This is a genomic window from Achromobacter sp. 46006, assembly GCF_059761975.1.
This window is the reverse complement of the sequence record NZ_JCBANN010000013.1, coordinates 55295-97879: the sequence shown is the minus strand read 5'-3', so window position 1 is coordinate 97879 and position 42585 is coordinate 55295. Positions and strand designations below refer to the sequence as shown.

The 42585-nt window shown below is 69.5% G+C and carries 39 protein-coding genes and 1 pseudogene (1 of these 40 running past the window's edge); 11 read left to right on the top strand and 29 right to left on the bottom strand.

Annotation, left to right across the window (positions count from 1 at the left end):
- Nucleotides 1–65: 65 nt before the first annotated feature.
- From AC6LKG_RS09815 to urtA, 6 genes are read right to left on the bottom strand one after another with little or no spacing between them, the layout of a single operon-like run.
- The gene (locus AC6LKG_RS09815; protein WP_498164137.1) at nt 66–464 is read right to left on the bottom strand and encodes a DUF2946 domain-containing protein; all 399 of its coding nucleotides are present in this window, start codon (nt 462–464) and stop codon (nt 66–68) included.
- A gap of 25 nt (nt 465–489) precedes the next feature.
- Nucleotides 490–1188, bottom strand: a complete 699-nt coding sequence (urtE, locus tag AC6LKG_RS09810) for an urea ABC transporter ATP-binding subunit UrtE (RefSeq protein WP_498164136.1) — start codon at nt 1186–1188, stop codon at nt 490–492.
- Between the two features lies 1 nt (nt 1189).
- On the bottom strand, nt 1190–2029 hold the full coding sequence (gene urtD, locus AC6LKG_RS09805) for an urea ABC transporter ATP-binding protein UrtD (RefSeq protein WP_498164135.1): 840 nt from the start codon (nt 2027–2029) through the stop codon (nt 1190–1192).
- The gene (gene urtC, locus AC6LKG_RS09800; protein WP_498164134.1) at nt 2026–3153 is read right to left on the bottom strand and encodes an urea ABC transporter permease subunit UrtC; all 1128 of its coding nucleotides are present in this window, start codon (nt 3151–3153) and stop codon (nt 2026–2028) included. Before urtC ends, urtD begins: the two co-directional genes overlap by 4 nt.
- Nucleotides 3150–4775: an urea ABC transporter permease subunit UrtB gene (gene urtB / locus AC6LKG_RS09795; protein ID WP_498164133.1), complete on the bottom strand. Its 1626-nt coding sequence runs from the start codon at nt 4773–4775 to the stop codon at nt 3150–3152. Before urtB ends, urtC begins: the two co-directional genes overlap by 4 nt.
- Nucleotides 4776–4796: 21 nt before the next feature.
- Complete coding sequence (gene urtA, locus AC6LKG_RS09790; RefSeq protein ID WP_498164132.1) at nt 4797–6050, bottom strand: urea ABC transporter substrate-binding protein; 1254 nt, start codon at nt 6048–6050, stop codon at nt 4797–4799.
- A 404-nt stretch (nt 6051–6454) separates the two neighbouring features.
- On the opposite strand from urtA, the gene atzF reads away from it, so the two are divergent.
- The 3 genes from atzF to AC6LKG_RS09775 are packed head-to-tail and all read left to right on the top strand — an operon-like array spanning nt 6455 to nt 12668.
- Entirely contained in the window at nt 6455–8284 is a 1830-nt protein-coding gene (atzF, locus tag AC6LKG_RS09785; protein ID WP_498164131.1) for an allophanate hydrolase, read from the top strand.
- Nucleotides 8285–8310: 26 nt separating this feature from the next.
- Entirely contained in the window at nt 8311–11946 is a 3636-nt protein-coding gene (gene uca, locus AC6LKG_RS09780; protein WP_498164130.1) for an urea carboxylase, read from the top strand.
- 2 nt (nt 11947–11948) lie between these two features.
- Nucleotides 11949–12668, top strand: a complete 720-nt coding sequence (locus AC6LKG_RS09775; protein ID WP_498164129.1) for a GntR family transcriptional regulator — start codon at nt 11949–11951, stop codon at nt 12666–12668.
- Between the two features lie 485 nt (nt 12669–13153).
- On the opposite strand, the gene AC6LKG_RS09770 is transcribed toward AC6LKG_RS09775, so the two are convergent.
- From AC6LKG_RS09770 to AC6LKG_RS09750, 5 genes are all read right to left on the bottom strand, one after another.
- Complete coding sequence (locus tag AC6LKG_RS09770) at nt 13154–13969, bottom strand: anti-sigma factor family protein (RefSeq protein ID WP_498164128.1); 816 nt, start codon at nt 13967–13969, stop codon at nt 13154–13156.
- A 1-nt stretch (nt 13970) separates the two neighbouring features.
- Nucleotides 13971–14483: a sigma-70 family RNA polymerase sigma factor gene (locus AC6LKG_RS09765; RefSeq protein ID WP_498164127.1), complete on the bottom strand. Its 513-nt coding sequence runs from the start codon at nt 14481–14483 to the stop codon at nt 13971–13973.
- Between the two features lie 30 nt (nt 14484–14513).
- Nucleotides 14514–14882 carry a COG4315 family predicted lipoprotein gene (locus AC6LKG_RS09760; protein ID WP_498164126.1) on the bottom strand — a complete coding sequence of 123 codons (369 nt, stop codon included), beginning with the start codon at nt 14880–14882 and terminating at the stop codon, nt 14514–14516.
- 169 nt (nt 14883–15051) lie between these two features.
- On the bottom strand, nt 15052–15516 hold the full coding sequence (locus AC6LKG_RS09755; protein ID WP_498164125.1) for a GNAT family N-acetyltransferase: 465 nt from the start codon (nt 15514–15516) through the stop codon (nt 15052–15054).
- Nucleotides 15517–15525: 9 nt separating this feature from the next.
- On the bottom strand, nt 15526–16452 hold the full coding sequence (locus AC6LKG_RS09750; RefSeq protein ID WP_498164124.1) for a LysR family transcriptional regulator: 927 nt from the start codon (nt 16450–16452) through the stop codon (nt 15526–15528).
- Nucleotides 16453–16513: 61 nt separating this feature from the next.
- Here AC6LKG_RS09750 and AC6LKG_RS09745 point away from each other — a divergent pair, with 61 nt between their 5' ends.
- Nucleotides 16514–17656, top strand: a complete 1143-nt coding sequence (locus tag AC6LKG_RS09745; RefSeq protein WP_498164123.1) for a 4-oxalomesaconate tautomerase — start codon at nt 16514–16516, stop codon at nt 17654–17656.
- Between the two features lie 59 nt (nt 17657–17715).
- Complete coding sequence (locus AC6LKG_RS09740) at nt 17716–18684, top strand: Bug family tripartite tricarboxylate transporter substrate binding protein (RefSeq protein ID WP_498164122.1); 969 nt, start codon at nt 17716–17718, stop codon at nt 18682–18684.
- Here the strand turns inward: AC6LKG_RS09740 and AC6LKG_RS09735 are convergent.
- From AC6LKG_RS09735 to AC6LKG_RS09705, 7 genes and pseudogenes are all read right to left on the bottom strand, one after another.
- Nucleotides 18641–20041 carry a DUF1501 domain-containing protein gene (locus AC6LKG_RS09735; RefSeq protein ID WP_498164121.1) on the bottom strand — a complete coding sequence of 467 codons (1401 nt, stop codon included), beginning with the start codon at nt 20039–20041 and terminating at the stop codon, nt 18641–18643. The two genes, AC6LKG_RS09740 and AC6LKG_RS09735, sit on opposite strands and share 44 nt — an antisense overlap.
- Nucleotides 20038–21606 (bottom strand): DUF1800 domain-containing protein, encoded by a 1569-nt coding sequence (locus tag AC6LKG_RS09730; RefSeq protein ID WP_498164120.1) that lies wholly within the window; start codon nt 21604–21606, stop codon nt 20038–20040. Before AC6LKG_RS09730 ends, AC6LKG_RS09735 begins: the two co-directional genes overlap by 4 nt.
- A 152-nt stretch (nt 21607–21758) precedes the next feature.
- Nucleotides 21759–22393: pseudogene (locus tag AC6LKG_RS09725) on the bottom strand (SDR family oxidoreductase).
- 156 nt (nt 22394–22549) lie between these two features.
- Nucleotides 22550–23002 carry an azurin gene (gene azu, locus AC6LKG_RS09720; protein WP_498164119.1) on the bottom strand — a complete coding sequence of 151 codons (453 nt, stop codon included), beginning with the start codon at nt 23000–23002 and terminating at the stop codon, nt 22550–22552.
- Nucleotides 23003–23198: 196 nt separating this feature from the next.
- Complete coding sequence (locus AC6LKG_RS09715; protein ID WP_498164118.1) at nt 23199–24524, bottom strand: PQQ-dependent sugar dehydrogenase; 1326 nt, start codon at nt 24522–24524, stop codon at nt 23199–23201.
- Between the two features lie 74 nt (nt 24525–24598).
- Nucleotides 24599–25933, bottom strand: coding sequence for a ferredoxin reductase family protein (locus AC6LKG_RS09710; protein ID WP_498164117.1), 1335 nt, complete (start codon nt 25931–25933; stop codon nt 24599–24601).
- 10 nt (nt 25934–25943) lie between these two features.
- A complete protein-coding gene (locus tag AC6LKG_RS09705) occupies nt 25944–26255 on the bottom strand; it encodes a PepSY domain-containing protein (protein WP_498164116.1) in 312 nt (103 codons plus the stop codon).
- Between the two features lie 196 nt (nt 26256–26451).
- Here AC6LKG_RS09705 and AC6LKG_RS09700 point away from each other — a divergent pair, with 196 nt between their 5' ends.
- Genes AC6LKG_RS09700 through AC6LKG_RS09690 form a run of 3 tightly spaced genes read left to right on the top strand, consistent with a single transcriptional unit; the run spans nt 26452 to nt 28840 of the window.
- Complete coding sequence (locus tag AC6LKG_RS09700; protein ID WP_498164115.1) at nt 26452–26799, top strand: PepSY domain-containing protein; 348 nt, start codon at nt 26452–26454, stop codon at nt 26797–26799.
- Nucleotides 26799–27461 (top strand): response regulator transcription factor, encoded by a 663-nt coding sequence (locus tag AC6LKG_RS09695; protein ID WP_498164114.1) that lies wholly within the window; start codon nt 26799–26801, stop codon nt 27459–27461. Before AC6LKG_RS09700 ends, AC6LKG_RS09695 begins: the two co-directional genes overlap by 1 nt.
- Nucleotides 27458–28840 carry an ATP-binding protein gene (locus AC6LKG_RS09690; protein WP_498164113.1) on the top strand — a complete coding sequence of 461 codons (1383 nt, stop codon included), beginning with the start codon at nt 27458–27460 and terminating at the stop codon, nt 28838–28840. Before AC6LKG_RS09695 ends, AC6LKG_RS09690 begins: the two co-directional genes overlap by 4 nt.
- 20 nt (nt 28841–28860) lie before the next feature.
- On the opposite strand, the gene AC6LKG_RS09685 is transcribed toward AC6LKG_RS09690, so the two are convergent.
- The 4 genes from AC6LKG_RS09685 to AC6LKG_RS09670 all read right to left on the bottom strand — a co-directional run bounded on the left by AC6LKG_RS09685 (nt 28861) and on the right by AC6LKG_RS09670 (nt 31678).
- Nucleotides 28861–29289, bottom strand: coding sequence for a universal stress protein (locus AC6LKG_RS09685; protein ID WP_498164112.1), 429 nt, complete (start codon nt 29287–29289; stop codon nt 28861–28863).
- Nucleotides 29290–29301: 12 nt separating this feature from the next.
- The gene (locus AC6LKG_RS09680; protein ID WP_498164111.1) at nt 29302–29727 is read right to left on the bottom strand and encodes a universal stress protein; all 426 of its coding nucleotides are present in this window, start codon (nt 29725–29727) and stop codon (nt 29302–29304) included.
- A gap of 135 nt (nt 29728–29862) precedes the next feature.
- Nucleotides 29863–30666 carry a glutamate racemase gene (murI, locus tag AC6LKG_RS09675; protein WP_498164110.1) on the bottom strand — a complete coding sequence of 268 codons (804 nt, stop codon included), beginning with the start codon at nt 30664–30666 and terminating at the stop codon, nt 29863–29865.
- A gap of 58 nt (nt 30667–30724) precedes the next feature.
- Complete coding sequence (locus AC6LKG_RS09670) at nt 30725–31678, bottom strand: LysR family transcriptional regulator (protein WP_498164109.1); 954 nt, start codon at nt 31676–31678, stop codon at nt 30725–30727.
- Between the two features lie 131 nt (nt 31679–31809).
- Between AC6LKG_RS09670 and AC6LKG_RS09665 the strand changes: the two genes are divergently transcribed.
- Genes AC6LKG_RS09665 through AC6LKG_RS09655 form a run of 3 tightly spaced genes read left to right on the top strand, consistent with a single transcriptional unit; the run spans nt 31810 to nt 33631 of the window.
- Complete coding sequence (locus AC6LKG_RS09665; RefSeq protein ID WP_498164108.1) at nt 31810–32388, top strand: chromate transporter; 579 nt, start codon at nt 31810–31812, stop codon at nt 32386–32388.
- Nucleotides 32385–32909 carry a chromate transporter gene (locus tag AC6LKG_RS09660; RefSeq protein WP_498164107.1) on the top strand — a complete coding sequence of 175 codons (525 nt, stop codon included), beginning with the start codon at nt 32385–32387 and terminating at the stop codon, nt 32907–32909. Before AC6LKG_RS09665 ends, AC6LKG_RS09660 begins: the two co-directional genes overlap by 4 nt.
- 32 nt (nt 32910–32941) lie before the next feature.
- A complete protein-coding gene (locus tag AC6LKG_RS09655; RefSeq protein WP_498164106.1) occupies nt 32942–33631 on the top strand; it encodes a DUF1345 domain-containing protein in 690 nt (229 codons plus the stop codon).
- A gap of 56 nt (nt 33632–33687) precedes the next feature.
- On the opposite strand, the gene AC6LKG_RS09650 is transcribed toward AC6LKG_RS09655, so the two are convergent.
- From AC6LKG_RS09650 to AC6LKG_RS09620, 7 genes are all read right to left on the bottom strand, one after another.
- Nucleotides 33688–34818 (bottom strand): methyltransferase, encoded by a 1131-nt coding sequence (locus AC6LKG_RS09650; RefSeq protein ID WP_498164105.1) that lies wholly within the window; start codon nt 34816–34818, stop codon nt 33688–33690.
- 155 nt (nt 34819–34973) lie between these two features.
- Nucleotides 34974–36641: an OFA family MFS transporter gene (locus AC6LKG_RS09645; RefSeq protein ID WP_498164104.1), complete on the bottom strand. Its 1668-nt coding sequence runs from the start codon at nt 36639–36641 to the stop codon at nt 34974–34976.
- A gap of 145 nt (nt 36642–36786) precedes the next feature.
- Nucleotides 36787–37044 carry a formate dehydrogenase subunit delta gene (locus AC6LKG_RS09640; protein ID WP_498164103.1) on the bottom strand — a complete coding sequence of 86 codons (258 nt, stop codon included), beginning with the start codon at nt 37042–37044 and terminating at the stop codon, nt 36787–36789.
- Between the two features lie 18 nt (nt 37045–37062).
- Nucleotides 37063–37893 carry a formate dehydrogenase accessory sulfurtransferase FdhD gene (gene fdhD / locus AC6LKG_RS09635; protein WP_498164102.1) on the bottom strand — a complete coding sequence of 277 codons (831 nt, stop codon included), beginning with the start codon at nt 37891–37893 and terminating at the stop codon, nt 37063–37065.
- A gap of 25 nt (nt 37894–37918) precedes the next feature.
- Nucleotides 37919–40795, bottom strand: a complete 2877-nt coding sequence (gene fdhF, locus AC6LKG_RS09630) for a formate dehydrogenase subunit alpha (RefSeq protein WP_498164101.1) — start codon at nt 40793–40795, stop codon at nt 37919–37921.
- Between the two features lie 13 nt (nt 40796–40808).
- Entirely contained in the window at nt 40809–42380 is a 1572-nt protein-coding gene (locus tag AC6LKG_RS09625) for a formate dehydrogenase beta subunit (protein ID WP_498164100.1), read from the bottom strand.
- Nucleotides 42377–42585: the end of a formate dehydrogenase subunit gamma gene (locus AC6LKG_RS09620; protein ID WP_498164099.1), read on the bottom strand. It continues 349 nt past the right edge of the window; the window shows 209 of its 558 coding nt (coding positions 350–558); its start codon lies off the right edge, out of view; it ends in the stop codon at nt 42377–42379. Before AC6LKG_RS09620 ends, AC6LKG_RS09625 begins: the two co-directional genes overlap by 4 nt.

The following is a 42585-nucleotide window of genomic DNA, read 5'->3' as shown; positions in this document are numbered from 1 at the left end:
GCCCGAAGGGGGCGGCGCCGGTTCTGGCGGGCGCGGCGGCCGTCGGGTGGACGGCGCCGGCGCGGTCAGGCCGCGGGCGGTGCGCGCGGCTGGGCCGCGCGCCAGGCGTGGAGCGGATGGGTGGCGCGGTAGAACAGCGCCGGATAGGTGACGCCGCCGCTGGCGGGCGCCGGCAGCACGGTCAGGGGAGCGGGAGGGAGGCCGAGGTCGGCCTGGGGATTGCGGCAGAACGGGCAATGTGTGCCGTCGCCATGGTGGGCGGCGTGGTCGCCGGCCGGGTCATCGTTTCGCACCTCGATCGTCAGGGACGAGCGGCCGTCGGGGGCGCAGTAGTCCACGGTGACCTGGCGGCCGACATTGGGCAGGTGATTGCCATGCGCCAGCGACGGAACCAGCGACGCCCACAGGATCGCGATCAGCGCGATCCAGGCGTAGCCGCGGTTCAGGAAGTGGGCGAGGTGCATGACGGCGCATTATATCCAAGCCCTTTCAGACGGAAAGATGGCGCCGCACGTCCTCCCCGTCGATGGCGGCGCGGTCGCCGCTGGCCACCACCTCGCCGCGCGACAGCACCACGTAGCGGTCGGCCAGCTCGCGGGCGAAATCGAAGTACTGCTCGCACAGCAGGATGGCGATGTCGCCGCGCTGGCGCAGCATGTGGATGACACGGCCGATGTCCTTGATGATCGAGGGCTGGATGCCTTCGGTCGGCTCATCCAGGATGATCAGCTTGGGCTCGGCCACCAGCGCGCGGGCGATCGCAAGCTGTTGCTGCTGGCCGCCGGACAGGTCGCCGCCGCGCCGCGCCAGCATGCTCTTGAGCACCGGGAACAGCTCGAACACTTCCTCCTTGATGCGGCGCGCGCGCGCGGCCGGTTTGGTCGCCATGCCCATCAGGATGTTCTCTTCCACCGTGAGCCGGGCGAAGATGTCGCGGCCCTGCGGCACGTAGGCCATGCCGCGCGCGGCGCGCTGGTGCGGCGCCAGGCGGGTGACGTCGGCGCCGTCGAAACCGATGGCGCCGCGCGCCACCGGCAGTACGCCCATCACGCACTTGAGCAGGGTGGTCTTGCCGACGCCATTGCGTCCCAGCAGCGCCAGGCATTCGCCCTGGTTCACGGTCAGCGACACGCCGCGCAGGGTGTGGCTGCCGCCGTAGTACTGGTCGATGGTGTTCACGTTCAGCATGTCAGCGCCCCAGGTAGACTTCGATCACGCGCGGGTCGGCCTGCACCTTGGCCATCGGCCCCTCGGCCAGCACCGAGCCCTCGTGCAGCACGGTCACCTTGCCGTCGCCGGCGATCTGGTTGACGAAATCCATGTCGTGCTCGACCACCATCAGCGAATGGCGGCCGCGCAGCTCGTTGAGCAGTTCGCCGGTGCGCTCGGTCTCGGCGTCGGTCATGCCGGCCACCGGTTCGTCCAGCAGCAGCAACTGCGGTTCCTGCATCAGCAGCATGCCGATCTCCAGCCATTGCTTCTGGCCGTGCGACAGCAGGCCGGCGGGGCGGAAGGCGTCGGGCCGCAGCCGGATCAGGTCGAGCGTCTCGCCGATGCGGTCGGCCTGCTCGCCGGTCAGGCGCGCGAACAGCGTGGGCCGCACGCGCTTGTCGGTCTTCATGGCCAGCTCCAGGTTCTCGAATACCGTGTGCTGCTCGAACACGGTGGGGCGCTGGAACTTGCGGCCGATGCCGGCGTGCGCGATCTGCGCCTCGCTCAGCGTGGTCAGGTCGATGCTCTGGCCGAAGAACGCGGTGCCGGCGGTGGGGCGCGTCTTGCCGGTGATGACGTCCATCATGGTGGTCTTGCCGGCGCCGTTGGGGCCGATGATGCAGCGCAGTTCACCGACGCCGATGTCCAGCGTCAGGTCGTTGAGCGCCTTGAAGCCGTCGAAGCTGACGGTGATGCCTTCCAGGTACAGGATGGCGCCGTGGCTGGTGTCCAGGCCCTTGGGGCTGACACGGCCGTAGCCGGCGTCGCCGCTGGGGCCGCCGTCCAGCATGGCGGTTTCGGTATGGGTGCTGGTCATGCGCGTCGCTCCTGGTAGCGGGCGGCCAGGCGCCGGGCCAGGCCGACGATGCCGGTGGGCAGGAAGAGGGTCACCAGCACGAAGATCAGGCCCAGCGCGTACAGCCAGAATTCGGGCAGCACGCTGGTGAACCAGGTCTTCAGGCCGTTCACGGCGCCGGCGCCGATGATGGGGCCGATCAGCGTGCCGCGGCCGCCGGTGGCCACCCAGATCACCATCTCGATGGAGTTCTCGGTGGACATCTCGCTGGGGTTGATAATGCCGACCTGCGGCACGTACAGCGCTCCGGCGATGCCGCACAGCACGGCCGACAGCGTCCACACGAACAGCTTGAAGCCGAGCGGGTCGTAGCCGATGAAGCGCAGCCGGCTCTCGGCGTCGCGCACCGCCGTCAACACCCGGCCCAGCTTGGACTGGGTGACGGCGCGCGCCAGCACCAGCGCGCCGGCCAGCGCCGCCAGCGTGATCCCGTACAGCGCGGCGCGGGTGCCGGGCGCGGTGATGTCAAAGCCCAGGATGCGCTTGAAGTCGGTGAAGCCGTTGTTGCCGCCAAAGCCGGTGTCGTTGCGGAAGAACAGCAGCATGGCGGCGAAGGTCAGCGCCTGTGTGATGATGGAGAAATAAACGCCCTTGATGCGCGAGCGGAAGGCGAAGTAGCCGAACACGAAGGCCAGCAGGCCCGGCACCAGCATCACCAGCAGCATGGCGTACCAGAAGTGGTCGGTGAACGACCAATACCAGGGGTAGTCCTTCCAGTCCAGGAACACCATGAAATCCGGCAGGTTGCTCTGGTAGACGCCGTCGCGGCCGATGGCGCGCATCAGGTACATGCCGTGGGCGTAGCCGCCCAGCGCGAAGAACAGGCCGTGGCCCAGCGACAGGATGCCGGCATAGCCCCACACCAGGTCCAGCGCCAGGGCCGCCATGGCGTAGCACATGAACTTGCCCAGCAGGGCCACCGCATAGGCCGAGACGTGCAGAGGATGGCCGGCGGGAAACGCCAGGTTCAGCAGCGGCGCCAGCGCCAGCAGCAGCACCCCCGCGCCCAGCGCGGTCCAGGCGCGGCCGCTGAACAGCGGGCGGCGCGCCAGCAGGTTGAGATCGGTCAGCGCGGTCTGTTTCATTCGACGCTCCGGCCGCGCGGGGCGAACAGGCCTTGCGGCCGCTTCTGCACGAAAAGCACGATGAGCACCAGGATGGTGATCTTGGCCATGACCGCTCCCGCGTAAGGCTCCAGGAATTTGTTGACGCCGCCCAGGCCGAGCGCGGCGATGACGGTGCCGGCCAGCTGGCCGACGCCGCCCAGCACCACCACCATGAAGGAATCGACGATGTAGCCGCGGCCCAGGTCCGGGCCCACATTGCCCAACTGCGACAGCGCCACGCCGGCCAGTCCGGCGATGCCCGAGCCCAGCCCGAACGCCAGCATGTCGACGCGGCCGGTGGGCACGCCGACGCAATCGGCCATGCGCCGGTTCTGCGTGATGGCGCGCACGAACAGGCCCAGCCGCGTGTGGTTCAGCAGCGCCCACACCAGGAACACCACGAACAGCGCGAAGCCGATGATGACCAGGCGGTTGTAGGTCAGCACCAGGCCGCCCAGCACGGTGACGCCGCCGGACATCCAGCTGGGATTGCCCACTTCCACGTTCTGCGCGCCGAACAGTGTGCGCACGCCCTGCATCAGCATCAGGCTGATGCCCCAGGTGGCCAGCAGCGTTTCCAGCGGCCGGCCGTAGAGCCAGCGGATCACGGTGCGTTCCAGCGCCATGCCGACCAGCGCGGTGACCACGAAGGCCAGCGGCAGCGCCGCCGCCACGTACCAGTCGAGCCAGCCCGGCAGCCAGGCGCGGAACGCCGTCTGCACCAGGTAGGTGACGTAGGCGCCGATCATCAGCAGTTCGCCGTGCGCCATGTTGATGACGCCCATCAGGCCGAAGGTGATGGCCAGGCCCAGCGCGGCCAGCAGCAGCACGCTGCCCAGGCTGAGGCCGTAGAACAGGTTGCCGGCCCACTCGATGGTGGCCAGGTGGCGGTCGATGCGCTTGACCGCGTTGGCCGCCGCCTCGCGCACCGCGGCGTCCGGTTCGGCGTAGACGCCGTCGTGCTGTTGCGTCAGCGCCACCAGAGTCGGCCGGAACGTGGCGTTGTCGGTGCGGCCCAGCAGCTCGACCGCGTGGCGCCGCACGGCGGGGTCGGCGCTCTTGAGTTCGAGGTTGGCCTGCGCGATCTCCAGCGCGGCGCGCACGGCCGCATCCTGTTCGGCGGCCAGCGCCTTTTCCAGCAATGGCAGGCGCGCCGGATCGCCGGTCTGCTGCAGGCGCCGGGCCGCGGCCAGGCGCTCCTGCGCGTCCTCGGAGAACAGCCTCGATCCGGCCAACGCCGCTTCGATTGCGCGCCGCAGCCGGTTGTTGATGCCGATGGTGTCGGCTTGCGGCGGCAGGGGCAGGGTCGCGCCGCTGACCGGGTCGGTGGCCTGGCCGTCGTCGTCGCCGATCAGCACGCGGCCATCCGGCAGCACATACAGTTGATCGTTGCCCAGGGCTTGCAGCACTGCCTGCGCGCCGGGCTGGCGGCCCAGGGCGGCGATGGCCTGCAACTTGGCGTCGGTGTCGTCGCCGGCCAGGGGCGCCAGCAGCGCCGGGTCCACGCCGGGCGCGGCCGCTTGGGCGGCCAGCGCCGGCGCGGCCAGCAGCCATGCAAGCAGGAGATGACGCAGGAATTTCGCGATGACCGCATTGAGCATGGCTGCGCTTCCGGTTCCGGGTTAGAGACCTTGCTTGCTTTCGTTGCCCGGGATGTACGGGCTCCACGGTTGCGCGCGGATCGGGCCCTTGCTCTTCCAGACCACGTTGAACTGGCCGTCCGCCTTGATCTCACCGATATAGACCGGCTTGTGCAGGTGGTGGTTGGTCTTGTCCATCTCGATGGTGAAGCCGCTCGGCGAATTGAACTTCTGGCCGCCCATGGCCGCGATCACCTTGTCGACGTCGGTGGTCTTGGCCTGCTCGACTGCCTGCTTCCACATGTGGATGCCGATGTAGGTGGCTTCCATCGGGTCGTTGGTGACCACGGTGTTGGCGTTGGGCAGGTTCTTGGCCTTGGCGTAGGCCTTCCACTTCTTGATGAATTCCGCGTTGACCGGGTTCTTGATCGACTCGAAGTAGTTCCAGGCGGCCAGGTGGCCCACCAGCGGCTTGGTGTCGACGCCGCGCAGTTCTTCCTCGCCCACCGAGAACGCCACCACCGGCACGTCGGTGGCCTTCAGGCCGGCGTTGCCCAGTTCCTTGTAGAACGGCACGTTGGAGTCGCCGTTGATGGTGGAGATGACGGCGGTCTTGCCGCCGGCCGCGAACTTCTTGATGTTGGCGACGATGGTCTGGTAGTCGGAATGGCCGAACGGGGTGTAGACCTCGTCGATGTCGCTGTCCTTCACGCCCTTGGAGTGCAGGAAGGCGCGCAGGATCTTGTTGGTGGTGCGCGGGTACACATAGTCGGTGCCCAGCAGCACAAAACGCTTGGCGCCGCCGCCGTCTTCGCTCATCAGGTATTCCACCGCCGGGATGGCCTGCTGGTTGGGCGCGGCGCCGGTGTAGAACACGTTCTTTTCAAGTTCCTCGCCTTCGTATTGCACCGGGTAGAACAGCAGCCCGTTCAATTCCTTGAACACCGGCAGCACCGACTTGCGCGACACCGAGGTCCAGCAGCCGAACACTACCGCCACTTTGTCCTGCGACAGCAACTGGCGCGACTTCTCGGCGAACAGCGGCCAGTTCGAGGCCGGGTCGACCACCACGGCTTCGAGCTTCTTGCCCATCACGCCGCCGTTGGCGTTGATCTCATCGATGGTCATCAGGGCCACGTCCTTGAGCGACGTTTCCGAGATGGCCATGGTGCCCGACAGCGAATGCAGGATGCCGACCTTGATGGTGTCTTCGGCGGCGAACAACTGCGGTGTCCAGCCGGACAGGGCCAAGAGGCTCGCGGCGGTCAGTTGCTTGAGGGCTAGTCTGCGTTTCATGGTGACTCCTGGATGGGAAGGGGCCGGCGGCGCCGGCGATAACGGTCTCAATGCCTGGACTACATCCAACTACCTCTGCGCGCGGCCCTGCCGAAGCAAGGGCGTGACCAGGACATCAAAGCAAAAGGCGTGCCAACCGCATGGCGAGCATGGATGCGCTGTAGGGAAGCGTGGCTTCAAGCGGGGCGGGATGCCGGTGGGCGGCGGGGCATGGCGCGGATCAATCTGGTGCCGCGTGCACAAGATCGGTGCGGGCTTTGCCCGTTGGGAGTGCGCGCGCGCCGATGGCGCGGCCGGTGCCGCCAGCGCGGCGCGGGCGCGCAAGGGGGAAGGCGCGCGGTGCGGCGCACATGGCACGCGTATTGCTTGGGTATCCGGACTTGTATACAAGAAAGGATTCCAGCATGAATGCCGTAGCAACGCAGAAGGGCCCTCTCGGTTGGACCATCGCGCAGTGGCTGTCCGCCTATCAGGATGGCGCCACGCCCGAAGCGCTGTTGATGCCCCTGGCCGCCGCGCCCGACGATCCGGCCGACAATGCCTGGATCGTGCGCGCCAGCGCCGAGGTGCTGGCGCGCCAGCTCGATGACCTGCGCCTGTTGCTGGCCGCGGCCGGTGGCGAGCGCGCCCGCCTGCCGCTCTATGGCGTGCCGTTCGCCATCAAGGACAACATCGACGCGGCCGGCTGGCCCACCACGGCAGCCTGCCCGGCATTCGCCTACACGGCGCACGAGGATGCCACGGTGGTGCGGCGCCTGCGCGCGGCCGGCGCCATCCTGATCGGCAAGACCAATCTCGACCAGTTCGCCACGGGACTGGTCGGCACCCGCTCGCCGCATGGCGCGGTGGCCAACAGCTTCGATCCTGACTACGTCAGCGGCGGCTCCAGCTCGGGTTCGGCGTCCGTGGTGGCGCGCGGCCTGGTGGCGTTCTCGCTGGGTACCGATACGGCTGGCTCGGGCCGCGTGCCGGCGGGCTTCAACAATATCGTCGGCCTCAAGCCAACCAAGGGCTGGCTCAGCACCGCCGGCGTGGTGCCCGCTTGCCGCACGCAGGACTGCGTTTCCATCTTCGCGCTGACGGTGGATGATGCCGCGCGCGTTGCCGACATCGCCGGTGGCTACGACGAGCGGGATGCCTATTCGCGCGCCCAGCCGGCTGGCGCCGCCGCGCCCTGGCCCGCGACGCCGCGATTGGCCGTGCCGGACCGGCTGGAGTTCTTCGGCGATACGCAGGCTGCCGCCGCATTCGAGGCGGCGGTGCAGGCGCTCAAGGCCGGTGGCGCCCAGGTCGATAGCATCGACTTCGCGCCCTTTACCGAACTGGCGGCCCTGCTGTACCAGGGGCCCTGGGTTGCCGAGCGTTTCGCAGCCGTCGAGCCGCTGTGGCGCCGCGATCCCGATGCCATCCACCCGGTGGTGCGTGGCATCGTCGAAGGCGCGGGCCATTACGATGCGCTCGATGCCTTCAAGGCCGAGTACCGCCGCGCCGAACTGACGCGCCGCATACACCAGTCGCTGCAAGGCTTCGACGCGCTGGTGGTGCCGACCGCGCCGTCGGTCTACACCATCGCTCAATTGCAGGCCGAACCGGTGCGGCTCAACTCGCAACTGGGCATCTACACCAACTTCGCCAACCTGGCCGACCTGTCGGCGCTGGCCTTGCCGGCCGGCATGCGCGAGGACGGCCTGCCGGCCGGTATCACCCTGATCGGCATGGCGTGGCAGGACCGCGCGCTGGCGATCTTTGGCCGTCAATGGCAGGCGCAGCGGGGGCTGCCATTGGGCGCGACGGGCCTGCCGCTGCCGCCGCTCGGGCCGTCGCCGGCCGATGCCGGCCTGCTGCGCGTGGCCGTGGTGGGCGCGCACCTGAGCGGCATGCCCCTGAACCACCAACTGACCTCGCGCCGCGCGGTGCTGGTCGAAAAGACCCACACCGCCGCCGACTACCGGCTCTATGCGCTGGCCAACACCACGCCGCCCAAGCCCGGCCTGGTGAAGTCCGACAGCGGCGCGCCGATCGAGGTGGAGCTGTGGGACATCCCGCTGGCGGCGTTCGGCGCCTTCGTGGCCGAGATCCCCGCGCCGCTGGGCATCGGCACGCTGACGCTGCATGACGGCCGCCAGGTCAAGGGCTTCATCTGCGAGCCGCGCGGCCTGGAGGGCGCGCGCGACATCACCGCCTTCGGCGGCTGGCGCGCCTACCTCGCCAGCCTGAACGCCACCCCCCGCTAATGCCAATCGCCCCTGGGAGCCGAACCGTGTTCGATACCGTCCTCATCGCCAACCGTGGCGAAATCGCCGTCCGCGCCATCCGTACCCTGAAACGCCTGGGCATCCGCAGCGTTGCCGTGTATTCCGATCCCGACCGCAATGCCGCCCACGTGCGCGAGGCCGACATGGCCGTGGCGCTGGGCGGCGAGAAGGCCGCCGACAGCTATCTGCGCACCGACCTGCTGCTGGCGGCCGCGCGCGAGCACGGCGCGCAGGCCATCTACCCCGGCTACGGCTTCCTGTCGGAGAGCGCCGAATTCGCCGAGGCCTGCGAGGCCGCGGGCATCGCCTTCGTCGGCCCTACGCCGCTGCAGATCCGCGAGTTCGGCCTGAAGCATCGCTCGCGCGAGCTGGCCGCCGAAGCCGGCGTGCCGATGACCCCGGGCACGGGCCTGCTGGCCAGCCTGGGCGAGGCGCTGACGCAGGCCGAGCGCATCGGCTATCCGGTGATGCTCAAAAGCACGGCGGGCGGCGGCGGCATCGGCCTGTCGCGTTGCGACAACGAGGCCGAGCTGACGGTGGCGTTCGACAGCGTGCAGCGCATGGGCGAACATTTCTTCCGCGACGGCGGCGCGTTCATCGAGCGCTATGTGGACAACGCCCGCCACGTCGAGGTGCAGATCTTCGGCGACGGCGCCGGCCGCGTGCTGGCCCTGGGCGAGCGCGATTGCTCGGTGCAGCGGCGCAACCAGAAGGTGATCGAGGAAACACCAGCGCCGCACCTGCCGGCCGCGACCCGCGCGGCGCTGCTGGATGCGGCGGTCAAGCTGGGCGAGTCGGTGGCCTACCGCTCGGCCGGCACGGTCGAATTCATCTACGACCCGGCGCGCGACAGCTTCTACTTCCTGGAGGTCAACACCCGCCTGCAGGTGGAGCACCCGGTGACCGAGGCGGTGACCGGGCTGGACCTGATCGAATGCATGCTGCGCGTGGCGGCGGGCGAGCCGCTGGACCTGGCCGCGATGTCGCGCGCGCCGCAAGGCGCGTCGATCGAGGTGCGGCTGTACGCCGAAGACCCGCTGCGCCAGTTCCAGCCGTCGCCCGGCGTGCTGACGGAGGTGCATTTTCCTGAAGGCGTGCGCCTGGACGGCTGGGTCGCGACGGGCACCGAGGTGCCGCCGTTCTACGACCCGATGCTGGCCAAGCTGATCGTGCACGCCGACACCCGCGAGGCCGCACTCGACAAGCTGGCCGAGGCGTTGGCTCACACCCGCCTGCATGGCATCGCCACCAATCTGGATTACCTGCGCCAGATCGTGGCCGATGCGCGTTTCCGCGCCGGGCAGTTGTCGACACGCTTCCTGGAGGGCTTTACCTACCGGCCCGCGGCCATCGAAGTGCTGGAGGCCGGCACCTACACCAGCGTGCAGGACTACCCGGGCCGCACCGGCTATTGGGACATCGGCGTGCCGCCGTCGGGGCCGATGGACGACTACGCTTTCCGCCTGGCCAATCGCATCGTCGGCAACGCGCCCGACGCCGCCGGCATCGAGGCCACGCTGGTTGGGCCGACGCTGCGCTTTCATGGCGAGGCCATCGTCGCGCTGACCGGCGCCGAATGCGCCGCCACGCTCGATGGCGCGCCGGTGCCGATGTGGCAGCCGGTGATGGTGCGCTCGGGCCAGGTGCTGGCCACGGGCCGCGCGCTGTCCGGCTGCCGCACCTACCTCGCGGTGCGCAACGGGCTGGACGTGCCGGTCTACCTGGGCAGCCGCTCGACCTTCGCGCTGGGCCAGTTCGGCGGCCACGCCGGCCGCACGCTGCGGGTCGGCGACATGCTGCCGCTGGTGCGCCCCGAGCTGCCGGCCGCGAACGCCCAGGCGCCCGTGAATGCGCCGCAGGCCGCGCCGGCAGAACTGATTCCCGCCTATGGCAACACCTGGGAGATCGGCGTGTTGTACGGCCCGCATGGCGCGCCGGACTTCTTCCGCCCCGAGGCCATCGAGGCCTTCTTCGCCGCCGACTGGGAGGTGCACTACAACTCCAACCGCCTCGGCGTGCGGCTGACCGGCCCCAAGCCGACCTGGGCGCGCGAGAACGGCGGCGAGGCCGGCCTGCATCCGTCCAACATCCATGACTGCGAATACGCCATCGGCAGCATCAACTTCACCGGCGACAGCCCGGTGATCCTGACGCGCGACGGTCCCAGCCTGGGCGGTTTCGTCTGCCCGGTGACGATCGCGCGCGCCGAGCTGTGGAAGGTGGGGCAGGTCAAGCCGGGCGACCGCATCCGCTTCGTGCGCATCGATTACGCCGAGGCGGTGGCGCGCGAGGCGGCGCAGGACCAGAGCGTGGCGCAGTTGCGCGCCGTGGCCCCGCGGGCCACCGCGCCCGCCGCGCCGCCGGCTACCGCGTCGGAAACCATCATCGCCGCGCTGCCGGCGACGGACACGCGCCCGTCGGTGTCGTACCGCCAGGCGGGTGACGGCTACCTGCTGCTGGAATACGGCGACAACGTGCTCGACCTGGCGCTGCGCATGCGCATCCATCTGCTGATGGAGGCGCTGGCGGCGCAGCCGATCGACGGGGTCTGCGAACTGTCGCCGGGCGTGCGTTCGCTGCAGATCCGCTACGACAGCCGCGTGATCCTGCAACAGGCGCTGATCGCGCGGCTGCTGGAAATCGAATCGCAACTGGCCGACGTGGCGACGCTGAAGGTGCCGACCCGCGTGGTCTACCTGCCGATGGCGTTCGAGGATTCGGCCACGCTGGGCGCGGTGCAGCGCTACCAGGAAACGGTGCGCGCCAGCGCGCCGTGGCTGCCGAACAATGTCGACTTCATCCAGCGCATCAACGGCCTGGCCAGTCGCGAGGACGTGCGCCGCATCGTGTTCGACGCCAGCTACCTCATCATGGGCCTGGGCGACGTCTACCTGGGCGCGCCGTGCGCGGTGCCGATCGATCCGCGCCATCGGCTGCTGACCTCCAAGTACAACCCGGCGCGCACCTTCACGGCCGAGGGCACGGTGGGCATCGGCGGCGTCTACATGTGCATCTACGGCATGGATTCGCCAGGCGGTTACCAGTTGGTGGGCCGCACGCTGCCGATCTGGAACAAGTTCCTGAAGAACCCGGTGTTCCAGGACGGCAAGCCGTGGCTGCTGCGCTTTTTCGACCAGGTGCGCTTCTATCCGGTGAGCGAGGCCGAACTCGATACGCTGCGCGAGGACTTCCGCGAGGGCCGCACCACGGTGCGCATCGAGGAGGAGGTGTTCGACTTCGCCGCGCACCAGCGCTTCCTGGCCGAGCAGGCCGACAGCATCGGCGCGTTCCAGGCGCGCCAGAAGACGGCGTTCGACGCCGAGGTGGCACTGTGGAAGCACGAGGACGTGGCGGCGGCGCCGGTCGAAGCCGCGCCCGAGACGCAGACCCCGCTGCGCGAAGGCGAACGGCTGGTCTGCGCCGACATGTGCGGCAACATCTGGAAGATCCCGGTGCAGGTGGGCCAGAGCGTGGCGGCCGGCGATACGCTGGTGGTGGTGGAAGCCATGAAGATGGAACTGTCGGTGATCGCGCCGGTGTCGGGCACGGTCACGGCGATCCGCTGCGTGCCGGGCAAGCCCGTGAACGCCGGCGACGCGCTGATCGTGCTGGCCGAGGACGCCACCTGCCCGGTGACCTGATCATGCGCGATTCCGTACGCATCGGCCCGGCGCTGCGGCAGGCGCCGGCGCTCGCGGGGTCGCTGGCGGACCAGGTCTACCAGCGCATCAAGGACGAGCTGTTCGACTTCCGTCTGCTGCCGGGCGACCGCTTCACCGAGGCGGAGCTGGCGGTGCGGCTGGGGGTGAGCCGCACGCCGGTGCGGCTGGGGCTGGCGCGGCTGGAGCGCGAAGGCTTCGTGCTGCCCAGTCCGCGCAGCGGCTGGCAGGTACGGCCGTTCGATTTCGAGCGCTTCGAGGCGCTGTACGACGTGCGCGTGGTGCTGGAGCTGGCGGCGGTCGAACGGCTGTGCGCGCGCGAGCACATGGACGATAGCGGCCTGTTGGGGGCGTTGACGGATGTGTGGCTGGTGCCGCCGGCGCAGCGCATCCTGGATGGACGGATGGTGGCGGAGCTGGACGAGGCCTTTCACTGCTCACTGGTGGCGGCCGCCGGGAATGCGGAGATGGCGCTGATCCACCGGGAGGTGACGGAGAAGATCCGGATCGTGCGGCGGCTGGATTTCACCAAGGAGTTCCGGGTGGATGCGACGTATGAGGAGCATGGGGCGATTTTGCGGGCGGTGCTGGCTCGGCGGGGGGACGCGGCGGGGAGGATGTTGCGGGGGCATATTGAGATGAGCAAGGCTGAGGTGAGGAAGATTACGTTGCATATGTTGCATGTGGCTCGGGAGGGTTCTTAAGGCGCGGCGGGGCGAGGCTGGCGGGCGGGGGCGGGGGCTACGATTGCGGTCCGGAGCGTGCGATCCGGACTTGCCTAGGCGGCCCCCCCCTTCCTCATCTTCGTCCAGGCCTTCGGCCTTCCCTTCAGATTCCGTCGGGCGCATCTACACGCCCCGCACCCGCCCGCCAGCCTCGCCCCGCCGCTCGTCTGTCTTCCTGCGACGGATTTGGGGGGAGGGCGGTTTTCTTGGCGTTCTGTTCAACGTCGGGGTGGGGCGGAGGAGTTTGCGGGGCCCGCCAAAAACGGCTGCGCGGGCAGCCGTTTTTGGCATACATCGTGTGGGGCGTCGGGGGTGTGGTCGCTGCGCGAAGTGGCGGCGATGGGGGGCGCGCTTTGCGGCGCGCTTGTGGAAGGGCAACTGATTCTCGAACGAGGGTGTCTGAGCAGGGGCTTTGTTGAAGCCCGCGGGCAGATTGGCGCTCGCCGGGCGCGCCCGCGCCCGGGTCAGCCTTGCAGTTGTTTGTAGACTTCTTCGGACACGCGTTGCAGTTCGTCGCGGCTGACGGCGCCGGAGAGGGCGTAGCCGAATTGGCCTTCGACCCAGTAGAAGACGCGGACGGGGCCTTCCTGGGTGAATTGGAAGGCGGTCTGGCCGCCGGCGGCTTCGCGGGTGACGTAGAGGGTCAGGCGTTGGCCGTCGGGGGCGCCGTACATGAAGAGGGCGACGGGGCCGCTGCCGCCGGGCAGCAGGCGGCCGCCGACGAGGTCGTAGCCGGCGTGGGTCAGCGAGGGGGCGCGCACGGGGGCGCCGAGGCGCTTGGTGAGCCAGGTGACCAGGGCCTTTTCGTTGTCGCCGCTGACTTCGACGGGGCGGCCCATGTCGGGGGCGTAGACGGCGTGGGCGATGGCGGCGCGCTGGGCGTAGCCGCCGGCGGCGCGGTCCGGGGCGGCGGTGGCCAGTACGGTCCGCAGATGGCGGGCGTCCAGGGCGCCGCGGGCCAGCCAGGCGCTGCTGGCGCTGATGGCGGCAATGGCGATGCCGGCCGCCAGGGCGCGCCACGGCAGGCGTCGGGCCGGGGGCGAGAGCGGCAGGCGCAGGGGCAGGGGTTCGTCCAGCACCGGGTCCAGCAGGGCGTGCAGGGCGCGGCGCTGGGCCTGCCAGGCGTGCACGCGGGACAGGTCCTGCGGATGGGCGGCGAGGAAGGCGTCGACCTCGGCGTGGCGGCCGGGCGGCAACTGGCCGTCGGCGTAGGCGTGCAGGTCGGCTTCGGTGATCGGGTGGCCGGCGCTCGGGACGGCGTGGAGGCGTTTGTCGTTCATGTCATTTCACGCGATGGAGCCGGCCGGCGGGTTCCTGGCCTTGCATCAGGGCGCCCAGCCGTTCGCGGGCGCGCGACAGGCGCGACATCACCGTGCCCATCGGCACGCCCAGCACCTGCGCGGTTTCCTGGTACGACAGGTCCTCCACGCACACCAGCAGCAGCACTTGCCGCTGCTCGGCCGGCAGGCCTTGCAGGCAGCGGTCCAGGTCGCGCACCTCCAGGTGGTCGGTCTGCGTGGCGCGCACCGGCACGTCGGGCAGTTCGCCCGCGCCGGCCTGGTCGGCCTGCCGCTGGTTGGCGCGCACGCCGTCGATGAAATGGTTATGCATGATGCCGAACATCCAGGCCCGCAGCTCGCCGCGCCGTTGCCAGCGAGAATAGCGGCTCCAGGCCCGTTCGAGCGTGTCCTGCACCAGGTCGTCGGCCCGGTGCGGGTCGCCCGTCAGCCCGCGGGCATAGCGCCGCAGGCTGGGGATGCAGGCCAGGATCGCGGCTTCGTCGTCGGCGCGCATGGTCGGGCGTGGATGGGCGGCGGGTCCCGGTCAGGGCTTGATGACGTGCCAGACGTCCTTGAAGTTGTCGCCGGTCTTGTCGCCCGGCTTGGCGTCCTTGGCGTACAGGTAGATGGGCTTGCCCTTGTAGGCCCACTGCTTGGAGCCGTCGTCGCGGGTGATGACGCTCAGGTCGCCCGAGGCCTTGGCGTCGGCTGCGGCCATGACTGGCGGCCAGATCTTGGCGCACTGGTCGTTGCAGGCGCTCTTGCCGCCGGCATCCTTGTCGAAGGTGTAAAGGGTCATGCCGGCGCTGTTGACCAGGATGCCGTCCTGGGTCTTGACGGCCTGGGCGTGGGCGCCGGCCGAGAACAGGGCGGCGCAGGAGAGGGCCAGGGTGGCGGCGAATTGTGTGCGCATGTCGTGCCTCGCAGAAGGAAGAGTGGGGGACTGCCCTCTACAGACGCCGGGCGGCATCGCAATATTCCGCCAGGGCGAAAAAAAAGTGGAGGGCCGGGAGTCGCCGCTCCGGCCCCGCTTCGTGCCGTCCGCGGCAGGCCATCCTGTCCCGGGGCCGGCGGCCCGCCGGTCAGGCGTGGCCGGCGGCGTGCGTGGCGGGGTCGTAGCGCATTTCTATTTCCTGGGCCGTCTCCTCGACAGGGGCGAAGCCCAGCGACTGGTAGAGCCGGCGGGCGCGATTGCCTTTCAGGACGGACAGGGTCACGGGCGCGCCTTCCTGGTCGGCCTGCCGCAGCAGGCCGGCCAGCAGGCGCCGGCCCAGCCCCTGGCCCTGGAAGGCCGGGTCGATCTGGATCTGCACCACGCGCCAGCCGGCGGCGTCGCGGCGGGTCTTGAACAATCCGGCCGGGCGTCCGTGCAGCCAGACGATCTGGGCGTCGTCGAAGTGGTGGCGGATGCGCGCCAGGTGGTGGGCGTCGTCCAGCGGCGCGCCGGCGCGCGCCAGGTGTTCTGTCATGGTCGCCTTGCGCAGCGCCAGAAGGAACGGCAGGTCGTCTTCGGTGGCGGCTTGCAACGCCAGGGAATGAGGGCTCATGGTGCGGCTTCAGGGTTGCTTGGAGGAACCACGCTTGGCGCTCTTGCCGGCCTGGTGGATAAGGTTATATAGCTGTTGCGCCGCCGGCGCCAGGGGGCGGCCCCGACGCGAGATCAAACCCAGGCTGCGGGTGACGCGCGGATGTTCGAGCTTGACGCCCGCCAGGGTGGCGTGGCCGACCGGCGGCATCGCCAGTTGCGGCACCGCCGCCACGCCCAGGCCCGCCTCCACCAGCCCCAGCAGCGTCATGACATGGCTGACCTCGAAGGCGCTGACGGTGCGCTTGCCGCTCTTGGCCAGGGCGTCGTCGATCAGCAGGCGGTTGCCGCTTTCCTTGGCCACGGTCATGAAGCGTTCCTGCGACAGTTCTTCCCACGACACGCTGCGGCGCGCGGCCAGCGGATGGTCGCGCCGCACCGCCAGCACGAAGTCCTCGCGCAGCACCGCCTTGAAGTCCACGTCCGGCTCCTGGGTGCCGAAAAAGCTGATGCCGAAGTCGGCGCGGCCGGTCACCACGCTGTTGAGCACGGTGTGGGCGGTCTCGTCGATGATGCGCACGCGGATGCGCGGAAAGCGTTCGGCGTAGTGATGGATGATGGCGGGCAGGAAGTAGTAGGCCACCGACGGCACGCAGGCCACGGTCACCAACCCGCCGCGCTGCGCCGCCAGGTCGCCGATGCTGAGCACCGCGCGTTCCAGTTCGTCGATGGCGCCGCGCGCCCGTTCCAGGAAGATGCGGCCGACGTGCGTCAGCGCCACGCGGCGGGTGGTGCGTTCCAGCAGGCGCGCGCCCAGCAGGTCCTCCAGCTTGTCGATGCGGCGGCTCAGCGCGGGCTGCGACAGGTTCAGGTCTTCGGCGGCGGCGCGAAAACTGGCGCGTTCGGCCACGGCCACGAAGGCCTGCAATTCCTGTAAATCGAAATTGATGCGTGCCATGCATTAATCCATCCGTAAGTTGCAATTCAAATAATAGCCGCGCCGTCGCAGAATGCACGGCATGGAAACGATCATCCCTTGCGTACTGATGCGTGGCGGCACCTCCCGCGGTCCCTTTTTTCTGGGCGACTGGCTGCCGGCCGATCCCGCCGAGCGCGACCGGCTGCTGTTGCAGGCCATGGGTTCGCCCCACGCGCTGCAGGTCGACGGCCTGGGCGGCGGCAACTCGCTGACCAGCAAGGTCGCGATCGTGTCGCGTTCGACCCGGCCCGACTGCGATATCGACTATCTGTTCGCGCAGGTCTCGGTAGACCGCGCCAGCGTCGACACCCGTCCCAACTGCGGCAACATGCTGTCGGGCGCCGCACCGTTCGCCATCGACGAGGGCCTGATCGCCGCGGCCGACGGTGAAACTTCGGTGCGGGTTCACAACGTCAACACGGGCGCCGTGATCGAGGCGGTGGTGCAGACCCCGGGCGGCCGCCTGACCTACGAAGGCCAGGCGCGCATCGACGGCGTGCCGGGCGAGGCCGCCCCGGTGCGCCTGAACTTCCTCGACGCCTGGGGGGCGGTCACCGGCCGCCTGTTCCCGTCCGGACTGCGCCAGGAGCGGGTGGACGGCGTGGCCGCCACGCTGATCGACGCCGCCATGCCGATGGTGTTGCTGCGCGCCGCCGATTTCGGCCTGCGTGGCGACGAATCGCCCGCCGAGCTGGACGCCAACGCCGCGCTGCTGGCGCGCCTGGAGCGCATCCGTCGCGAAGCCGGCGCCCGCATGGGCCTGGGCGATGTGTCCGACAGCGTCATTCCCAAGCCGGTGCTGCTGGCGCCCGGCAGCGATCCGGCCATCCTGTCAGTGTGCTCGCGCTACTTCACCCCGCACGCCTGCCACCGCGCCCACGCCGCCACCGGCGCCGTCGGCGTGGCCGCCGCCTTCCTCATGCCGGGCACGGTGGCGCATGATTGCGGCGGGCCGGCGCCGCGTCCGGGTTACCGCGGCGTGCGCGTCGAGCACCCGTCGGGCGGCATGGATATCGATGTGAAGCTGGACGATGCCAGTGGCGAGGTCCGGGCCGCCGGGCTGGTGCGTACCGCGCGCAAGATCATGAAGGGCCTGCTGTACGTGCCTGGCCGCTATGGCGCGGCGCGGCAGGAGCAGGACGCCCGCTACCGGCTGGCAGCACGCCAGCCGGTGGCGGCGTGAACCGATACTAGACTCAGCGGCCCGCAGAGGCCGTTCACAGAACCCCCTGGAGACACGACATGGCTTTTTCCTCTCGCAGCACCCTGTGCGCGGCTGCCCTTTGCCTGGCCCTGGGCGGCCAGGCCGCCCACGCCGAATTCCCCGAGCACCCCATCACCATGGTGGTGCCCACCGCCGCCGGCGGCGGCAACGACACCCTGGCCCGCGTGATCGGGCAGAAGATGGGCGAATTGCTGGGCCAGACCGTCATCGTGGTCAACAAGCCCGGCGCGCAGGGCGCCATTGCCGCCGACTACGTGGCGCGCCAGCCGGCCGACGGCTACACGCTGATGCTCGGCTACATCGGCACGCATGGCATCAATCCGGCGCTGCAGAAGCTCAACTACGATCCGGTGCGCGACTTCACCGCGATCGGCATGGTGGCCGACTCGCCCACGTTGATGGTGGTGTCCAGCAGCATCGGCGTGCAGGACGTGCCGGGCCTGCTCAAGTACGGCCAGGCCCACCCCGACGGCCTGAGCTACGCCTCGGCCGGCCCGGGGACGGCGCCGGCGGTGGCGGGCGAGCTGTTCAACCGCGCCACTGGCGCGGCCATGCTGGAGATTCCCTACAAGGGTTCCGCGCCCGCCATGACGGACACGCTGGCCGGCGTCACCCAGGTCATGTTTCCCAGCCTGTTCAGCGCCTATCCGCACCTGAAGTCGGGCAAGATCCGCGCGCTGGGCGTGGCCGGCGCGCGCCGCGCCAAGGTGCTGCCCGACATGCCGACGCTGGCCGAGCTTGGCGTGCCGGGCGTGGACGTGGCGCAGTGGTACGCGGTGTTCGCGCCGGCCAACGCCGATCCGCAGGTGGTCGCCAAGTTGAACACCGCGCTCAATGGCGCGCTCAACGATCCGGCCGTGGCCGCCAAGATCGACGACCAGGGCGCCGAGGTGCGCACCAGCACGCCGGCCGAGCTGGCGGCATTCGTGCGCGAGGAAGCCGTCAAGTGGAAGAAGCTGGCATCGACGATTCACGCTGCGCTGTAAAAAGCGCCAAAGGCGTGGCGTCGAAGTGGCGCAGGTTCGGAAACACCAGGCGCAGGTCGTCCTGGCTGGCGCCGAACCAGCCGCCCAGCGCCGCGCCCAGTTGCTCCACCGCCAGCGTCGGCAGCAGCCGGCCGTTGTCGACGAAACCAGGGCCGTCGGCTGCGATCCGCGGAGGCGTGCCGTGGTAGCGGCCGCCATTGACGGCGCCGCCCAGCACGAAGTGATGCGCGCCCCAGCCGTGGTCAGAGCCGTTGCCGTTCGATCCCAGCGTGCGGCCGAATTCCGAGGCGGTGAAAGTGGTGACCTGGCGCGTCACGCCCAGGCCGGCCAGCGCCGCCTGGAAGGCGGCCAGGGACTGGCCCAGTTCCTTGAGCAAGGCGGGGTGGGTGTCGTTCAGGCCGGTGTGATTGTCGTAGCCGTTCTGCGACACGAAGAACACCTGGCGCCGCGCGCCAAGCGTCTGGCGCGCCGCGATGATGCGGGCCACGATCTTCAACTGCTGCGCCAGCGGCGAGTCGAACTCGCCCGGCACCGCCACGCCAGACAAGGCCGCCCGCAGGCGCGTGTCGGCGTCGATCGACTGGGCGGCGATGCGCGACATTTCCCGTTCCATCAGGTGCGCGCGCGGTTGCGTGATCAGTTGGCGCAACAGCGCGGTGCAGGCGCTGGAGCCATACATGTCGCGCGTCAGCAGTTCGATGCGGGTCGAGCCGTTCACGCCGACCCGGTAGCCGGCGACGTGGCGGCCCGCCAGCAGCACGGTGTTGCCGCCTGCGGTGATGCCGGTGAAGCTGCGCTGCGCGTTGATGTCGGCGTACAGGTCCGTCAGGCGTCCGGCCCAGCCGGACGAGGCGCCTTCCGGCGCCAGCGCCTGCCAGTACGACTGCTGGTCGTTGTGCGAGAACAACTTGGGCGGCAGCGGCACGCGCGCGCCGATATAGTCGGCTTTGCTGGTGGGCACCACCAGCGGGCCGACGTTCAGCACCGCCGCCATCTCGCCGCGCTCGAACAGCGGCGCCAACGGCGCCAGGGAAGGGGCCAGGGCGAATTGCGCGCCGCCGGTCGCCGGCGTCTTGCCTTGTAGGGCGGTGGCGCGCAGCGCTTCGCGCGGCAGCGCGATGTCGCCGCGGGCGGCGGCATACGCGCGGTAGGCTGGCGCATCGAACGGCACCAAGGTGTTGAACGGGTCGTTGCCGCCGTACAGGAAGACGCACACCAGCGCCTTGTAGTCTCCCGGCGGCGCGGTCTGCGCCGCCGCCGCGCCCAGCGCCGCCAGGTTCAGCGCCAGCGGCGCCGCCGCGTGGCTCGCGCCCAGGGCGCAGGCGCGCAGCAGGAATTCGCGGCGATCGGCTTTCATTTCTGCACCAGGTATTCAGGGCTGGCGGCCACCAGCGTGATGGCGGCGCGCACGCGGTCGCGCGGCCGCTCGCGCGGCAGGGTGTCGACCGCCTGCGCGATGGCCTGCGCCGTGGCCGCGCTGAAGGCGTCGCCCGCCAGCAGCAGCACGACCCGTGCCACCAGCGCGTCGGCGTCGGCGGCCAGGGCGATCTCGGCGGTGTAGGGGGTCTGCAGGTCTTCCCAGCCGCGATCGACGTAGATGGCCACGAAGTTCAGGTAGCCGGCGATGCTGGTTTCATCGGTGATCTGCAGTTCCGGCGCCACCAGGCCGCGCCGCGCCAGTTCGGTGACCGGCGGCGTATAGCGCGGCCGGAAGAAATTGAACACGCTGGGCGAGCGCATTGGGCTCTGCCCCAGCCGGATGGTGTTATCGGTGGTGTCGGGCATGGCCCAGGCGCCGTTGGTGGAGGTGGCGCCGAACGCGCGCGCCCAGCCGGAAAAGCGCAGGATCGGCTCGCGCACCTTACCCCAGCCGGGCGCCGAAAGATCGGGGTGGCGCGCCTCGTCGTCCAACAGGATGGCGCGCACCACCGCCTTGAGGTTGCCGCGCGCGCCGTGGCCGTCGTCGTCGAATACGGCCGCCACGCGCCCGACATAGGCCGGACTCGGATTGCTGGTGACCAGCCGCTGGATCAGTTGCGTGCCGATGAACGGCCCCACGTTGGGATGCGCGTTGATCACTTCCATCGCGCGCTTGAGCGACAGGTGGCCGTCGGTGCCGGGCGGAATCACCGCGCCCAGGAAGCGCTTTTCGGCCAGCGAATGCAGCGCCGGATTGAGCGCCATCGGCCGGCGGTGGAACTGCACGTCGGTCTCCGGCCCGTCCAGGTCCCAGCCGGTGAAGACCTTGGCCAGGCCCTGCACGTCCGCATTGGCGTAGGTCTCCACGGGGGCGCCGTCCACCAGCCGCGGCGTGCCGTCGCGGTTCAGTTCGACCAGGCCGATGCTGAACAGCTGCATCACCTCGCGCGCATAGTTCTCGTCGGGATGGCGGCCGGTGCGCGGATCTTCCTTGCGATTGCCGCGATAGGTCAGCATGCAGCCCATCGACAGGTTGCGAGTGACGGCGGTGAGCAGGTCCTGATAGGTGCCGAAGGCATGCTCGGCCAACAGGTCCATGAAGCCGGCGGCGCCGAACAGCGGCCAGTTGGCGGTGATCGACGCCACGCCGACCACGAAGATCTCCGACAGCGCGAACGCCACCCGGGTGCGCACCTGATCTTCCGCGCTGATGAACTTGCGCCACAGCGTCGATTCCAGCGGCGCGTTGATGCCGTTGCCCTTGTAGGCCTCGGTGTCCTTGCCTTGTTGCAGCAGCCAGTCGAAATGGCTTTGCGAGGGCGGCAGCGCCAGTTGCGTGTCGAGCCAGGCGGCATAGCCGTCACGCACCACCGCGTCGATCAGCCCGGGAGTCGGGCCGAACGTGGCTTGCGCCAGGAAGCGCGAGGCCTGGCCAGGCGTGGGCGGGCGGGTTTCAGCGGAGGCGGAAGCGGGCGGCGCCGCTTCGGACGGCGACGCGGACATGCAGGCAGCCCCGGGATCGAATGCGAGAGCCTACGGTAGCGAAGCGCCAGGGGCGCTTCAAGACCATCATTCGGACGAGGGACTAATACTTTTGCACGAGGCGCGCGCAAGCGACGCGCCGGCCCGCGCGCGGGCCGGCCAAGCCACGCGGATTACACCGAACGGGTGATGCCGCCGTCGATGCGGATGTTCTGTCCGGTGATGTACGAGGAAGCGTCGGAAGCCAGGAAGGCGATCAGGTCGGCACTTCCTCGGCGGTGCCGTAGCGGCCCATCGGGATGCGCGCGCGCCGGTCTTCCTTTTCCGGCAGGCTGTCGATGAAGCCGGGCAGCACGTTGTTCATGCGCACGTTGTGCGCGGCGTATTCGTCCGCGAACACCTTGGTGAACGCGGCCAGCCCGGCGCGGAACACGCCGGACGTGGGAAACAGCGCCTCCGGCTCGAAGGTGGCGTAGGTCGAGATATTGACGATGGCGCCGGCTTTCTGCTGCTTCATGACCGGCGCCACCAGGCGCGCGATGCGCACCACGTTCAGCAGGTAGAACTCCATGCCCAGGTGCCAGTCGTCGTCGCTGATTTCCAGCAGCGGGCCCTTTGGCCCGTGGCCGGCACTGTTGACCACGGCGTCGACGCGGCCCCACTTCTGCAGGGTCGCGTCCACCAGCCGCGCCAGGTCCTCGGGCGAGCGGTTCGAGCCGGTCACGCCCAGGCCGCCGAGTTCGGCGGCCAGCGCCTCGCCCTTGCCGGACGAGGACAGGATCGTCACGCGGTAGCCGTCCGCCGCCAGTTTGCGCGCCGCCGCCGCGCCCATGCCGCTGCCGCCGGCGGTGATGATCGCCACTTTATCCGTGCTCATGCGTCGTTCCCCAAGAAAATTGGCAAACGGCCATTGTAGGGGCGGCAACGCCGCCCCGCGCGGATCCCGAGAGGCCGGCAGGGGCGATCAGTCGACCAGCTTGATCACGCCCTTCATCAGCGCGAAGTGGCCGGGGAACGAGCAGAAGTAGACGTAGTCCTGGCCGGCGGCCAGCTTGCTGACGTCGAAGGTGACCGAATCGCTTTCGCCGCCGCCGATCACCTTGGTGTGGGCGATGACGCGGGCGTCGTCCTTCTTGACGTAGTTGTTGTCCAGGCCGGCGGCCATGCCGTCGTTGACGGCGCCCTGCATGTCGGCCTGCTTGGTCAGCACCCAGTTGTGGCCCATGACGTTCCGGGCCAGCTTGCCGGGGTGCTTGAGATTCACGGTGAACTGCTTGCAGCTCTTGCTGACCGTGATTTCCTTCTTGTCGAACTGCATCTGGTCATTGCCGGCGATATCGACCGAGCATTCGGCGGCCAGCACCGGGGCCGAAGCCAGGGCCAGGACGGTCGCGGCGCAGAGATTCTTCAACAGCATGTTCATGCCTCCAGGGGAAAAAGGGGGAGTGAAACCGCGCGGCTCCGCTGGACGGAGCCGTGCGGCCGTTGCGGCATTCTCACCCCAGTCTACGCTTTGCGGCGCGCATGCGCCTGCAAGCGGCTTGACGCAGCGCAAGCGGGCGCCAGTGAATTGCGCCGCCAGGGGCCCCGGCTCTGCCTTCGATGGCGTCGTTTCAGCGGGCCGGTTCCGCGGCGCTGACCCGCCAGATCGCGTTGCCGACATCATCGGCCACCAGCAACGCGCCATGCCGGTCCAGCGCCACGCCCACCGGCCGGCCGCGCGCCTGGCCAGCCTCGTCGAGGAACCCGGTCAGCACGTCGCGCGCCTGGCCGTCGGCGCGCCGGCCGGTGAAGGGCACGAAGATGACCTTGTAGCCGCTGCGCGGGTCGCGGTTCCAGGAGCCGTGCTGGCCGACGAACATGCCATGGGTATACGGCGCCGGCAATGTGGCGCCGCCCGACCAGGCCAGCCCCAGCGAGGCGGTGTGCGGCCCGAGGGCGTAATCGGGCACGATCGCCCGCGCCACCAGGTCCGGGCGCGGCGGCTTGACGCGGGTATCGACGTGCTGGCCGAAATAGCTGTAGGGCCAGCCGTAGAAGCCGCCATCGCGCACCGAAGTCATGTAGTCGGGCACCAGGTCGCTGCCCAGTTCGTCGCGTTCGTTCACCGCGGTCCAGAGCGTCGTGCCGTCCGGCCCCCACGCCATGCCCACCGGATTGCGCAAGCCCGTGGCATAGAGACGCTTGGCGCCGCTGGCGACATCAATCTCCCAGATGGCGGCACGGCCTTCTTCTTCGGCCATGCCGTTCTCGCCGACGTTGCTGTTCGAGCCCACCGTGGCATACAGCTTGGCGCCATCCGCGCTGGCGATGAGGTTCTTGGTCCAATGATGGTTGCGGCCCGCCGGCAGGTCGGTCACCTTGACGCCTGGCGCGCTGATGCGGGTCTGGCCGGCCTGGTAGGGAAAGCGCAGCACCGCGTCGGCGTTGGCCACGTACAGTTGGTCGCCGATCAGGGCCATGCCGAAGGGAGAGTGCAGGCCCTCGAGGAACACGCTGCGCGTCTGCGCCGCGCCATCCGGCGTCAGGCCGCGCAGCAGGGTGATGCGGTTGGCGCTGGGCGTGCGCGCGCCGGCGCGCTTCATGACGATGCCGGCGGCCCAGTCCTTGAAGCCGCCCGAGGCTTCGGGCGGCTTGGGCGGGGCGTTGGTCTCGGCCACCAGCACGTCGCCGTTGGGCAGTACATACAGCCAGCGGGGATGATCCAGGCCGCGGGCATAGGCGCTCACCGCCAGGCCGCTGGCCGGGGTGGGCAGGCCGGTGTCGCTCCAGCCCACCGCCCGGGCCGTGTTGACCGTGGGGATCAGGGTGGTGTTGGGGGCGGGCAACTCGGGGCGTGGCCCCATGCCGGCTTCCACCGGCAGGCGCGCGACTTCGCCGCAGGCGGCCACCAGGCCGGTGGCCGCGGCCAGCGCCACCAACAGATATCGAATGCGCATGGCGCGGCTCCAGTCGCGAGGGATGGACAAGCCTTCATCATACGACGCGGCTGCGCCCCTGTTGACGCCACCGCCTAGCGCATGTCGAAGGCCTCCTGGTGCCAATGGACACCGCCACGGCCCAGGCGCCGCAGGCCCTGGCGCAGCGCCGCCGCCAGGCCCGCCGGGCCGCAGAACCAGACGTCGGCGACCCTGCCGGCGGCCACCTCACCCTGAGCCAGGGCAGCCGCGTCCAGCCGCTGTCCCTGCGCCGCGCTGTGCACTTGCAGCGTCACGTTGCCGAGCCGTTCGCAGCGTTGCCGCAGCACCTCGACGAACGGGTCGCTGCCGGCATCGCGCACGCAATAGTGCAACCACACGGGCGGGTATTCGCCGGGCGCGTCGCGGGCGGCTTCCAGCCAGGCCAGGAACGGCGTGACGCCGATGCCGCCGGCGACCCACACCTGCGGTCCCGCGGCGGGGTCGACGGGACGTTCGAAGCGGCCATAGGGCCCCTCCACCGTGACCGGCGCGCCCTCGCGCAGCGTGGCGGCCAGGCGCCGGGTGTAGTCGCCCAGCGCCTTGATCTGGAACGTGACGTCGTGGCGTCCGGGGTGCGGTGCGCTGGCGATGGTGAACGGGTGCGCGCCTTCGCGCCGGTCGAAGGTGACGAAGGCGAACTGCCCGGCCGCATGGCCCGGCCAGCGCGGGCCGAGTTCACAGGTGACTTCAAGGATGTCGCCAGGCCGCTGGACCAGCCCCTTCACCCGGCCGGCAACGCGCCGGCCACGGCCGATGCGGCCAGCCAGCGCCAGCAGCGCGGCCCCGGCGCCACCCGCCATCAACGGCAGCAGCAGCACGCCGGTCGGCCCGGTCCAGTAGTAGGCCGGCGCCAACGCCAGGGTATGGAACACCAGCGCCAGATAGGCCAGCGGCATGGCGCGGTGGACGATGCGCCAGGCATGGTACGGAAAGCGGCGCCACAGGGTGATGACCAGCATCGCCAGCAAGGCGTAGAGCGTCCATTCGCCCAGATCCTTGGCCAGGCCGCGCGAATCGGCCAGCATGGCCAGCACCGCATCGCGCGCGGGCCGGCCTTCGGTGCCGACCAGCGCCTTCAATGGGGTGCTGGCCAGCTTGATCAGCCAGTGCGCCCCGCCGGCGCCGACGGCCAGGATGCCGGCCCATTTGTGCAGCCGGTAGATCTTGTCCATGCCGCCCAGCGGGCCCTCCAGCCAGGCCGGACGCAACGCCAGCAGCATGATCAGCGACATCAGGCCGATCGACCACACGCCCGTCAGGTACAGCGCCTGCTGGCGCAATACCCAGGGCCAGGCGGCGCTTGCCGCCGGTTGCAGAAGGAGGGCATCGACTGCCCAGGCGCCGGTCAGCGCCAGCAGGAAGAGGCCCAGGACGGAACGGGTTTTCATGGCGTCGGCCTCAATCCTTGATGCGGCTGCGCAGCACCGCGCCGGTCTGCGCGTCCACGCGCAGCTTCACGCGTTGGCCTTGCGCGTTCTCGGCCTTGACGTCATAGGCGCGCTGATGCTCCAGTTCGATCTCGGTGATGTTGCGGTAGCCCGCGGCGGTCAGCGTGTCGTAGATCTGGCGCACGGTCAGAAGCTGCGCGGCCTGCGCCGGCGCGGTTGCCGCGGGTGCCGGTTGCTGCGCGGTCTGCGCCAGCGCGGCGCTACCGGTGACGGCGGCGGCGCCGAGGGCCAGGGCGGACAGGGTTTTGCGGATCGGGTTCATGCGGTTTTCTCCTGAAGGTTGAAGTACGGCCGCGAATCGGCCATGACGTCATTATTCGAGGGGGCGCATGAACCCGTTGTGAAGAAGGCGTTCACCCCCGGTTCATGTTTGACGCGCTATAAATGAGGCGCTTCTCCACCCCTGTTTTTCCCTCGCGCGTCGGGTTACCCTGACGTGACCGTCCGACGCAATGCCCATGACCGCACGTTCTCGTATCGCAATCTGGCTGACCGGCCTGGCACTGGCGCTGGGGCTGGCCGTGGGGCCGGGCGCCGGGCGCGCCGACGAGCGCGATCACGACCAGGCCCGCCAGGCCCTGCAGGCGGGCAAGGTGTTGCCGTTGCGGTCGGTGCTGGACATCGTTGAACGGGATTTCCCCGGCCAGGTGGTCAAGGTGGAATTCGAGGAGGATGATGGCTTGTTCCTGTACGAAATCCGCCTGTTGCAGCCCGGCGGCGGCCTGGTCAAGCTCAAGATCGATGCGCGCGACGGTACTTTGCTGGGCATGAAGGGGCGCGACATCCAATTCCGGAACCGACACTGATGCGCATACTTGTCGTCGAAGACGAGCCGACCCTGGCGTCGCAACTGGCCGAGGCCCTGCGCCACGCCGGCTACACCGTCGATACCGCGGCGGACGGCGGCACCGCCCACTACATGGGCGAGATCGAGACCTACGAAGTGGTGGTGCTGGACCTGGGCCTGCCGGTGATGGACGGCCTGACGGTGCTCAAGCAGTGGCGCGCGGCCGGGCGCGGCATGCCGGTGCTGATCCTGACGGCGCGCGCCAACTGGCACGAGAAGGTTGCCGGCATCGACGCCGGCGCCGACGACTACCTCACCAAGCCCTTCCACATGGAAGAACTGCTGGCGCGCGTGCGGGCGCTGCTGCGTCGAAACAGCAGCCATGCCAGCGCGCAATGGCGCTGCGGCCCGCTGATGCTCGACACGCGGCAGGCCCGGGCCACCGTCGACGGCGTGCCGCTGAACCTCACCAGCCACGAGTTCAAGGTGCTGGCCGTGCTGATGCAGCATGCCGGCGAAGTCGTGTCACGCAGCGAACTGATCGAACACATCTATGCCCAGGACCACGATCGCGATTCCAACACCATCGATGTGTTCATCGGCCGCCTGCGCAAGAAGCTGCCGGCCGACACCATCGAGACCGTGCGCGGGCTCGGCTACCGGCTTGCCTGTCCCGCATGACCTCGCCACGCGCACCGGGATCGCTGCGCTGGCGCATGCTGGCCGGCACCCTCGCCTGGATCGCGGCAATCATCGTGCTGGCCGGGTGGGGGCTGGGCAGCCTGTTCCGCCAGCACATCACCGAACAGTTGCGGGCCGAGCTGGCGCTGCACATGAACCAGTTGACGGCCGCGGTCAGCGTGGCGCCGGACGGCCGCCCCGCGGTGGCCTCGCCGCTGAGCGACCCGCGCCTCGAACAGCCGCTGTCGGGCCTGTATTGGCAGATCGACCGCCTCGATGACAACGGCCGCGTGGCGGCCACGGGCGTGGCGCGCTCGCGCTCGCTGTGGGACCAGGTGCTGGCGCTGCCCGCGGCCGACAGCGCCGATGGCCTGTATGACATCACCGGCCCCGAGAACCACCGCCTGACCGCGGTGACGCGCCTGCTCAAGCCCGAGGACAGCAATGCCGGGACGTTGCGCCTGGTGGTGGCCGCCGATCGCGCGGTGCTGGCCGAACCGATCGAACGCTTCGACCACATGCTGCTGCTGTCGCTGGGCGCGCTGGCGGCCGGCCTGGTGGTGGCGGCGGTGGTGCAGGTGGTGGTGGGGCTGCGGCCACTGGGGCGGCTGCGGCGTCAACTGGCCGCGCAGCAGGGCCGCAACAGCGTGCGCATCGAGGGCCGCTTTCCCAGCGAGATCCAGCCGCTGGTCGACGATTTCAACCGGGTACTGGCGGTCAACGCCGACATCGTGCAACGCGCGCGGACCCAGGCCGGCAATTTGGCGCACGCGGTCAAGACGCCGCTGACCATCATGGGCAACGCGGCGATGCGCGAAGACGGCGCCTTCGCCCGCCTGGTGCGCGAGCAGGTGGCGATGGCGCAGCGCCAGATCGATTACCACCTGGCGCGCGCGCGGGCCGCGGCCGCCTCCGGCACCGAGGGCGGCCGCACGCCGCTGCGGGCGCCGGTGCAGGCGCTGTTGCGCGTCATGCAGCGCCTGTATGCGGCGCGCGGGCTGGAACTGGAAATGGGCGAATTCCCTGCCACGCTTGCGTTTCGTGGCGAGGAACAGGACTTGCAGGAGATGGTCGGCAACCTGCTGGACAACGCCTGCAAGTGGGCCGTACGGCGCGTGCGCATCGACGCCCAGGCCGCCGCGCCCGACCAGTTGCGGATCATGATCGACGATGACGGCCCCGGCATCGCCGAGGACGAGCGCGAACGCATCTTCGAGCGCGGCGTGCGCATGGATGAGCAGCGGCCCGGCTCCGGCCTGGGCCTGGACATCGTGCGCGACCTGGCTGGCACCTACGGCGGCCAGGTGTGCGCCGAGCGTTCGCCGCTGGGAGGCCTGCGCGTCACGCTGAGCCTGCCGGCGCTGCCGGCCGGCGCCTGACCGCGCCTGGCCGGGGCGGGCTATCGCACCAGGGTCACTGGCACGTCGGCCAGTTGCACCACCTGGTTGGCGACCGAGCCGATCAGCATGCCGGCCAGCGCGCCGTGGCCGCGCGTGCCCATGATGATGCGGTCGCAGCGGTGTTCCCGCGCATAGGCCTGGATTTCCAGCGCCGGCTTGCCGAATTCGACATGGCTGGTGTAGTCGGTGCCGGTCACGTCGAGCAGCTTGCGCGCTTCGTGGGCGGCTTCCTGGCCTTCGCGCACGTAGTATTCGTCAATCATGTCCTGCGTGACCAGGCGCGAGAGGCCGGCGCGGCCTTGCGGCGGCGTCTGGACATTGAGCAGGTGGATGCGCGCCGCGGGCGCGCCCTGGGCCAGTTGGCGCGCGTGCAGCACGGCGCGGTTGGCGTTGTCGGAACCGTCGACCGGGACGAGAAGGTTCAGCATGGCGGCTCCTTTTTACTTGGCCAGGGTGACGGGCAGATCGGTCAGGTGCAGGACTTTGGTGGCCACCGACCCCATGAACAGCGAGGCCATCGAACCCAGGCCGCGCGTGCCCATGTAGATTTCGTCGGCGTCGATCTCGTCGGCAACGCGCGCGATGGTCTCGGCCGCCGCGCCGATTTCGATGCGCGGCGTGAACGGCACGCCGGCCGCCACCAGCAGCGCGCTGGCCTCGCTCAGCGCGGCTTCGCCTTCCTCCTGGTGGTAGGCGTCGATATCGGCCTGCGACAGGCCGCGGCCGATCTTGCCGGCCAGCAGGGGGATCTGCACGGTCAGCAGCGCCACGTGTGCGACCGGGTCATAGCTGCGCGCTTCGAGCATGGCGCGCACGGCGTGGACGGCATGTTGCGAGCCATCCACCGGAATCAGAATGCGTTTCATCGACGTCTCCTTGTTGTCCGCGAGCCCGCGGCGGCCACTTCAGGGGGGGCGCCGCGGCAACTCCACTTTACGCAATTATTCCGCCGGGCGGGGGCCGGCGGGATGCGCGCAATCAAAGGAAGCGGGATCGGCCCCTCAACGCCAACGGGCGGGCACGCGGGCGGCCACGGCCGGCAGGCCCAGCAGCAGGGCAGCCATGCGGCCGAGCGTGGCGGCGTCGCCGGTGGTCAGCAGTTCCACCGCGCCAGCGCCCTCGGCCGTCAGTTGGCCGCGTTCCTGCAATTGGTGGCGCAGGCGGCGCGCCACCGGGCCGCCGGTTTCCAGCAGGGGCACGGCCGGACCCGCGGCGGCCTGGATCGCGTCATGCAGGAAGGGGAAATGGGTGCAGCCCAGCACCAGCGCATCCGCGCCCTGGGCCAGCAGTTCGCGCACGGGCCCCTGGGCCACGTGGGCGGCGGCCGCGCCGTGGATGTCGCCGCGCTCGACCTGCAGCACCCATTCGGGACAGGGGCGGAAAAGGATGCGGATCTCGGGCGCTTCGCGCCGCACCAGGGCGGCGAATTTGGCGCTGGCGAGCGTGCCGGTGGTCGCGAACACGCCCACCACGCCGCTGCGCGTCAGGTGCGCGGCCGGCTTGATGGCCGGTTCCACGCCGATGATGGCCAGCCCGGGATGGCGGGCGCGCAGCGCGGCGATGGCGGCGGCCGTGGCGGTATTGCAGGCGACCACCATGGCCTTGGCCTGGCGCGACACCAGGTAGTCGGCGATCGCCAGCGCGCGCAGCCGCACGTATTCCGGCGTCTTCTCGCCATAGGGCACGTGGGCGGAATCGGCCACATACAGCAGGTGTTCGCGCGGCAAGGCCTGGCGGATGGCGCGCAGCACGCTCAATCCGCCGACGCCGGAGTCATACACGCCTATGGGAGCGGGGACCAGCATGGGATGCGGCAAGGACAGGGAAAGGCGCCCAGTGTAGCGCCGCCGCGCCAGGGTGGACTCAGCCGCGCGCGCGCGGCCCCTTGAGCGCCGGCGCGTCCGCGGCCGCCGCGCGATGTGCCCGGACTTCCTCGATCAGGCGGCGGATCGCGCCGCTGAGCGGCGCATCGCGCCAGATCAGGGTCAGCGGCGCGCGCATGGCCACCGGGCCGGTGACGTTGACGTACACCACTCCTTCGATATTGACCCGTCGCAGCGAGGCCGGCACCAGCGACACCCCCAGGCCGGCCGCCACCAGGCTCAGGGTGGACAGCATGCGTGGCGCCTCCTGCGCCACCCGCGGGCTGAAGCCGGCGGCGCGGCAGGCCGAGATGATGGCGTCGTACAGCCCCGGGCCGCTGTGGCGGCGATACAGGATCAGCGATTGTTCGGCCAGTTCAGCCAGCGCGATGCGCTTGCGCGGGCGTCCCTTGACCATGGGATGGTCGGCCGGAAAGGCCGCCAGCATGCTTTCTTCGAGTACCGTCTCCACCGCCACGCCGCGGTCGACGCCATGGGCCCCGCGAACGAAGGCCACGTCGACACGGCCATCGCGCACGGCTTCCATCAGTTCGCCGGTGCTGCTTTCCTCCAGCACCAGCCGCACCTGCGGCGCGCTTTCGCGAAAGCGCCGGATCACCGAGGGCACGAAAGGGTGGAACGCGGCCGAGCCGGTGAAGCCGACGGTCAGCCGGCCCGCCTCGCCCAGCGACACGCGCCGCACGCCTTCCACCGCCTGGTCGACCAGCGCCAGGATGCTGCGGGCATCGGCCAGCAGAGCATGGCCGCTTTCGGTCAGTTCCATGCCCCTTGGCAGGCGGCGGAACAGCGTGACGCCCAGCTCCTGTTCCAGCACGCGGATCTGCTGGCTCAGGGGCGGCTGGCGGATGCCCAGGCGAGCGGCGGCCTTGGTCAGGTGGGACTCCTCGGCCACCGCGAGGAAATAACGCAACAGCCGCAGGTCGATGGATGACATATGCAATCGATATGAGTGTTTAAGCTGTCATATATTAGACATTATCCGGTCGCGGGAGTAGGCTGCGAGCTGTCCCTACACTCCCGGCGCCGGCACGCCGGCGCCTTCAGACCGGCCGCGGCCGCACCACCATGAACGCAGCAGCACCTGATTCCCCCGACGCCGCAACCCGGCCGCCGCCCACGTGCGGGCAACTGTTCCACGGATTCCTCATGCTTGGCCTGACCGCCTTTGGCGGCGCGCTGCCCCTGGCGCGCCGCATGGTGGTGGAAAAGCACCGCTGGCTGTCCGGCGCCGAATTCACCGACCTGCTGGGCTTGTGCCAGTTCCTGCCGGGCGGCAACATCATCAACCTGTCGGTGGCCCTGGGCATGAAGTTCCGCGGTCCGCGCGGCGCCTTCGCGGCGCTGATGGGCCTGATCCTGGCGCCCTCGGCCATCGTGGTGCTGCTGGGCATGGTCTACGACCGCTTCCAGAACGATTCCCATATCCAGCACTTGTTCGCCGGCCTGGCCGCCGCCGCCGCCGGCCTGCTGATTTCGATGGCGGTCAAGGTCGGCGTGCCGCTGCTCAAGCGCCGCGACTGGCTGGCTGGCCTGGTGGCCACCGCCTGTTTCATCGCCATCGCGGTGCTGCGCATGCCGCTGTTGCCGACCATGGCGGTGCTGACGCCCCTGAGCATCCTGCTGGTCTGGAGGCAACGTCGATGATGCAGACCCTGATCGCCCTGGCGATCATCTTCTCTCAGTTGTCGGTGCTGGCGTTCGGCGGCGGCAACACCATCCTGCCCGAAATGCAGCGCCAGGTCGTGGACGTACACGGCTGGATGACGGCTGCCGACTTTTCCGCCCTGTTCGCCCTGGGGCAGGCGGCGCCGGGCCCCAACCTGATGGTGGTCACGCTGGTCGGCTGGCACGTGGCCGGCTGGGCCGGCATGCTGGTCACCACGCTGGCCAAGTTCGGGCCGTCGTCCCTCATCACCATCATCGCGCTGGGCCTGTGGGAACGCTTCAAGGACCGCCCCTGGCGCGGCGTGATCCAGGCCGGCATCTTCCCGATGACGGTGGGCCTGGTGGCCGCCAGCGCCGCGCTGATCACCGAGGCGTCGGCCCACACCTGGCTGCTGGCGGCGATCACGGCGGTGGTGGCGCTGCTGGGCAGCGCCACCCGCATCCATCCGCTGTGGCTGCTGTTTGGCGGGGCGCTGGTGGGATTGCTCGCGATCGGTTAGCTTGAAGGCTGCTGCCACGCTGGGAGTCCGCCATGACACTGCCGGTCAAGGATCCGGAGATCGAACCGCCGCCCGTCGAGGTCGCCGCGCTGCCGTTCTACCATGCGCACCGGCGGCTGGTGCTGTGCGGTGCGCTGTTCGTGGGCCTGGCCGGGGCGCTGTGGCGGGCCGGGCTGGGGCCCAGCCGCGCCGGCCTGCTGGCTTTCGACGTGGCGGCGCTGGTATTCCTGCTGCTGACCGGGGCCGCCTTCGGCAAGGCCACACCGGCCATGATGCGGGTTCGCGCGCAGCAGGTCGACGTCGGGCGCATGGCCGTGCTGTGGAGCAGCGTGGCGTTGTCGTGCCTGGTGATGGTGGCGCTGTGGACCGAAATGCGCGCCGCCGGCGGTGCCGAAGGCGTGGCCGACCTGGTGGCCGCCGCGGTCAGCATCGTGCTGTCGTGGCTCTACCTGAACATGATCTTCGCGCTGCATTACGCCCACGGCTATTACAGCCATCGCAACGCCATGCACAAGGGCCTGGATTTTCCCGGCAAGGAAGCCCCCGACTACTGGGACTTCGCCTATTTCGCCCTGGTGCTGGGCATGACCTTCCAGGTATCGGACGTGCAGATCGTCAGCCGCCGGATGCGGCGCACGGCGCTGGTGCACAGCGTGATCGCGTTCTTCTTCAACGTCTTCATCATCGCCATCAGCGTCAACGTCGTGGCGGGGCGGGTATGAAAGGGCCCGGCCCAGGGGCCGGGCCTGTCATGGCCTGAACGACAGGCGGCGCGCGCTCAGGCCGCGGCCAGCCGCCACAACGACGTGACTTCCTTCGAGCGCGCCGCGTGCAGCGGGTCGGCGGGGTCACTGGCGCGGCCATGCGTGGGGCGCGTATCGAGGCGTTCCACCACGCGCAGTCCGGCCTGCTCGATCATTTCCAGCAATTGCTCGCGGGTGCGCAGGCCCAGGTGCTCGGCCAGGTCCGACAGGATCAACCAGCCTTCGCCGTTGGGTGTCAGGTGCGCTGTCAGGCCGTTCAGGAAACCGCGCAGCATGCGGCTGTCGGGGTCGTACACGGCGTGCTCGATGGGTGAACTGGGGCGCGCCGGCAGCCATGGCGGATTGCAGACGGCCAGCGACACCCGCCCTTCGGGGAACAGGTCGGCCTGCAGCACCTCGACCTGCCTGGCCAGGCCCAGCCGTTCCAGGTTGTCGCGGGCGCAGGCCAGCGCCCGCGGGTCCATATCGGTGGCGATGACGCGCTTGCCGCCGCGGCGCGCCAGCACCGCCGCCAGCACGCCGGTGCCGGTGCCGATATCGAAGGCCACGCTGCCGCGCGGCATCGGGGTGCGCGCCACCAGATCGATGTACTCGCCGCGCACCGGCGAAAACACGCCGTAGTGCGGGTGGATCCGGTTGTCCAGCGCGGGAATCTCCACGCCTTTCTTGCGCCATTCGAAGGCGCCGATCAGGCCCAGCAGTTCGCGCAACGAAGCCACATAAGGCTCGTTGGCCGGGCCGTGGGCTTCCTCGCAGGCCTGGCGCGCATCCGGCGCCCGGCGCAGCGCAATGCCGTGGCCGGCGTCGAACGGAATCAGCAGCATGCCGAGGATGCGGGCACGCTGCGACTGGATCTGGCGACGCTGATTGAAGGCCTCCAGCATGCTCTCGACCGGCTTGCGCGGGCGCTTGTCGACCCGGCGCGTGATGGCCTGCAGCAACTGGCGCGCGTTCTGGAAGTCGCCGCGCCACAGCAGGCCCACGCCTTCGCAGGCCAGGCGATAGGCCGCGTCCGCCGTGGTGCGGTCGTCGGCCAGCACCACCCGCTTGGGTGGCGTGGCGCCGGACTCCGAGCGCCAGCGGGCGGTGTGATGGGTCTGGTCCGGGGCCTCGCCCTCTGTCCAATGCAGTTCAGGCTGGGTCAACGGAGCGCTCCGGGCAAGGACGGCGTGTGGGGCGGGAGGGGCATGAGGCGGGGGGAATCCAGGGGAAGAAAAAAGAAAGGGCGCGGGCTGCCAATGTAGCAGCTTCGCGCCCGGGGGGCGGCGGACGGCGCGCGGCGCCGCCCGTCGGGTTCATATCAGTGGAACAGCACCACCGCCTTCTGCAGCGTGATCCAGATGCCCCAGGCCAGCGGGATGCCGACGCAGGCCCAGGCGAACAGCACCAGCGCGAACGGCGTGCGGAAGGTCGAGGCGCCCACGCCGTGGGTCTCGGCGGCCGCCGCGCGTTCATGGGCCAGGGCCTTCTCGCGCGCCAGTTCCGCGTCGCTCATGAAGTACTTGGGATTCACCGGGCGGATCGCCAGGTTGCAGAGGAATCCCAGCACCAGCATGCCCGCCAGGATGTACATGGTGATGTCGTAGACCTGCGCCCGCGGCACGCCCATGGACAACTGGTACTCGCGGATGTAATTGACCAGCACCGGGCCGAAGATACCGGCCGCCGACCACGCCGTCAGCAGGCGGCCGTGGATGGCGCCCACCATCTGCGTACCGAACAGGTCCGCCAGGTAGGCCGGCACCGTGGCGAAGCCGCCGCCGTACATCGAAAGGATGACGCAGAATGCGGCCACGAACAGCGCCAGCGCGCCCATGTGGGCCGTCCAGGGAATCGCCGCGTACAGCACGAAGCCGAGCACGAAGAAAACCAGGTAGGTCATCTTGCGGCCAAGTTTGTCCGACAGGCTGGCCCAGAAGAAGCGGCCGCCGATGTTGAACAGGCTGAGCAGGCCGGTGAAGCCCGCGGCGATGGCGGCGATCGAGGCCAACTGGGCCTTGTCGAGCTGGCCGTAGCCCAGTTCCGGCTTGTTGATCAGGCCCCCGCCAAACACTTCCTGCAGCAGCGGCGAGGCCATGCCCAGGATGCCGATGCCGGCGGTCACGTTAAGGCACAGCACCAGCCATACCAGCCAGAACTGCGGCACGCCCCAGACCCGCTTCACGTGCACGTGGCCCTTGGTGATCATGGCGTTGTTGGCGTGCTTGGCGGGGGCGGTCCAGCCTTCCGGCTTCCAGCCGGTGGGCGGCACGCGGTAGCCCAGCGCGCCCGACATCATGAAGATGAAGTACACCAGCGCCATGGTCAGGAAGGTCTGCCACACGCCAGGCGAGGTGGGCGTGGCGAAATGGCGCATCAGCAGGTCGGCCAGCGGCGCGCCGATCATGGCGCCGCCGCCGAAACCCATGATGGCCATGCCGGTCGCCATGCCGCGGCGGTCCGGGAACCACTTGATCAGCGTGCTGACCGGCGAGATGTAGCCCAGCCCCAGCCCGATGCCGCCGATCACGCCCGAGCCCAGCCACAGCATCCACATCTGGTGCAGATAGACGCCGAAGGCCGAGATCACCAGACCGCCGCACCAGCACAATGCCGACACCACGCCGGCCTTGCGCGGGCCGGCGCGTTCCAGCCAGCCGCCCCACAGCGCCGCCGAGCAGCCCAGCAGCACGAAGAACAGCGTGTACATCCACCCCATGGTGGAGATCTTCCAGTCGCAACTGGTGGTGAACAGCTCGGCCATCAGGCTCATGTCGGGCGGGCAGGCCAGCGGCTGGGCGCCGCCTACCGCCTTGGACAGCGGCAGCCAGAACACCGAAAACCCGTAGGCCATGCCGATGCACAGGTGGATGGCCAGGGCGGCCGGGGGTACCAGCCAGCGGGAAAATCCCGGCCCGGCGATGGTGCGTTCCTTGTCCAGGAAACCCGGCTTGGCGCCGGGCAGGTCTAGCGTTGCAGTGCTTTCCATGAGGTCTCCTCGGGGTGCGGCTTTATAGCGTGCGTTGGCTGGAAAGATCCAGTCCCGCCGTCTCTTGTTGAACCCTTTGCTGCGGTAAAGCTTGCCGCCCGGGGCGCACCGTTGCCGGTGCGCGGGGGGCGGGCGCGTCAGCCGGTCAAGGCACGCGCGCCCGCGGCGTCAGGCGGTCGCGGTTTTGCGTGACGGCCTCCAGCACCAGCGGATGCAATTGTTGTTCGCCGGCGTCGCCATCGGGGTGGCGCGCCAGGAAGTCCAGCAGCTCGTTGCGCATGCGGGGCTCCCAGAATTTATGGATATGGTTGGCCACGCCCTCCACCGCTTCCGGCCGCAGCGGCATGGCTTCGAAGAATTGGCCGATGCGGTTGGCCATGCGGATCAGATTGCCGATTTCCATGCGTGTGTCGCGTCCGGTCTAGGAAGTGATGCGTTCGGGGTGGGAATACAGGGTGGCGTCGTCGTTGCGCAGAAAGCCCAGGAGCGCGATGCCGGCGCTGTCGGCAAGGCGCACGGCCAGCGCGGTGGGGGCCGACACCGCTGCCAGGATGCCGACGCCGGTGGCGGCGGTCTTTTGCACCATCTCGAAGCTGGCGCGGCTGGACACCAGCACCACGCCATGCGCGGCGGGTCGGGCCTGGCGCGCCAGCGCGCCGATCAGCTTGTCGAGCGCGTTGTGGCGGCCCACGTCCTCGCGCACCAGCGCCACGGCGCCGCTGGCGTCGGCCCAGCCGGCGGCGTGGGTGGCGCCGGTCAGGTCATGCAGCGCCTGGCGTGCGCGCATGTCGCGCATCGCCCGCAGCACCGCGCCCACCGGCAGCGGCGCGCCGGCCGGCACCGGCGCCACCGGCCGCAGCACCTCGGGCAGCGTCTCGACGCCGCACAGCCCGCAGCCGGTGCGCCCGGCCATGGCGCGGCGGCGCGATTTCAGGCGCGCTTCGCAGGCGCTGGATATTTCGATCTGCACCACGATGCCGTCGCACTGCGGCAGCACGTCGATGCCGCGCAAGTCGGCCACGCCGTCGATGATGCCTTCCGACAGCGAAAAGCCGACGGCGAAGTCCTCCAGGTCGGTCGGCGTGGCCAGCATGGTGGCATGGCTGATGCCGTTGAACTCCAGCGCCACCGGAGTTTCCTCGGCCAGGCGGTCGGGCTCGGCGCCGGGCATGAGGGCGCCGGCCCGCACGCGGGTCACCTCGGCCGCCGCGTACTCGCGGCGGTCGGCGGGGGAGGAGGGGCTGTGGTCCATGGCGGCTCCGGCCGGCTGTCGGGGGTTATTTCCCCGACATCGCGGCTTCGCTTTCGCGCGAGCGTTCACGCAACAGCTTCTGCTGGATGTCCGCGAAGCGCGACCATTGCCGCTGCCATTCCGACGGCTGGGACACGCGCGTGACCTGCACCGCCGTGACCTTGTACTCGGGGCAGTTGGTGGCCCAGTCGGAACTGTCGGTGGTGACGACGTTGGCGCCGGACTCGGGGAAGTGGAAGGTGGTGTATACCACGCCCGGCTGCACCCGGTCGGTCAGGGTCGCGCGCAGCACCGTCTCGCCCGAGCGGCTCTGGATGCCGACCCAGTCGCCTTCCTTCACGCCGCGGTCCTCGGCGTCCTGCGGATGGATCTCCAGCACGTCCTCGCTGTGCCACATGACGTTGGGCGTGCGGCGGGTCTGCGCGCCCACGTTGTATTGCGACAGGATGCGGCCGGTGGTCAAGAGCAATGGGAAGCGGCGCGTGCTGCGCTCATCCGTTGGCACGTACTTGGTGATCATGAACTTGCCCTTGCCGCGCACGAAGGCGTCGATGTGCATGATCGGCGTGCCTTCGGGCGCGTCATCGTTGCACGGCCATTGCAGGCTGCCCAGCTTGTCCAGTTTTTCGTAGCTGACGCCGCTGAAGGTCGGCGTCAGGCGCGCGATCTCTTCCATGATCTCGCGCGGGTGGCGGTAGTTCATGGGGTAGCCCAGCGCGTTCGACAGCGCCACGGTCACTTCCCAGTCGGCCTTGCCGTTCTTCGGCTCCATCACCTTGCGCACGCGCGAGATGCGGCGCTCGGCGTTGGTGAAAGTGCCGTCCTTCTCCAGGAACGACGACCCCGGCAGGAACACGTGCGCGTACTTGGCGGTCTCGTTCAGGAACAGGTCCTGCACCACGATGCATTCCATCGCCGCCAGCGACGCCGCCACGTGCTGTGTGTTGGGATCGGACTGCACGATGTCCTCGCCCTGGCAATACAGGCCCTTGAAGGTGCCGCCCAGCGCGGCCTCGAACATATTGGGAATGCGCAGGCCGGGCTCGGGTTGCAGCGTCACGCCCCAGTCCTGCTCGAACTGCGCCCGCGCCACGTTGTCGGAAATATGGCGGTAGCCCGGCAGCTCGTGCGGGAACGAGCCCATGTCGCACGAGCCCTGCACGTTGTTCTGGCCGCGCAGCGGGTTCACGCCCACGCCTTCGCGGCCGACGTTGCCGGTGGCCATGGCCAGGTTGGCGATGGCCATGACGGTGGTGGAACCCTGGCTGTGCTCGGTCACGCCCAGGCCGTAGTAGATCGAGCCGTTGCCGCCGGTGGCGAACAGGCGCGCCGCGCCGCGCACGGCCTGCGCCGGCACGCCGGTGATCTCGGCCATGGCTTCGGGCGAATTCTCGGGCAGCGACACGAAATCGCGCCATTCCTGGAACGCCTTGGCTTCGCAGCGCTCGGCCACGTAGGCCTCGTCGATCAGCCCTTCGGTGGCGATCACGTGCGCCATGGACGACAGCAGCGCGGTGTTGGTGCCGGGCCGCACCTGCAGGTGGAAGTCGGCCTTGATGTGCGGCGAGCTCACCAGCTCGATGCGGCGCGGGTCGATCACGATCAGGCGCGCGCCCTGGCGCAGGCGACGCTTCAGGCGCGAGGCGAACACCGGGTGGCCGCTGGACGGGTTGGCGCCCATGACGATGACCACGTCGGTGTGCATCACCGAGTCGAAGGTCTGGGTGCCGGCGGATTCGCCCAGCGTCTGTTTCAGGCCATAGCCCGTGGGCGAATGGCAGACGCGGGCGCAGGTGTCGACGTTGTTGGTGCCGAACGCGGCGCGCACCAGCTTCTGCACCAGCCAGGTTTCCTCGTTGGTGCAGCGCGAAGAGGTGATGCCGCCGACCGCGTCGCGGCCATATTGGCCCTGGATGCGGCGGAATTCGGAAGCCGCGTACTCGATCGCCTCTTCCCAGGACACTTCGCGCCACGAATCGGTGATGTGTTTGCGGATCATCGGCTTGAGCACGCGTTCCTTGTGGGTGGCGTAGCCCCAGGCGAAGCGGCCCTTGACGCAGGAATGGCCGCGGTTGGCCTGGCCGTCCTTCCATGGCACCATGCGCACCACTTCCTGGCCCTTCATCTCGGCCTTGAAGCCGCAGCCCACGCCGCAATAGGCGCAGGTGGTGACGACCGAGTGCTCGGCCTGGCCCATCATGATGACGGTCTTTTCCTGCAGGGTCGAGGTCGGACAGGCCTGCACGCAGGCGCCGCAGGACACGCATTCGCTCTCCAGGAACGGCTGGTCCTGCCCCGGCGACACGCGCGATTCGAAGCCCTTGCCCGAGATCGTCAGCGCGAAGGTGCCCTGGGTTTCCTCGCAGGCGCGCACGCAGCGGTTGCAGACGATGCACTTGGAGGCGTCATAGGTGAAGTACGGGTTGGACTCGTCCTTCTCGCTCTTCAAGTGATTGGCGCCGTCATAGCCATAGCGCACGTTGCGCAGGCCCACCACGCCGGCCATGTCCTGCAGTTCGCAGTCGCCGTTGGCCGGACAGGTCAGGCAGTCCAGCGGGTGGTCGGAGATGTACAGCTCCATCACCCCGCGCCGCAGGTCGTGCAGCTTGGGCGTCTCGGTGAACACCACCATGCCGTTCTCGGCCGGCGTGGTGCACGAGGCGGGATAGCCGCGGCGGCCCTCGATCTGCACCAGGCACAGGCGGCACGAGCCGAACGGCTCCAGGCTGTCGGTGGCGCACAGCTTGGGGATGTTGATGCCGGCCTCGGCGGCCGCGCGCATCAGCGAGGTGCCTTCGGCCACGGTGATCTCCTGGCCGTCGATGGTCAGGGTAACGGTTTTTTCGGACACCCGCGCCGGGGTGCCCAGATCGCGGTCGCGCTTGATGACGGTTTCTAGCATGGCGGTCTCGGATTCAGGCGGGGTGGGCGGCGGACTGCGAGGACTCGATGCCGAAGTCCTGCGGGAAGTGGTTCAGCGCGGACAGCACCGGATAGGGCGCCATGCCGCCCAGCGCGCACAGCGATCCGCCCAGCATGGTGTCGCACAGGTCGCGCAGCAGGTGAACCTGCTGTTCGCGCCCCGGGCCGCCCGCGGCGATCTTGTCCAGGGTTTCCATGCCGCGGGTGGAACCGATGCGACAGGGCGTGCACTTGCCACAGGATTCGATGGCGCAGAACTCCATGGCATAGCGCGCCATGCGCATCATGTCGACCGTGTCGTCGAATGCCACCAGGCCGCCGTGGCCGATCATGGCCGAGATCTGGACATAGGCTTCGTAGTCCAGCGGCACGTCCCACTGCGATTCCGGCAGATAGGCGCCCAGCGGGCCGCCGACCTGCACCGCGCGCAGCGGCCGGCCCGAGGCGCTGCCGCCGCCAAAGGTGTAGAGCAGGTCGCGCAGGCTCAGGCCGAAGGCCTTTTCCACCAGCCCGCCCTGCTTGAGGTTGCCGGCGAGCTGGAACGGCAGCGTGCCGTGCGAGCGGCCCACGCCGTAGTCGCGGTAATAGGCCGCGCCCTTGGCCAGGATGATCGGCACCGTCGCCAGCGAGATCACGTTGTTGATCACGGTGGGTTTGCCGAACAGGCCCGAGATCGCCGGCAGCGGCGGCTTGGCGCGCACCACGCCGCGCTTGCCCTCGATGCTTTCGAGCAGCGAGGTTTCCTCGCCGCAGATGTAGGCGCCGGCGCCCTTGCGCACTTCCAGGTCGAAACGGCGGCCGCTGCCGTGCACGTCGTCGCCCAGCCAGCCGACGCTGCGCGCCCGCTCGATGGCGGCCTCCAGCGTGGCGATGGCGTGGGGGTATTCGGAACGCACGTAGATATAGCCGTAGGTGGCGCCCACCGCCAGGCCGGCGATGGTCATGCCCTCGATCAGCACGTAGGGGTCGCCTTCCATCAGCAGGCGGTCGGCGAAGGTGCCCGAATCGCCCTCGTCGGCGTTGCACACGATGTACTTGCGGTCGGCCGGCGAGCCCAGCACCGTTTTCCACTTGATGCCGGTGGGAAAGGCCGCGCCACCGCGTCCGCGCAGGCCGGAGGTGACCATCTCTTCGACGATGGCGGCCGGCTCCATGGCCAGCGCGCGCTTCAGGCCCTGCAGGCCGCCGTGCGCGGCGTAATCCTGCAGCGACAGCGGATCGATCACGCCGACGCGGGCGAAGGTCAGGCGTTCCTGCTGCTTGAGATAAGGAATTTCCTCGGTCAGGCCCAGACCCAGCGGATGCGCGCCGCCCGTCAGCCAGCCGGCGTCGAACAGCGCCGGCACGTCCTCGGGCTGCACCGGCCCGTAGGCCAGGCGGCCCTGGGGCGTGTTTATCTCCACCAGCGGTTCCAGCCACAGCAAGCCGCGCGAGCCGTTGCGCACCACCTGCACGGCCAGGCCGCGTTCGTCGGCGGCCAGTTCGATGGCGGCGGCCACGGCGTCGGCGTCCATGGCCAGCGCCGCGGCGTCGCGCGGCACGTAGATCAGGGTGGGGGTGCTCATTGCTTGGCCTCCCGTGCGCGATGCAGCAGGCGGTCGAGCTTGGCCGGCGTGACGCGGGCGTGCGGCTGGCCGTCCAGCATCACCGCCGGCGACTGGGCGCACAGGCCCAGGCAGTACACCGGCTCCAGCGTGAAGTCGCCGTCGCGCGTGCTGGCGTGGAAGTCACAGCCCAGCGCCTGGCGCGCGTGCTCGGCCAGTTGTTCGC

Bases quoted from the DNA above. Each gene is read 5' to 3' on its own strand.
- AC6LKG_RS09705 (WP_498164116.1), bottom strand. From the start codon at position 26,255: ATGAACCCGATCCGCAAAACCCTGTCCGCCCTGGCCCTCGGCGCCGCC.
- AC6LKG_RS09715 (WP_498164118.1), bottom strand. From the start codon at position 24,524: ATGCGCATTCGATATCTGTTGGTGGCGCTGGCCGCGGCCACCGGCCTG.
- AC6LKG_RS09695 (WP_498164114.1), top strand. From the start codon at position 26,799: ATGCGCATACTTGTCGTCGAAGACGAGCCGACCCTGGCGTCGCAACTG.
- AC6LKG_RS09690 (WP_498164113.1), top strand. From the start codon at position 27,458: ATGACCTCGCCACGCGCACCGGGATCGCTGCGCTGGCGCATGCTGGCC.
- AC6LKG_RS09685 (WP_498164112.1), bottom strand. From the start codon at position 29,289: ATGCTGAACCTTCTCGTCCCGGTCGACGGTTCCGACAACGCCAACCGC.
- AC6LKG_RS09660 (WP_498164107.1), top strand. From the start codon at position 32,385: ATGATGCAGACCCTGATCGCCCTGGCGATCATCTTCTCTCAGTTGTCG.
- fdhF (WP_498164101.1), bottom strand. From the start codon at position 40,795: ATGCTAGAAACCGTCATCAAGCGCGACCGCGATCTGGGCACCCCGGCG.
- AC6LKG_RS09710 (WP_498164117.1), bottom strand. From the start codon at position 25,933: ATGAAAACCCGTTCCGTCCTGGGCCTCTTCCTGCTGGCGCTGACCGGC.
- AC6LKG_RS09770 (WP_498164128.1), bottom strand. From the start codon at position 13,969: ATGAACGACAAACGCCTCCACGCCGTCCCGAGCGCCGGCCACCCGATC.
- AC6LKG_RS09665 (WP_498164108.1), top strand. From the start codon at position 31,810: ATGAACGCAGCAGCACCTGATTCCCCCGACGCCGCAACCCGGCCGCCG.
- AC6LKG_RS09775 (WP_498164129.1), top strand. From the start codon at position 11,949: ATGCGCGATTCCGTACGCATCGGCCCGGCGCTGCGGCAGGCGCCGGCG.
- atzF (WP_498164131.1), top strand. From the start codon at position 6,455: ATGAATGCCGTAGCAACGCAGAAGGGCCCTCTCGGTTGGACCATCGCG.
- AC6LKG_RS09765 (WP_498164127.1), bottom strand. From the start codon at position 14,483: ATGCGCGCCGACGACGAAGCCGCGATCCTGGCCTGCATCCCCAGCCTG.
- urtA (WP_498164132.1), bottom strand. From the start codon at position 6,050: ATGAAACGCAGACTAGCCCTCAAGCAACTGACCGCCGCGAGCCTCTTG.
- fdhD (WP_498164102.1), bottom strand. From the start codon at position 37,893: ATGGACCACAGCCCCTCCTCCCCCGCCGACCGCCGCGAGTACGCGGCG.
- AC6LKG_RS09655 (WP_498164106.1), top strand. From the start codon at position 32,942: ATGACACTGCCGGTCAAGGATCCGGAGATCGAACCGCCGCCCGTCGAG.
- azu (WP_498164119.1), bottom strand. From the start codon at position 23,002: ATGCTGTTGAAGAATCTCTGCGCCGCGACCGTCCTGGCCCTGGCTTCG.
- AC6LKG_RS09760 (WP_498164126.1), bottom strand. From the start codon at position 14,882: ATGCGCACACAATTCGCCGCCACCCTGGCCCTCTCCTGCGCCGCCCTG.
- urtD (WP_498164135.1), bottom strand. From the start codon at position 2,029: ATGACCAGCACCCATACCGAAACCGCCATGCTGGACGGCGGCCCCAGC.
- AC6LKG_RS09815 (WP_498164137.1), bottom strand. From the start codon at position 464: ATGCACCTCGCCCACTTCCTGAACCGCGGCTACGCCTGGATCGCGCTG.
- AC6LKG_RS09700 (WP_498164115.1), top strand. From the start codon at position 26,452: ATGACCGCACGTTCTCGTATCGCAATCTGGCTGACCGGCCTGGCACTG.
- AC6LKG_RS09670 (WP_498164109.1), bottom strand. From the start codon at position 31,678: ATGTCATCCATCGACCTGCGGCTGTTGCGTTATTTCCTCGCGGTGGCC.
- AC6LKG_RS09680 (WP_498164111.1), bottom strand. From the start codon at position 29,727: ATGAAACGCATTCTGATTCCGGTGGATGGCTCGCAACATGCCGTCCAC.
- AC6LKG_RS09730 (WP_498164120.1), bottom strand. From the start codon at position 21,606: ATGTCCGCGTCGCCGTCCGAAGCGGCGCCGCCCGCTTCCGCCTCCGCT.
- AC6LKG_RS09740 (WP_498164122.1), top strand. From the start codon at position 17,716: ATGGCTTTTTCCTCTCGCAGCACCCTGTGCGCGGCTGCCCTTTGCCTG.
- AC6LKG_RS09625 (WP_498164100.1), bottom strand. From the start codon at position 42,380: ATGAGCACCCCCACCCTGATCTACGTGCCGCGCGACGCCGCGGCGCTG.
- urtE (WP_498164136.1), bottom strand. From the start codon at position 1,188: ATGCTGAACGTGAACACCATCGACCAGTACTACGGCGGCAGCCACACC.
- AC6LKG_RS09640 (WP_498164103.1), bottom strand. From the start codon at position 37,044: ATGGAAATCGGCAATCTGATCCGCATGGCCAACCGCATCGGCCAATTC.
- AC6LKG_RS09755 (WP_498164125.1), bottom strand. From the start codon at position 15,516: ATGAGCCCTCATTCCCTGGCGTTGCAAGCCGCCACCGAAGACGACCTG.
- AC6LKG_RS09735 (WP_498164121.1), bottom strand. From the start codon at position 20,041: ATGAAAGCCGATCGCCGCGAATTCCTGCTGCGCGCCTGCGCCCTGGGC.
- AC6LKG_RS09645 (WP_498164104.1), bottom strand. From the start codon at position 36,641: ATGGAAAGCACTGCAACGCTAGACCTGCCCGGCGCCAAGCCGGGTTTC.
- murI (WP_498164110.1), bottom strand. From the start codon at position 30,666: ATGCTGGTCCCCGCTCCCATAGGCGTGTATGACTCCGGCGTCGGCGGA.
- urtC (WP_498164134.1), bottom strand. From the start codon at position 3,153: ATGAAACAGACCGCGCTGACCGATCTCAACCTGCTGGCGCGCCGCCCG.
- AC6LKG_RS09750 (WP_498164124.1), bottom strand. From the start codon at position 16,452: ATGGCACGCATCAATTTCGATTTACAGGAATTGCAGGCCTTCGTGGCC.
- AC6LKG_RS09745 (WP_498164123.1), top strand. From the start codon at position 16,514: ATGGAAACGATCATCCCTTGCGTACTGATGCGTGGCGGCACCTCCCGC.
- urtB (WP_498164133.1), bottom strand. From the start codon at position 4,775: ATGCTCAATGCGGTCATCGCGAAATTCCTGCGTCATCTCCTGCTTGCA.